A 57,671-nucleotide genomic window follows, 5' to 3' on the forward strand; every position below is an offset into this window, starting at 1 on the left:
AATCGTGAACCGCCGTGGTACGGAACCGTATGCCCGGTGGTGTGAGAGGACGGGGGAGGTGACTCCCCCTCCTACTAGATTGTTGAGGACTAGTGGGGTTTATAAATACCCGAACTCCGCCATGGCATACTTGACTCGTTTTTCGGGAGAATAATGCGGCTTTCTTAAAGCCTCCACTTTTTGCAGTCTGGGCATCAGGCCCCGGCCGTTCGCGATCTGGATCGCCAGCCCGGGGCGGGCGTTCAGTTCCAGCAACAGTGGCCCCTGTTGGGCATCAACAACCAAATCCACGCCCATGTAGCCAAGGCCCGTTGCTTCGTAACAGCGGGAGGCCATGAGCAACATCGTCTCCCATTCCTCAATGATGAGGTTTTCCAGGGCAAGCCCGTTATCAGGATGAAGCAAAACCGGCCTGTTATACTGCACCGCGTTCAGACCCCTGCCCGTGGCAATGTCCAGGCCGACGCCCACGGCGCCCTGGTGAAGATTTGCCTTGCCGTCAGAAGCTTTGGTGGCGAGTCTTAGCATAGCCATGACCGGGTAGCCCTGGAAGACTACAATGCGTATATCGGGCACACCCTGAAAAGAGTATTTGGAGAGCGAGGGAGCTGACTGGATCAGATCTTCCACAATGGCAACATCAGGGGCGCCACCGAGGGAATACAGCCCTGCAAGGATATTTGAGAGATGACGCTCCAGTGCGCCGACCGTAATGGCGGTGCCGGAGGCCTTGATATAGTGATCGCCCTCGCGTCGCAGGATAACCAGTATACCTTTGCCCCCGGAGCCTTTGGCGGGTTTGATCGCAAAACCTTCCAGTAAATCTGCGCGTTCCCGGAAGTGAGATATCTCATGCTGCTGGGTAATAACCTGCAACAGTCTGGGCGTTGTAACCTCGTACTCAGCCGCGATCAACTTTGTTTTAAGCTTGTTATCGACCAATGGATAGGCACGGCGGTCATTGTATTTGCCAATATAACCGACGTTCCGACGGTTCATATTGAGCATACCGAGCTTGTTCAGCTGTCGGGGGGAGATCCACTTCATCCCTCGTAAGCCTTCATGGGATAAAACCGGCGCAGCTCAGTGAGCTTGTATCCGGTGTACTGACCGAGAAGCAGGATAACGCCTAATAACGTCAAATGAAGCTCGGGAAAGTTGAAGGTTATGTGCTTTGCCAACGGAGCGCTCATGGCGAGATAAGCGCAAATCGCGACGAACAGGCTGCCGGTACCCTGAATAAAGACCTCGTGTGCGCCTTCTTCCTCCCAAAGAATCGACATACGTTCAATGGTCCAGGCCAAAATGATCATCGGGAAGAAGGTTACGGTCATGCCCGCACTGAAGCCCATTTGATAACCCACGATACTGATGCCGGTGGTGATAAAGATAACCAGAATGATCAGAGCTGATATTCGAGATACCAGTAACAGGTTGAGACTGGAGAGATAACCTCGCATCAGCAGTCCCAGCGCGACCACCGAAACAAAGGCAACGAGGCCCGGAATGAGTGATGTCTGTACGAACGCGACAGCAATCAGCACGGGCATGAAGGTACCCGAGGTTTTAACGCCGATAACAATTCGCATGAACGCCACCACCAACGCACCCAATGGCAACAGGAGCAACATGCGGAACATGCTTTGTTCTTCTATCGGCAACTGATAAAGACTGAACAGCCCGAGGCCGTTGGCACTGGATTCCATGCGTGAAAGCTGGAGTGCCGGAATCGTCTGGCGGAGCATAGAGAAGCTGATCTGGGAATTGGTGCCGCCTACCAGGTCAATCAGGGAGTTGGCCTCCTGACGCCATAGCACGACGTCTTCCGGCAAGCCTTGCTCGCCGGTTGTCGGGCTAAATGTCAGCCAGTTCTCGCCGTTATAAATTTGTAAAAAAGGCCGCAAAGGCTGGCGGCGTCTGGCATCTTCGAGCTTCAACCCATCCGCTACGCGGGCCGGAATGTTGGCATGGTTAAGCATGCGGGTGAGCAAGCCAATATCGTTGTCGCCGGACATTAACAGTGTCGTGTTCTGGTTTGGGTCCTCGGACTGCATCAGCTTGATCAGTTCCCGGGTGAAACTTTCCGGGGAACTGGATCTCGCGGCCGCTTGCTGAAGAGTTTCCCGCACAGCGGTTGCCTGGGGTTCTTCCCAGAAAATAGCCTCCGGCCGGGGCGCGCGCTCGAGAGGCGCAGGCTGGGCAGTATCGTCCGGTATGAGCTGGACTTTAAAATAGAGCGTTTGCTGACCATCAGCGTTACGAATGGTCCACTCGCCACGCCGGTTGCCATCCTCTTCAACAATGGAAAAACCATAGCCCGGTGAAGCTGCCTGCTCGGATAGCAGCCGAAACCCGGGAGGTGCATCGGGGATATTGAGGTTGACCAGTATCGGCTCGTCCTGGGCTTCAAAATCGACTCGGGCTTCAACCATCCATACTGGGCGTTGTTCACCGGCCAGCCAGGGAATACCCAGTTCCATGTGGCGGAAAATCGCCAATGCAATTCCAGCAGCCATCAACAGAAATATGGCGAAATAAAACGGTAGGCGGGAGCGGGAAGTCAATTGTTTAGATCCCCATCATCTGGCAGAGGTTTTGACAATTCGGTGGCGAATTCTTTTCCGACGTCGATCAGCATGACATCCCGGAGAATATTGCGACCGATCAGCACCGGATGGCTGAGGTGTTCACGATCAGATAAGGTAAACTCCGCCTGCTGCTGATGATCGCCTATAGCAAATTGCAGCTCAACCACCGCCCGGCGCTCGGAATCTTCATCGTTGGACTGGATGATTTTTGCGTTTCTGGCTATTTCGCGTTCGAGTGTCTTCAGTTCACCTTCGGAGCCCGGTACCGGCACGTCGAAACGCACCCAGTCCTGACCATCCCGCTCAAAGCGCCGGATATCGCGGGCGTCCATTGACGAAGTGGTTGCTCCGCTGTCGATGCGGGCTTCATAGGTCAGGCTCGGTCCGACCAGAAAAAATTTCTCACGCTCCCCTACAATGACTTTGCCGTTCAGGCGCTCCATTCTCCCTGAGTCCTCCTGACTTGGTTGCGGGTTGACGGCGCACGTCTCTACCTCTGGGAGTGGGGGGCATTCAGGCCCTTCAACTTGCTCCCGTATGGCATCGAGAACTCTCTGGGTGTCAGCAGAGTTCTGGTCAATAAGGAACTGATGCTGGCCAAGAGTCTGTTGCTTGATAAACGTAATATCCGCCTGTTGTCGGGACATGGCAGAATTAAGGTCGCCGAGATCATTCTTGTCGACAAAGTAGGCATTGCTTGAGCAGCCCGTCAGTAAAAGAGCGCCGGTCAGAGAGAGCGCGGAGAAAGCAGGCAAGTGGAAACTGCACAGTGGCATTCAGAACCTCTTCATCAGTCACCGTCGGGCTGTCCCGTCTGGCGACGCTATGTTATTTAATGGGTCGACCTGTTATAGCTCCCCCGTATGGGGCAAAGCGACAAAAGTATACAATAATCTGTCGCTTAAAGGGTGATACGGAACATTAACTTAGTGGAAGGTAAACATAGTCAAGTTGACATCAGGTTGACGGATTGCCAGAGGTTTTGGACAGCAAGTGATCGTCGTTCACAATATCACCGGAGCGTAGGTAATCTTGAACATCGGGGGAGCAATTGAGGTAAAAGAGTAGAAATTCCCGTTGGATATCCTGGTCCTGAATTCTGGAGGCGTAATGGATGAGCTCCCGAATGCCGTCATCAGTATTACACTTAAAGGTACGCCCAAACCGTTGTTCAATGAGATAAGTAAGCCGTTCGAGGTGAAGCTCACCGGTGTGAGTCATGCGTGAGGATAGGCTAAGAGGCTGATCGACATCGGAAGCATCGTTCGGATTTATCTCTGGATACCCCATTGTTTTTCGCCAGAGCTCTTTCAGCATGTTTATGTCCTCTTGTCTTCTGGCCGGTAAGACTCCCCAAGCCCATATATGTTTCGGCATGAAGTATCCTGAAGACGCCTGTAATTATTAAAGTATATTATGGCTTTAGTCCAGCAAGAGATCCCCCCGCACAGTACAATGTCTCAAATTTCAGGGATTTTTTTTATAATCATTCTTAATGACATAAACAGAGGAATACTGCGTGCTTGAGACTGCGGTTGCGGACGTAATTTCAGAGCCTGTTTTGCTGGTTATCTTCACCGCACTGGTGGTGATTAGCATGGTTCTTATGGTGGCTTTTCAGTCTGCTCGGCGTGATAGTCGGCAGTTGAAGAGTCAGGTCGAAGCCATGGCTACAGAGATTGAATCCAGCCGTGAAAGCTTGCGGGAACAAGAGCTGACAATGGCTATGCGGGCTCAACAGGATGGCCAGAATGAAGAGTCGCTGAGGCAGCTCAAAGCCGATCTCCAACAGGCAAGTCACGACGCAGAGCGCTGGCGGCAAACTTCAGCCAGCCTTGAAAACCGGGTGGCGGCGCTGGGTTCTGAAACTGAAGCTCGGGCCGATCGTATTGAACAATTGGAAAGGGAGCGCACAGAACAGCAGCACAAGGCCGACGGTCTCTCGCAACAGCTCCATGAGTCCAGAATTGCCTTGCGGGAATATGAAGTGACCCTTGAAGAAGAGCGACGGGCGACGGGTGAAAAACTGGCACTGCTTGAGCGCAACCGGGATGCCCTGAAACAGGAATTTGAAAACCTGGCGAATAAAATATTCGATCAGAAAAGTGAGCGCTTTACTCAGCAAACCCGCACCAGTCTCGATACCCTGTTAACCCCCTTCCGTGACCAGATAACAGATTTCCGCAAACGCGTGGACGATGTCTACACTATTGAAACCCGTGATCGTCAGGCTCTGCGAAGTGAGATCAAGTCCCTTCAGGAGCTAAACAGGCAGATTACTGAAGAAGCTGCCAACCTGACCCGCGCGCTCAAGGGCGATAAGAAAATTCAGGGTAACTGGGGTGAGCTGATACTGGAACGCGTGCTGGAACGCTCGGGTTTGCGCAAGGGTATCGAATACGAAACCCAGGGCAGTTACCGGGATGGCGATGGCCAGTTGCTGCGGCCAGATGTCGTGGTGCATTTGCCAGACAGCCGTAACCTGGTGGTGGATTCGAAAGTATCTCTGGTGGCCTATCAGGAGTGGGTGAGTGAAGAAGACGAGCTGTTAAAAGCGGAGGCGCTCAAAGGGCATGTGGAGGCCGTTCGAAATCATATCAAAACGTTGAGTGAAAAAGACTATAGTCAATTGAGCGGACTGCATTCGCCGGATTTTGTGTTCCTTTTTATGCCGATAGAGCCAGCGTTTGTAGCGGCGTTTCAGCAGGATGACCGTTTGTTTGCAGAAGCTTTTGAGCGCAAGATTATTGTCGTAACACCCACGACATTGCTGGCTACCTTGCGCACTATTGAAAATATCTGGCGCTATGAGCGTCAGAGTCAGAATGCGCGACTGATTGCAGATCGGGCGGGAGCCGTTTATGACAAGCTGCGGGTGTTTGTTGAAGCAATGGAGAAAATGGGCACTCAGTTGCAAACGGTTCAGGGTACTTATGATAACGCCATGAATACGCTTACCCGGGGCCGTGGTAATCTTATTTCACAGGCAAACCGTTTTGTGGAATTGGGTGTCCGTGTTAAAAAAGAATTGCCCAAGGCAGTAATGGACCAGGCGGAAGTGGATGCGGATGATCTTGCGGATGCATTGTCGCCAGCTGAGGAGCTAAAGGATGAATAGGATCATCGGCATTAGAAAAGGGATCGCAATGTTGACCATGAACAGGTGGCCTGGCCGTCTTGTTTTTCAGGGGCTCACGTTGGCGGGTGTACTGGCTACGAGCAGTGTCGCCGCTCTTGAGCCGGAGCATGAAACCCGTCGTTTGATGTTGGCAACCGAGCAGGCGGTGGCTGATGAAAATTGGGGAGATGCGGGGGAGTACCTCAACCGCTTACAGGGGGTGGAGGTTGAAAAGCCGCCGGAATACCTGTTTTATCGTGGCCGGGTGATGCTCGAAGCTGACCACTACAATGAGGCAAAATCGGCACTGGAGAATTACGTCGACAAGACGGGTACCGATGGCCAGTATTACAAAGAAGCGCTGCAACTGATTACGGCGGTCGAGAAAGAACAGAAGGCTTCTTCGAAGCGCGCAGAGAAAGCAAGCGGTGAGGAGCCGGTGGCGGTGATTGAGGCAGCCGGTCGGGAACCTTTGGAGCGGTTGCAGCAATTGTATCTTACCGACAACCCGACTAATGCCTTGACCTTACACCTGAACAGTTTGCTGGAGCTGAATGGCTGGCGGCAGGATCAGCGGATAGTCCGTACCGGCTCCGTGCCGGACCTTCTTTATCGGGTTTCAGTTCAGTCTGGCGAAATAAACATTCAAGAGTCGCGCACGACAGAGAACGGTGAAGTCAGGCTTTCGTCCCAGTCGCTGCCGGTATACGGCATCAGCCCTGAGGTGAGATGGGACTGTGTGGCCGCTGAGCAGGCCTGCTGGGTTTACGATCCGAGAAACGAGTCCCGCCTGTTTCGTCTCGCCGGAGACAAGAAACTAACCGCCGAAGCCGCGCAAACGCTTGGTCGATTGATCAAGTCGACGCAGACACCAAATTAGCCAGACAGGATGCTACGTGGTTTCTCCCCGGTCGCCTTCGCGGTAGGCGCCGGGCGTGACCCCTGTCCACTTCTTGAAGGCACGATGGAAGGTGGACGGCTCGGTAAACCCCACCCGATGGGCAATCTCGTTGACCGGTAAATCTTGTCGCCCGAGAAAATAGATTGCCAGATCCCGCCTTAATAGATCCTTGATCTCCTGGAACGACGTGTTTTCCTGCTTTAACCGTCGTCGCAATGTTTGTGGGCTGGTGTGGAGGTCCGCAGCTATCCGTTCGAAATCCGGTAACGATTTTGTAAAGTCACGCCCAATCAGGGTGCGGATGCGTCCGGTAAACGTGTTGCTTTCATCCGGCCGAGACAGCAAATCCGCCGGGGAGGTTTTGAGAAACTGGTGCATCTCCGGCCTATCCCGTATTACCGGCGCCGTCAGGAAGCGTCGATCAAACGTCAGTGCGGTATCGGGAGCATCAAACGTTAACGGGCAATGGAAAATATGGCGGTACTCTTCACCGTGGGCAGGGCGGGGGTAACTGAACGATGCGCCCGACAATTCAACAGGCTGGCCGATGAGCCAGCTGCCCAACCGGTGCCAGATCACGAGCAGACTCTCCCGGAGAAAGTACTTCGGGTCCTCAAAGGCGCCTTCGATGACTGTGACCAGTCGGGCGGTGTCGCCATCATCCTCCAGACGCATACAAGCAGCTGGCTCAAAAAGGGCAGAGAACTGGAACGCCCGTTGGTAGACAGCCTCCAGCGTCGGACAATCTATGACCAGGGCGCACATGGTAGCGAAGGTGCCATTCCTGCATCGACGCGGCCCAAGCCCCATGAACTCATCCGCCATCTCCGTCCAGATCACCTGCATTAAACGGCTGTACTGGGTACTGTTTACCCGGGCCATATCTATCTTCACCAAGTCAGGGGAAATGCCCGCCTGCTTCAGCATGCCGTCGGTATCGAGGCCCTGTTTCTGAGCGCCTGTCAGTGCCGCTTGCACAAAATGTCGGGAAACCGTGAGGTTTGCCATCAAACAGACCCTGAAACTGGAAAGGAGGTCCATCATAAAACGCCGCTGTCACAATGCAACCGCGGAATTGGTTAGTAACTGGCAGAAATGGCCAGTGAGATTGACCAAACCAACAGTTGGCCCGAAGATAAAAACAATGCACGATCAACTCAGAATCAGTATCAGCAAATCCAACGCACCCAAGGAGACCCCATGCCAGGCCCCCTAAGCCACCTAAAAATACTGGATTTCACAACCTTACTTCCAGGCCCCTACGCCACCATGCTGCTGGCCGATATGGGTGCCGATGTATTACGAGTGGAGGCGCCAGGCAGGATGGATCTCACTCGTGTAATGCCACCCCATGATCGGGGCGTGAGCACTGCCCACACGTTTCTCAATCGCGGCAAGCGCTCAATGGGGCTGGATCTCAAAAAGGACGGCAGCGCGGAAACCATCAAGCAGTTGGTAGCGGATTATGACATCGTGATAGAACAGTTCCGCCCCGGTGTTATGGACCGGCTCGGCATTGGCTACGAGACACTCAAGGCCATCAACCCGGCCCTTATCTATTGTGCTATCACCGGTTACGGGCAGACCGGCCCGTATCGCGACCGGGCGGGGCATGATATCAATTACCTCGCGCTGGCCGGGGTGTCCAGTCATTGCGGCCGTGCTGACAGCGGGCCCCCTCCCATGGGTATCCAGATAGCCGATGTGGCAGGCGGCTCACATCATGCGGTTATGGGGCTGCTTGCTGCCGTCAGCCACCGACAACACACCGGCGAAGGGCAGTTTGTGGACATCAGTATGACAGACGCATCCTTTGCGCTGAACGGCATGGCGGGCGCTGCCTGTCTGGCCGGAGGCATGGCTCAGGAACCTGAAAGTACATTGCTGAATGGTGGTTCCTTCTATGACTACTATCAGACCGCTGATGGTCGATGGCTCTCAGTCGGCAGTCTGGAGCCACTGTTTATGGCCCGCCTTTGCGAAGTTATTGGCCATCCGGAGCTGAAAAGCCTTGGTTTGAGCCCGAAGCCTGAGCATCAAGTTTCGCTGAAAGAAGCCCTCAAACAGACGATCGGGGCAAAAAACCTGGCACAATGGCAAACCATCTTCGGAGAGCAGGACGCGTGTGTCGAGCCGGTGTTAACAATTGCAGAGGCCGCAGAACACCCGCAACTGAAAGCCCGTGACATGGTGATTGAGGTTTCCCGGGAAGACGGCACTACGCAACGCCAGATTGGCCATCCGATTAAATTCAGCAAAACGCCCTGCGAGAGTCACTTTGTAGGCAGAACTCTGGGGGCGGATACGCCGGATTAAAACGTCAGTTTCTCTCAAGTCGCCTATCCCCATCCCCAACCCGGAAGCCGGAGCCTGGACCATATCCAGTGCTTCGGCCAATGCCTGTGACTTCTCTTCGAGCAGGCTTAAAAATAGCGGCACGTAAAGAGTAAAAAACCAAAGACTGACCCTCAGTATTTGCCGTACAATCTGCGCCAAACTCATTGTTATACCAGACATGTTTCGCCTGCTAATACTATAGTCACGAAACGGAGAATTCGGTGTCACAGAAATAACCAAGAAGGGATTCAGTCTATGAATAACTCAATAAATCTTTCCCGACGAATAAAGCCCCGATTATCCAATGCGCGGGTATTGGGCGTGGCGCTGGCAGGCAGCTTATTGCTCACCGGCTGCTTCGACGGTGATGGTGATTCTTCAGGTTCTGAGTCGGATCTGAACACCCAGCTTTTTCCGGCTGATGGGAGACTGGAAGCTACCATTCGCCGGACAACGAACGGCGTTCCTCACGTAAGGGCGGAGAATCTCAAGTCAGCAGCGTTCGGGGCAGGCTATGCCCAAGCGCAGGATAATATCTGCCTGCTGGCGGAAGCCTTTGTAAAAGCCCGTAGCGAACGTGCTAAATATTTTGGTCCCGGTCCCGACGACATCAACATCGTTACTGATTTCAGCTACAAGGCCCAGGAAATCCGGAGTGGCGCGGCCGCAGATTTCACCAGTCTGACGGACGAAAGTCGAGCGCTGATGGAAGGCTTCACTGATGGTTATAACAAGTACGTCGCGGAAACCGACCCGGCTGTTTTGCCTGCGGAATGTCGCAGTCAGCCCTGGGTATTTGAGATATCGCCCATCGATCTTTATGCCTACTATCGAATCGTAGGGCAATACGCCAGCGGTGCCCTGTTCGCCGACGGATTAGTCTTTGCGGCCGTTCCGCCGGGCGCGCCTGTTGTGCCTTCGCAAGCCGTAGCTGCCAATGGCGTTGATAGCCAATTCGACGGCAGCCAGATCGCAGACAATGCGCGGCAGATGGCGGCAGAACGAACCAACTACACCGATATCGGGCTTGGCAGCAATGCCTGGGGCGTTGGCAAAGATATGACTGAACAGGGGAGTGGCGCATTGCTTGCCAATCCGCATTTCCCTTATACCGGTCATCGACGGCTTTATCAGATGCAGATGACTGTACCGGGTTATCTGAATGTAAACGGTGCCGGGTTGTTGGGCACGGCCATCCCATTTGTCAACTTCAATGAGAACCTGGCCTGGTCGCACACGGTGACGACGAGCCGGCAATTTACCTGGTACGAGTTGGAGCTCAAACCGGGTGATAATATGGTGTACATCAAGGACGGTGTTGAAAAACCAATCATCGAGAAGACGCTTCAGATTGAAGTAAATGTCGGTGCGCCTCAGCCCATGGTGCTTGAGCGATCTTTTTACTTTTCAGAGTACGGTCCAATGCTGGCTGCCAACGAGGCCAACGCGGCTTTCCCGGAATGGGGTGAAAACGGACTGGTCAACCAAAAACCCGCGGCCTATACCTATCGGGATGCCAATGCCAGCTCTGAACGCTTGCTGGACAGTTGGCTGCAAATGAGCCAAGCCTCCAACCTGGAGGAGTTCAAAGACGTGTTCCGCAATTGTGGCACTACTTTCTGGACCAATTCGGTTTATGCGGATGATCAGGGAAATGCTTACTATATTGACAGCAGTTCGGTTCCAAATCTGTCGCCAGCGGCGATTGCTGTGCTTAATTTCAAACGCGTTGCCAGCCCAGAGTTCGATCAGTTGTACCAACAGGGTGTTACGTTGTTGGATGGCAGTAAATCCCGTGATGACTGGGTTCCGGGTGAATGTGAGAACGGCCTGGTCCCCTTTGAAGGTAAACCAAAGCTGCAACGCGCGGACTGGGTTCAGAACTCCAATGACAGTTACTGGGCAACTAACCCGGCGGAGTTGCTGGCCGGTTACTCACCGATGTTTGGCACCGAGAAAACTCCCCTGAATCCGAGAACCCGCCTGAGCCTCAGCATGTTGTTGAATCCGCTTGATAGCGGACCGGTATCGCCAAATGCATCTGCTCCGGGTGGACAGGACGGCAAATTCAGTGCAATTGATCTAATCAATGTTATCTATAACAACCGTGGCTGGTACGCAGATCAGTTTCTTGCCGAGCTACAGGAGCGCTGCGCAGCGATCGGTGATGCAGAAGTGAATTTACCTGCCAGTGGAAATCGGTCCGTGAGTGAAGGTTGTAGCGTGCTACAGGATTGGGACGGGGTTTATAACACCGACAGTGTCGGTGCCCATGTGTTCCGGGTATTTATTGCAAACTATCGCAAGAGTTTTGAGACTGACTTGACGGTTCGCTTCAACGCCTCCGCTCCGGTGGCGACCCCCTCGACACCCTCTTCAACTAATGAGGGAGAAGCCGGTGATCTAATGCTCCAAGCATTGGCCGTTGGCCTCAACGCTCTCGATACCGGAGGCATCGCCTACAACGCGAAATTGGGAGATGTACAGTACTACCAACCCTCTGGTGGTGTTCCTCCGGGCGGTGTGGCCATGGAGCAGGCTGACCCGATTCCCTGGCCTGGCGGGGACGGTGGCGTTATCGAGGGAATTGGCGGGGGCGCTGACGGGGGTATCGACGGTACGTTCAACTCCATAGGAGTTTTCACTGGAGATGTCGCGGAGGACACCCGGTTCCCCAGGATCGCGCCCGCAATCATTGAGAACACGGCCGGGCTGTCACAAAACGGTGACGGCTGGATAGTAGCTCGCGGCACCAGTTTCCACTTTGGGCTGGAGTTTACGGACAATGGCCCTGTGGCTTTTGGCTTGATGAGCTATTCACAGTCTACCGATGAAGATTCTCCTCACTTCATCGATCAGAGCTTGCGGTATTCGGAGGAGAACTATCGGCAGCTGTGGTTTGCCGAATCGGATATTGAGGCGAACCTTTTGTCTCAGGGGGAGACTACGATTACCAATTGAGAAGCGTACTCGGAATAATCAACGTGTGGTGTGTTTGTGTCCCAACCTACAAGACACTGACCGTTTTAGATGAAGCCAGCAGCCCAAGACTGCTGGTTTTTTTTTGCTAATTTTTAGAGGTGCAGAGCTCTCTCTATCGGTGTTTTCAAAACAATGAATGATGTCTCACTTTTTGTGCGAACCTAGGGTTCGTATGCTAATTTTAAACAGACGAATCGGAAAGTTCGATTTAACAACAACAAACGAAAAACGGATAGAAATCTATGACATGTTCCAAGCATTATCCAACAGGGTTAAGGCGTCGGTTACCCAATCTTCCGGTGTTAGGTATGGCGCTGGCAGGCAGCTTGCTGCTCACCGGCTGTTTCGATGGTGATGGCAGTTCTTCGAGTTCAGAACCAGAGCTGAATACACAGCTTTTTCCGGCTGACGGCAAATTTACGGCTGACATCAGAAGGACAACCAATGGTATTCCTCATGTGAAGGCAGACAACCTCGCCTCGGCAGCTTTCGGTGCGGGTTACGCACAGACTCAGGATAATGTGTGTTTGCTGGCTGAGGCTATAGTGAAAGCTCGGAGTGAGCGGGCGAAGTATTTTGGTGAAGGTCCCGGAAATAGACACGTCATTAACGACTTCAGTTATAAAGCACAGAAGATACTCAGCGGCGCGGAGGAGGAATACCCTAATCTCAGTGATGAAACCCGCGCGATGATCGAAGGTTTCACTGCGGGTTACAACAAATATGTTAGCGAGACAGATCCGGGCGACTTACCCGCTGAGTGCAGGGATCAGCCCTGGGTAAAGGAAATTACACCGGTCGATCTGTTTGCTCATTACCGAATCGTTGGTCAGTATGCCAGCGGTGCGCTGTTTGCCACAGGGGCCGTTTTTCTTGCAGTTCCGGCCGGCGAATCAACAGCAGCCACTGTAGTGATGGACCAGGCCAATGCCACTTCTGAGAACCAGGTTGAGAATTTTACCCGAATGGTTGCGGATGCGCGTAGAGGCGCTTCTAGCCAAACTGATTATCAAGACATTGGGCTGGGCAGTAATGCCTGGGGTATCGGCGGTGATTTGACAGAACAGGGCCGGGGAGCCTTACTGGCGAATCCACATTTCCCTTATACCGGTCATCGAAGGCTCTACCAGGTACAGATGACTGTGCCAGGTTACCTGAATACGAACGGAGCGGGCTTGCTCGGCACTGCTATTCCGCTGATTAACTTCAATGAGAACCTCGCGTGGTCTCACACAGTGACAACAAGCCGGCGGTTCACATTGTATGAGTTGACACTGAAAAATGGTGACAACTTCACCTACATCAAGGACGGCGAGGAAAAGCCCATTACCTCTGAAACTTATCAAATTGAGGTAAATAACGGCTCACCCACGCCAACGATCCTGGAAAAGACCTTTTACTTCTCTGAATACGGGCCCATGCTCGCGGCTGATGTGGTGACCAGCGGGGGCTTGCCCGCCTGGGGAACGGATGGCACGGCATTTACCTACCGGGATGCGAATGCCTCTACTCGGCGCCTGCTGGATACGTGGTTGCAAATGAGCCGGGCCACCAATCTTGAGGAGTTCCAGGAGGTGTTCCAGAACTGTGGGAGCACTCTCTGGACCAATACGACCTACACGGATGATCAGGGCAACGCATACTATATTGATAGCAGCTCCGTGCCTGAGTTATCTGATGCTGCGCTGGCCGTAGTGGATTTCAAGCGTGCTGCAAGCGAGCCATATAATCAGCTATTTAACGCTGGCCTGACGCTGCTTGACGGCAGCAAATCCCGTGACGACTGGGTAGAAGGAGAGTGCAACGGGCTGGTGCCGTTCGAGAAACGCCCGAAACTGCTTCGCACTGACTGGGTTCAGAACTCCAATGACAGCTACTGGGCGACCAATCCAAATGCGTTTCTTACAGGGTATTCGCCCTTGTTTGGCTCTGAGGAAACCGCGCTGAATCCAAGAACCCGTATTGGCATAACCATGTTGAACAATCCCTCTGATTCGGGCTTTGCTGACACTGCACCAGCGGGCCAGGACGGCAAGTTCGGTGCTATCGACCTGATTAACGTGATCTACAACAATCGGGCCTGGTATTCCGAGCAGTTCCTGCCGGAGCTTCAGGAGCGCTGCGCGGCTATTGGTACGGACCCAGTCAACGGGACTGATGGTGACCCCAGAAGTGTGGACGCCGCATGCGATGTATTGCAGGCCTGGAATGGCGTATACGATGTCGACAGCGTTGGCGCTCATGTATACCGGGTGTTTATCGCCAATTACAGGGGGGAAGGGGACTTTGGAGGAGATCTTGTGGTGCAATTTGATCCCGAAAATCCGGTCGAGACCCCTTCTACACCCTCAACGAACAACGAAGGCATGGCGAACGACGCTATGCTCGTAGCTCTGGCGGATGGTCTGGAAGCGCTGGATCAGGTAAATATTGCCTATGACGAAGCTTTGGGTGACGTCCAATACTACCAGCCGAGCGGCGGCGTCCCGCCAGGTGGCACTCCGGTGACGCAGCTCCAATCTTTCCCATGGCATGGCGGAGATGGGGCGATTGATGGTGCTTTCAATGCTGTTCGCGTAGCGGCCTCTCCAGTGGCGGAGGACACTGTATTTCCAAGGATTGCACCAACCACCATCGATGACACTGCAGGCTTGTCTGATCAGGAAGGAGAAGGCTGGCTAATGGCATATGGCACCAGTTACCACTTCGGGCTGGAATTCACAGATGAGGGGCCAGTGGCATTTGGCTTGATCAGCTACTCGCAGTCATCGGATAGTCGTTCGCCGTATTTCAATGACCAGGCGCAGCGGTTTTCGGAAAAGAACTACCGGCAGTTTTGGTTTACGGAGGCTGATATTGAGGCAAATCTTATAAATAACGGTACAATTTCTATCAGTAATTGATGGATTGATCGAAAGAAAACTTCTGCTGAATGCGGGCTGTCCTTATTGCAGCCTGCATTTGTTGTTAGCCTATTGGGCACAAAAAAAGGGGTGGCAGATGCCACCCCTTTTCGTCTTTCAGTTTAGTAAGCTTAATCTTGTTGAACTATTTCTACATAGTCCGGTTCCATGACAATGTTCGGAACAACAGTTCCTGGACCGCCCAACTCGAGTATGATGCTGACGGTTTGTCCAACCATTTCAGTAAAGACTTTTTCATCGAGATCCCCACCTTGTGGCAGAACTGGTGTTCCGTGGGTGCCTGCTGTGTACCGAGTGATAGCGGGTAATGCAACGGGGGTTCCAGCAGTTGTCACAGGTGTTGCATCTAAAAGTCGTGCTAGCGGCTCAGTGCCAGATAAGTAGGCATCGAAAGCATTGCCAAGTGGAGCAGTAAGTGCATCATTTGGAATGACATTGTCGCCGTTCACCTGGGACAGCAGCACCGGCGTAGTCGAGGCATTCAAACTTGCTGCAAAGTTAATAGGGTCGACGGAATCAACAGTTGCCTGGAAAACGTTGAAAAATGTTTCCAGGTTCCCATCGCCTTGCTCAAGACCGGCTGCCTGCTGAAGACCCCCAAGTATTTGCGGCGCAAACGTTGGTGAATTTTCGAGCAGACGAACAATGCCAGCTCCCGGAGTCAGTAACTGAGCTGCTACGATGTCGTCGTTCAGGGCTTCGCTTTCATTTGCTACGGCAACGAACGGAGCACCAACAATCGTGCCTAAAGAATGCCCGACGAAATAGACGTTTGAAGCATCAAGATCGGCGCCAGCAGTACCGTCAAAATCCATTCCAGCGATCGAAGCACGAACGTTCAGCAAATCAACAACCGCCTGACGATTCTTGTCACGGGTGTTGGTGAAGTTGTTCAGGTTAATGAACAGGCTTCCGGATTCACCGGCAGTAGCCGACATTGCCGTTGGCTGATTGGCTGCACTCGCGGTAAAGTCAAAGTGCCGTTCTTCCTCGGTTTTTGGTATGCCAGGAACGGTACTGCCAGCGTTAGCGATCGTATTTTCGAGCGATCTTAAACCCCTTGCATTCAACACAAGAGGCTGGCTTGGATCGCCGTCTGGAGGGGTGACCGCGCCTGGTTGAGTAACGGATTGAATAAAGGCTTCCGCTTCCTCCGGTGTGTTAACGGCTGGATTATTCTCAATCACAAATCCAATAGCCGCGACTCTGGAAATCAGTGCGTCAATCGTTTCATCATTTGCTCCACCCGGTAAATTTGCGGCGAGGGTTTCGGCCAATTCACGCTGTTCAGGTGGAGAGAATGGCGTAACGCCATGCACCGGCTGATCAATTACCACCACAGCAACCTGTGAGTTATCAGCGAGAGCGCTACCAAAAGTCAGCGCAGCGCTGCGATCAGTGGTAATACCGTGCATATACATGACAGTTTCAAGCGGCGTGGTTCCGTTGTAACCTGCCGGGTACAGAACCATGATAGGCACCGTAACGTCAGTGGTTTTCTCCGGGAACGGGAATCGATAGTTAACAACTTCGCTGACATTTGAATCAGATTGCGCCAACTCTACGCCTAACTGATCTCCTGCGACGGCGGCCAGTGCAGCATTGGCTTCCCAGCTACGAGTATTTATCACTGCGCCTTCCGCATTCGACGGTCCCGTCGGCACTCCAAGGTAATAGGGCAGCTCGATGGTACCTTGAACAATATTCACCGCCCCGAAGTCTACAAATTGGCTGGCGATTGCAGAGACCTGAGTAACGTCTTGAGGGTCGCCAAATGTTGCGGTAGAACTCTGGTCTGCCGGTGTTGGCAATAAGTTAGCTGTTGTAAATGCGTCCACCAACGCTTCGGCCTGACCATCCGCAATTGGCTCAGCGGCTGCTACAGCGTTGTTGCCAATTGTGTTCAAAGCGAAAAAGTCAGTTTCGCCCTCTTCTCTAGCGTCCGTCACGGCATTAAAACGCGCGGATCCCAAAATGGTTTCCTTAAAGAAGACTTTGGGTTCAGCGATGTATTGGAGAACACGCTGGTCATTTGACGTTGTGAAGCTGTACGAAACCGCAATGCTTTCTTCATTGAGAGCAGCTTCTGCTGGGCGAGCTTGATTGGGGACGCCGAAGAAACTTGCGGCAACTTTCTCCCAGAAACCGTCTACTATACGACGAACAGGGGCCAGGGCGGCTGGATTTCCAAGAACGCGAGTGGGGTCAGCTACGTCACGGTAAAGCGGATCTTGAACAATCGGATCGCCGTTAACGTCAAGGACCTCCTTTGTGACTACGACCAGGTACCGCTTAAAAGGATTAAGAGGTTGAGTTGGATTAATACGAATCGCTGAATCGCCGTCAAGGCTTACCACTTCCGCAATATACTCGGGAGCCTGAGCAAGGCTGGCAAGGTAACCTTGTGCTGCAGCTTGATTCCGTCCGCTCAAATCCTGCGGGGCTGCCCCGGCGGCAACCTGAGCAGTAATTGCTAAAGGTACTGTAGGGGATTCACCCGCGCCAAGGCCACGGACGGGGTCACCGCTGGCGTATTCCAGCTCAATAAGGAAAACGTTCTGATTGGGATTGGGGATTAGGCTGGTCGGGTCTTGAGGGTCCGCAAAAATGAATGCTCTTGAGTCCACAGAATCAGCTGCAATCGTACCATTAAACTGCACAACTGGAGGGGCAATGGTTGACGCGCCACTCAACTGGTTCAATGCAGCCGTTACAGGAGGCGCCGTGTCCGCAACACTGAAAGATCCATCTGCTTCGTTAATGCTAGTGGTCGGATCATCAGCTTGGAAGATCAGGTCATTAGGTAATGGGAGTGCACCTGTAATAGGATTAAAAAGAGGCCAGGTTTTCCCATCGAGATCAGGGTTACTAATCTGATAATCCGGATCCGCATTAGACCCCGAGCCACCATCACTTAAACAGCCTGTCAGCCCCAATGTGGACGCCACGGCAACGCTTATTAGAGTTTTCTTGAACATGGGTGGAACCCTTTCCTGTTGTTGTGTCGTTATTGTCAGCTGCTGATAGGGCCGGTTGGGACCGGTAAGCCTGTTGTCAGCGGCTGGAGTTGTCTGAAATTCCGGCCAGCGCTCTGTACCGATTTCTAGTGCTCTGACTATAGCGAGAGAACGGCAACGGGTGATCGCTCTAAAGTGTGATTCTTATGGGCGTATGTTGAGAATTTGGCCTCTATGGAAAATAGATGGCCCCTCGGTGTTTGTCGAGTGGGGGTGGGCCATCTTGGGCGTCGATTTACATTCCCTCTGCCTGTAACCATCGACACGGACTACTTGAAGCTCGAAAAGTCCGGTTTACGCTTTTCGGCAAAGGCTTTGAAGGCTTCGGCGGCTTCCGGTGACTGAAGACGTTCTCCGAACAGCGCACCTTCGGCCAGCATAGTGGCTTCCAGAGGTTTCAGGCTGGCCCGATTCAGTAGATCTTTGGTAGCCCGGATAGCGGCCGGGGGTTGATTGGCCAGTTGCTGGCAGAGTTTCAGGGCGGTCTGCTCGGTCTCCAGGGGGTCGCAGATGCGATTTATCAGGCCCAGGCGGTAAGCATCCTCAGCCGTGAAGGTACCCCCCAACATTAACAGTTCAGCCGCACGCACCCGGCCCAGCCAGTGGGGCAGTAGCAAGCTGGAGCCGCCTTCAGGGCAAAGACCCAAGCTGGCGAATGGCATCTGGAATCGGGTATTGCTGCCTGCCAATACCAGGTCGCAGTGCAGCAGCATGGTCGTGCCGATGCCCACGGCGGGGCCGTTGACGGCGGCCACCACGGGCTTGGTGGCGTTCGCCAGACCAAACAGGAAGTGTCCGACCGGGGTGTCCTGGAAATCTCCCGGCATACCATTGGCAAACTCGCTCAGGTCATTACCGGCGGTAAAGCAGTCTTCGTTCCCGGTGAAGAGAATGCAACGAACCTCGTCATTGGCATGGGCGGCGGTGATCGCATCTGCAAGGGCGGTATACATGGCGTGAGTGAGTGCATTCTTACGATTAAGTCGGTTGATGCGAACGATCAACGTCCGGTTCTGGATGTCTGTCAGTATCAGGTCGCTCACATTTGGCTCCTTGGGAATGTTGAGTCTGTCCGAATTTAACCCTACCGGCCCTGGCAATTGCAAAGGCTGTCTCAGAATCCGGTGAGGTTGGGAAAGCCTGTCTATGATAGTCACTCGCTGGTAAACTTTGCGCCCATTTCTGCGACAAATTATCTATAACGCCTAAACGATGAGATTGCCATGACAACGACGATTCGCCAGGACGACCTGATAGAAAGCATAGCGGACGCGCTTCAGTTTATTTCCTACTATCACCCGAAGGATTTTATTCAGGGTGTGTATGAGGCCTATAAAAAGGAAGAGTCCCAGGCGGCGAAGGATGCCATGGCACAGATTCTGATCAACTCCCGGATGTGTGCCCAGGGTAAGCGGCCACTGTGTCAGGATACCGGCATTGTTACGGTGTTCGTCACTGTCGGTATGGATGTGCAGTGGGATGCCGACATGGCGTTGGACGATATTATCAACGAAGGCGTGCGCCGGGCGTATATGCACCCGGACAACGTGCTACGCGCCTCAATTCTGGCGGACCCGGACGGCAAACGCGCCAATACCAAGGACAATACGCCTGCGATTATCCACTACAAGATCGTTCCTGGTAATACTGTGGATGTGCATGTGGCAGCCAAGGGCGGCGGTTCTGAAGCCAAGTCCAAGTTCGCCATGCTGAACCCGTCGGACTCGGTGGTCGACTGGGTGCTGAAAATGGTTCCTCAGATGGGCGCTGGCTGGTGCCCGCCGGGTATGCTGGGTATCGGTATTGGTGGCACCGCCGAGAAAGCCATGCAACTGGCGAAGGAATCACTGCTGGACCCGATCGACATCCACGATTTACAAGCCCGAGGTGCTTCTAACCGTGCTGAAGAATTGCGGCTGGAGCTGTTTGAAAAAGTGAATGATCTGGGCATCGGCGCCCAGGGTTTGGGCGGCCTGACCACGGTGCTGGATGTAAAGGTGAAAGATTATCCAACCCACGCCGCCAACAAGCCGGTCGCGATTATCCCCAATTGCGCGGCCACTCGGCACGCCCACTTTGTGCTGGATGGTACCGGCCCCTCATTGCAAACCCCGCCAAGCCTCGACGACTGGCCTGAAATCACCTGGGAAGTCGGTGACAGTGTGCGTCGGGTGAACCTGGATACCGTCACCCCGGAAGACGTCAAGGACTGGCTCCCCGGCGAGACGGTATTGCTGTCCGGCAAGATGCTGACGGGCCGGGATGCGGCTCACAAGAAAATGGTGGATATGATTGAGCGCGGTGAAGAGTTGCCAGTGAGCATGAAAGGCCGCTTCATTTATTATGTCGGCCCGGTAGACCCGGTGCGTGAAGAAGTCGTCGGCCCCGCAGGCCCCACCACCGCCACCCGCATGGACAAGTTCACCCGCACCATGCTGGAAAAAACCGGCCTCACCGGCATGATCGGCAAAGCCGAGCGCGGACAGGTGGCCATAGACGCCATTCGCGAATTCGGTGCTGTCTACCTGATGGCGGTCGGCGGCTCCGCTTACCTGGTCTCAAAAGCCATCAAAAAAGCCGAAGTAGTCGCTTTTGAAGAGCTGGGGATGGAAGCGATCTACGAATTCGAAGTAGAGGACATGCCCGTCACCGTCGCGGTGGACTCCAAAGGCACATCGGTCCACCAGACCGGGCCGGTGGAATGGCACGATAAGATTATTGCGGCCAAAGCTGTTTGATTTTTTGATTGGGGTTGGGGGAGGGGTGGAAACAACATCCTCCGCCCCAGCATTTAAGTGGTTGGGTCAGGCTGAGGCTGCCGCATCATGGCCTATGGGCCGTGGTTTGACTTCACGCTCGACGAGTTCCGCTTTGTCAATCTCGGCTACCCGAAGATCATAATCCATCTGCAAATTGAGCCAGAAACGATCGGTGGTGCTGAAATAACGGCCCAATCTTAAAGCCAAATCTGCATTTAGGCGTCGGTTACCACGAACAACTTCGTTCAGACGCTGAACCGTCACGTGAAGCTCTTTTGCTAGTGCATTTACGCTCATTTCCAGAGGGTTCAGGTATTCCTCTCTCAGAATTTCTCCTGGGTGTATTGGTCGCATACCGTTCTTAATCATTGCCCTGTCTCCTCAGTGGTAATCAACTATTTCAACATCTTCCGGCCCGTCATCTGTCCACCGATAACACAGCCTCCACTGCTTATTCATCCGGATACTGTATTGGCCAAACCTATTGCCAGAAAGGGCTTCGAGCCTGTTGCCTGGCGGCGAATTCAAATCATCGAGTACTCCAGCACTGTTTAGTATTTGAAGCTTTCTCTCTGCCTGTGACTGAAATCCGGAAAATTTTCGAATTTTACCACTGGAAAACAGCTTTTGTGTTTCCTTACACCTGAATCCTTTAATCATGAGTAATACTTTAGGCTGCTTAACGGAAAACGTGAAATACTATTTGGTTATTAATAATTAACAGGCAGAAAATTTAACCACGAGACATTAAGCTCCTAAAACACTTGACCACTACACCCAAGGCAATTAACTAGAACAACTAATACTCAAATGCTTGCCCCAATCCGGCGGCAGTTTGGCGTAGTCTTCATTCTCCGGCTGTTCATCAAACGGCCTCTCCAGCACTTTTAATAGTCGATGCAGGTTGTCGTACTCGCCTGTCTGAGCATCCTGAATCACTTCCTGGGCCAGGTAGTTCCGCAGTATAAATTTGGGGTTAACTGCGCACATGGCGGTTTCCCTCTCGGCGTCTGAGCGGGTTTCCGTTGCCAGGCGTTCGCTATAACGTTTAAGCCAGTCATCTGCCATTGAACGGTCCACAAACAGGTCTCTTACTGGCGCCTCGCCTTTTGAGGGCAGGGTTGATAGACCGCGGAAAAACAACGTGTAATCAATATGGTGCTCGTGGAGCATGCTGAACAGATCCATGATCAGGTTGATGTCATTTTCCAGCGGTTCGGCGAGCCCCAGTTTGTTTCGCATGGTGCCCAGGAACGTCTCGTTATAGGCCTTCTCGTACTGACGCAATGCGCTAAGAATGTTGTCTTCGGGCAGCAGCGGCGTCATGGCGCGGGCCAGATATTGGCAATTGACAAACCCGATCTCGGGCTGGCGGTTATAGGCGTAGCGGCCAGCCTGATCGGTATGGTTGCAGATATAACCGGCGTCGAAATCGTCCAGAAAAGCGTAGGGGCCGTAATCAAAGGTGTCGCCGATAATCGACATATTGTCACTGTTCATCACCCCATGGCAGAAGCCCACGCACTGCCACTTTGCAATCATGCGAGCGGTGCGTTCGACCACTTCGGTTAGCCAGCGGGTGTAGCGCTCATCCTCGGGCAAATCGGTAAGATGCGGAAAATGCAGTTTGATGGTGTGGTCAGTCAGCACCTTCAACGCTTCTTTGCCTTCATGGTGGGAGGCAAACTCGAAATGGCCGAAGCGGATGTGGCTTTGGGCAACCCGCATCAGCGTGGCGGCGGTTTCGATAGATTCCCGGCGTACCGGGTCCTGGGCGCTCACCATGAATAAGGCACGAGTGGTGGGAATGCCCAGATGGTGCATAGCTTCGCTGCAAAGGTACTCGCGAATAGTCGAGCGCAATACCGCCTTGCCGTCACCAAAGCGGGAATAGGGCGTTTGGCCGGCACCTTTCAGATGCCAGTCCCATCGGCGCTGGTCAGGCCCGATGGTCTCCCATAACAGCAAGCCCCGGCCGTCACCCAGGTCCGGGTTGTACGTGCCGAACTGGTGGCCGGTGTATTTCATCGCCACTGGGTCCATGCCGTCAAGCAGGGTCTGGCCAGCACCGAGGGCAGCCCACTCTTCGGGGTTGTCGGTGTGAAAGCCCATCTCTCGCGCCAAAGCAGAGTTGAAACACACGAGCCTGGGGTTTTTCAGGGGGGTGGGCTGCACCCGGCTGTAAAAGGCAGCGGGCAGCTCAAGATACCGGTGTTCAATGCGAAAATTGTTCAGAGCGTCCACCTGTTCCAGAGTGTGTGGTTGTCTTATGATCAGAGTGTTGTTCCATATTTCGTATGGGGTAATGGGCTTATGAAACCATCGTACGGAATTGGTACGGATACTGCACTTACCTCACAGGCAGGGACTGAGAAGGGTTGAGAACATGAAGGATAAAGCAAAATCATCTGACGCAGGTGATAACCAACTACATGCAATGAATGATTTGATAGCGGAGCTGATCGAGGCGGAGGGTTTGCCCGATCATTTCCGATCTACTGTTGAGCGTTACTTTGTTCCGCTGGCAGAAGAGATCGCCAAACGTCAGAGACTGCTCGGGCAGCCTATGCTGGTAGGTATCAACGGCGCCCAAGGTACGGGAAAGTCAACTCTCGCATTGTTCCTGCAGAATATGCTGACATCTCAGCTAAACTGCCCATGCGCCCGATTTTCTCTGGATGATCTCTACCGGACTCATACCGATAGAGAGTGGCTTGCGCGAAAGATACACCCCCTGTTGGCCACCCGGGGCGTACCGGGCACCCACGACCTGGTGCTCGGCCAGCAAACGGTTAACCAACTGATCAATGCTGGACCAACCACTGAAACCCGCATTCCGGTCTTTGATAAAGCCATCGATGACCGGCTGCCGCATTCCCGCTGGCCGATATATACCGGCGTGGCCAACGTCATTCTGATCGAAGGGTGGTGTGTGGGCGCCCAACCGGAGGAGGATTCCGCCAAACTGGCTGCGCCGGTGAATTCCCTCGAGTCCGAGGAAGATCCCGAAGGTATCTGGCGGGAGTACGTGAACATTCAGCTCAAGGGTCCTTATGCCGACTTTTTTGGCCAACTCGATATGCTGATTATGCTCAAAGCCCCCTCCATGGAGTGTGTACTGAAATGGCGCACTCTGCAGGAGCGGAAGCTGGCGAATAAGCGAGAAAATGCACCAGAAAAGCGCAAAAACGAGTCATCGAGTACTGGTACTGATCACTGTCCCAGCCAGAAAGATCAGAGTCGGGGCATCATGTCTGCAGACGATCTAATACGGTTCATCATGCATTACGAGCGTCTGACATTGGCGATGTTGCAGACCATGCCAGCGCGGGCGGATGCGGTCTTGGACGTTGCTGAAGATCACAAGATTACCGGCCTGCACTGGCGGGAGTAGTCAGCATGAAAGAGTGCAGCTAGCACCTAAAAAGCTTAGTGTTCTAATCAAATAAAGATTACCTAAAGTTACAAGCCCGGTAACAAAATGGGGTCGAGTGAATTTTGCAAAAAATCTCAACCATTTGATAAAAATAAGGAAAATTTATAGAGTCAATTTCGCTGTGTCTGAACGAACCAGTTGGAGTTCCGCCTCATTCATTTAGACCCGACAGTAAGATCGGGCCTTAACACCAGAGTTAGCAGGCTTCTTGCATGTTTTGACGGGCACGGGTGGCGCTCAGCATGTCGGTCCGGCCTGGCTGTTTTGAGAGGATGGTTTGTAACCGAGACACAAGGCGGCGGGCGGATTTTAAGCGGTTACTTGCTTGTCATGTTCGAAATGTTTTGCCATTCTGATATAGGTCTAAAGGAAATAAGGCACGTGGCAGGCAGTACGACCAACATGGCGAAGCGCTGTCGGAACATTGGTTCAACAGAAACGGTCTGGGTTTATGAAGGGCCCATGACGAACGGAGATCAGTCTATGTTCAAGAATAAAACGCTAAAACAGATGGTAGGTGTCTCTTTTTTTACATTGGCGGCATTTGGTGCCACCAGTATTGCCAACGCAGCGAATTGGCGTTATGCCCACGAGGAATACGAAGGTGATGTCCAGGACGTATATGCCTACAAATTCAAAGAATATATAGAAGATAATTCAGACCATACCCTGCAGGTATTCCGTTTTGGCGAGCTGGGCGAGTCTGATGACATTATGGAGCAGACCCAGGCAGGGATCCTGCAGTTTGTAAATCAGTCTCCCGGTTTTACTGGCGCGCTGATTCCCGAAGCACAGATTTTCTTTATTCCTTACCTCATGCCCACCGAGATGGATACGGTGATCAAGTTTTTCCGCGAGAGTAAGGCGATTAACGAAGACTTTCCGGAGCTATACGCGGAACAGGGCCTGGAACTTCTGCAGATGTACCCGGAAGGGGAAATGGTCGTTACCGTCGATGAGCCGGTGACCTCGCCTGCAGATTTCGACGGCAAGAAAATCCGGACTATGACCAACCCGCTGCTGGCGTCGACCTACGAAGCCTTTGGTGCTACACCGACACCGCTGCCTTGGGGTGAGGTTTACGGTGCGCTGCAGACCAATATGATTCAGGGCCAGGAGAACCCGATTTTCTGGATCGAGTCAGGCGGCCTGTATGAAGTATCTCCGAACCTGGTCTTTACCAAGCACGGCTGGTTTACCACAGCGTCCATGGCCAACAAGAAGTTCTATGACGGTCTCTCCGAAGAAGACCAGAAGTTGATTCAGGACGCAGCTGATTTCGCATTTGAAGAAATCATCGACCATATTGATGGCCTTGCGGAGGAATCCCTTGCCAAAATCGAGAAAGCCAGCGACGAGGTCACTGTAACGCGCCTGAACGATGAGCAGGTTGAGGCGTTCAAAGAACGTGCGCCTCAGGTAGAAAAGAAGTTCATCGAGATGACTGGTGAATCCGGTCGTGAGCTCCTGAACCAGTTCAAATCAGACCTCGAAACGGTTGTAGGTAAGTAAGTGCGTTTAGGCCTGCTCTGCGGAGCAGTATAAACAAGGGCACCCGCGAGGGTGCCCTTGTGACCCACGACACAGGATAAGCGCATTATGTCCGAAACTCCGGAAAAGTCAGAAACTTATCACTCTCCGGATGAAGCGCCGGAAACATTCGAGTCGGGCCTTCCCGGTTTTCTGGGTGTTATAGATGTGGCTATCAGCAAAGTTGAAGCAGTCATGCTGGCTGTGGGGGTTTTGCTGATGGCCACTAACGCGTGCATTAACGTTATTTTGAGGTTTATCTTCGGCGAAGGACTGTTCTTTTCGGGCGAAATCAACCGAATCCTGATCATTCTTATTACCTTTGCGGGTATCGGTTACGCTGCCCGCCATGGTCGGCATATTCGCATGTCGGCCATCTACGATGTGTTGCCGGTATTGGGCCGGAAAATCATGATGGTTATCATCTCTCTGTTCACCAGTCTGGTGATGTTCTTCCTGGTGTACTACTCCGTTGAATATATCTGGGGTGTTTACTCGAAAGGCCGCATTTTGCCAGCGCTCGGGTTCCCTATCTGGTGGATATACATATGGGTTCCGGTCGGCCTCGCGATCACGGGTATTCAGTATTTTCTCACCGCCATCAAGAACATGACCTCGGAGGATGTCTATCTCTCCACCGGTGTAGTGGATGGTTACGCCGACACAGAATCCGAAGTCTGATCCCGGGAACGCTTTAAAAGGACCGCCTCATGGCCATGACCTTGATGTTGATAATGATTGGGTTGCTGTTGATGGGCTTCCCGATGATGATTCCGCTGATCACCGCCTCGGTAGTTGGCTTTTATATGATGTTCGATGGCTTCGGCCAGATGGGAACCTTTATTCAGCAGATGCTGGGGGGTATCCGTCCCGCGTCGCTGATCGCCGTGCCCATGTTTATTCTCGCTGCAGATATTATGACCCGGGGGCAATCCGCTGACCGTCTGATCCACATGGTTATGGCTTTTATTGGCCACATAAAAGGCGGTCTGGCGATTAGCACTGCAACCTCCTGTACACTGTTTGGTGCGGTGTCCGGCTCCACTCAGGCGACCGTTGTTGCAGTGGGTTCACCGCTTCGCCCCAAGTTGCTTAAAGCGGGTTACTCTGACCCTTTTACGCTTGCTTTGATTATCAATTCCAGTGATATCGCGTTTCTGATTCCGCCCAGTATTGGCATGATTATCTATGGGGTTATTTCCCAGACCTCGATTGCCGAATTGTTCATTGCCGGTATCGGTCCTGGCCTTATGATTCTCTTCATGTTTTCACTTTACTGTTTGTTTTACGCCTACAAAAACAATGTACCAACGGAAGCGAAAGCGAGCTGGGGGGAGCGGGCAAAGTCGACTCAACAGGCGCTCTGGCCGCTGTTTTTCCCGGTCATCATTGTAGGCGGTATTTATGGCGGGATTTTCAGCCCGACTGAAGCTGCATCGGTTTGTGTGCTCTATGCGTTCTTCCTGGAATTCATTGTCTTCCGCTCGTTGAAATTGCCAGACATCTACCGGATCGCCAAATCCACCGGTTTGATCACCGCTGTAGTGTTTATTCTGGTGGCTGTGGGTAATGGCTTTTCCTGGATTATTTCCTTTGCTCAGATACCTCAGGCGATTCTCGAGTCAGTCGGCGTCAATGAAGCAGGACCTGTTGGCGTACTGATTGCCATATCCATTTCCTTCTTCGTCGCCTGCATGTTTGTCGATCCCATTGTGGTTATTCTGGTGTTGACACCAATCTTTGCTCCCGCAATTGCTGCAACAGGGCTCGACCCCGTCCATGTAGGTATTCTAATTACCCTACAGGTGGCGATTGGTTCGGCCACACCGCCGTTCGGGTGCGATATTTTTACGGCGATAGCGATCTTTAAACGGCCCTACTGGGAAGTTATCCGTGGCACGCCACCGTTTATCTTTATCCTGATTCTGGCGGCGGCTCTGCTGATTGCTTTCCCGCAAATTTCGCTCTTCCTGCGGGATCTGGCGTTCCGTTGATTTAGCCTTTAACCGATTAGGGGGAGTGGCTGATGTTCAAGAGAATCCTGGTAGCCGTTGATGGGTCAAAAATGTCCATCAAAGCCTTGCAAAAGGGTATTGATCTTCAGAAGCTGACCGATGCAGAACTGCACATTATCTGCGTGTTCAAACATCACAGCCTTGGTGAAGCTTCACTCTCCATGGTGCGGAAAAGTAATCCCCAGATTCCCGATCAGGCCCTGAATGAGCATGCGAAAGAAGTGGTGGGGTTTGCTAAAGATTATGCCAAAGAACACGGTGCAACCCGGGTGCGCGGTTTCGTGAAAGGGGGGCGACCCTCGAAAACCATCGTCAAGTTTGCCAAGGATAAGGAAGTTGATTTAATCGTGATGGGGTCTCGCGGCTCGGACAGTGATAAAGATGGCATTCTTTTGGGCAGCGTTTCCCAGCGGGTGGCCAGTATGGCGAAATGTCCGGTTCTGGTCGTTTAGTTTTATTAATTTCTACCCTTTGTATGCGACCACTTGATTGCGGCCACCTTCCTCGGTTGTTCTGAGCCTCCATTCTGATCACTGCCTGAACTCTGCTAGACTGCGGCGACCCCTATTTGTTCATTGGTGCAGGAGCCCCAGGCCGTGACCCGCAGCTTTTACTGGCATGATTATGAAACTTTTGGCGTCGATCCAGTTCATGATCGACCATCGCAGTTTGCCGGTGTGCGAACCGACCCCGACTTCAATATTATTGAAGACCCGCTGATCATTTACTGCCGTCCCACAGACGATTATCTGCCAGCGCCCGAAGCCTGCCTGATTACTGGGATCACGCCCCAGAAATCCCTGGCAGAGGGGGTTCCGGAGGCGGAATTCATCGCCCGGATCAATGAGGCATTCAGCCAGCCCGGTACCTGTGTGGTCGGTTATAACAGCCTTCGGTTTGATGACGAGGTAACGCGGCACACTCTGTACCGAAATCTGCGCGATCCATACGCGCGGGAATGGCAGAACGGTAATTCCCGGTGGGATATAATTGATATGGTCAGGCTAACATATGCCCTGCGCCCGGAGGGCATCGAGTGGCCGAGAAAAGAAGATGGCACTCCGAGTTTTCGGCTGGAAGCGCTTACTGCGGCTAACGGCATCCGTCATGAAAGTGCCCACGACGCCATGTCCGACGTTCAGGCGACCATGGCGGTGGCAAAACTGATCAAAGACAAACAGCCCAAATTGTTCGATTTTGTATTGAACAATAAAGACAAGCATTCAGCGCGGGCCATGCTGGATACCGCCGCCATGAAGCCGGTTTTCCATGTATCGGCCAAATACCCGGCCAGCAGGGGGTGTTGCGCCCTGGTGGCGCCAGTTGCCGAACACCCGGAGAACAAGAATCTCGTTATCGTCTATGATCTGCGTGAAGACCCCTCTGAGCTAATCAACGCCAGCGTAGGGCAGATCCGGGAGCGGGTGTTTACCTCCCAGGCGGCGTTGGGCGACGGTATTGGCCGGTTTCCGCTTAAAGGTGTTCAACTGAATAAATGCCCGGTGCTTGCCCCAGCCAATATGCTCAAGACGCTGTCCTCAGAAAGGCTTGCAGCGCTGGAGCTGGACGGCGAGACCCTGAGGCAGAATCTGGCGCTTCTGCGCGGTGCACCGGAGTTATCTGCACGCATTGCCCAGGCGTTTGACCGTCCTCATGAAAGCGACTTGACCGATCCGGACGAGCAGCTCTACGCGGGCGGTTTTATCAGTAGAGCCGACCGTGAAAAGCTTGACTGGGTGTTGCGACAGTCGGTGGAAACTCTTGGGGAACAGGAGGTGAGCTTTGGCGATGAGCGCTTGCAGGATTTATTGTTCCGATACCGGGCGCGTAACTATCCGGCCACGTTGACGGCTGAAGAACAGGAGCGCTGGGAGCTCTTTCGCCAACAACGTCTGATGCAGCCCAAGAAAGGTTGGCGGTCAATGGAAGAGTATTTTAAAACACTGCAAACACTGGCCGCCGATCCGGATTTGAGTCCGGAGAAAATGCGTATTCTGGAAGAATTGCATCTCTTCGGTGAATCGCTTATCCCGTATGTTGAATAAGAGAACCGAGGCCTGGCCTCGGCGTAAGAATGCGTCAACGACGGCGAGTAAAGTACACCGATAACGGTTGACCTATCAGGCTCTGGACTCCGTTGCCTAACGCCTCTGCTCTTAATTGTTTCTGCACTGGCTTCAGGGCGAGGGCTTGGCCGTCAGTGTCCTGAGCCTTTACCAGCTTCCAGTCTACTTCGTTACTCATCAGCGACATCAACTGCTCGAGCTGGCGCGTGTCCTGGGGCCGAAACCAGCGGTCTCGACAACCGCCCAAGCCGTAGAAATCCGGCTCTTTCAGCAGCGCCTGCCAGAGCTCATCCTGGGGATTATTCAGTGCCATCCTGCGCAACCGTCTCAGGCTGTTTCGGGTAGGTTTCAGGTCATGCTGCTCAATAAGCTGCAGAATCTGCTGGTCACCCCGGGTTTGCTCAGCGACGGCGGTATGCATATGAACGATACCCCCACTGACAGTTGCGGAATTGACCAGCGCTGCCAGTGAAACATTGGTCATTTGGGCGGAGGGCAGGCGTCCCAATTCCATCCAATGAACCTTGTGGCCGTCGGCGACAAACCGCTGTGCCACAGACCAAGGCCAGAACACGATATTTTGCAGCGCGAGATCTTGTGCGCGATGAGTTGCTTTGGCGATATTGGCTAGGGATTCGTCAACCGCGATGACTTCCACGTCGTCCAAATAATGAGCTAGCTCCAGTGCCCGCTGGCCGGATTCGGCACCACAGATCATGATGCGCAGGGTTGCTGGCAGATCATCGGTGGGTAGCTTCAGGGATGTGTGGATCACTGTCTTCAAACTGCTTTCTGTACGGTAAGCCAGCTGTGTCCAGCTCGGCCAGGCTTGAGGTACGTCCACTTTATCCAGTGTCAGTTCATCGGCCTTTTCATCAAAGTTTTGCTTGAAAGCTTCTTCGGTGGCGCGATCATAATAGCTGGCCGCCATCAACGGTTGCAGCCCGGCGGGCCAGTCCACCAGGTTCCACTGTCCCAGCTGAACGGCAAATGTCTGGTGAAACAGGGCGCCATAGAGGGCGCTGAGAATCAATGAGCCAGCGATGTCATGCGTAGGCTCTGCCATGGCGAGTTGGGCGCTGACGCTTTCGTTCAGGGCCTGGACCAGCAGTTCCTCGTCTTCCGCGCTTACCAGTGCATAGCCGGTACGGTCAACATAACGGGCGATTGCGATGGTCAGGGGCTGCAGTTCATCCCGCAGTTCCGCAGAGTTCGCGACTTCAGTGACGATGGCTCGACGAAGCAGGGTGATCAGGTTTTCAACTGCCGGGTCGGGCATGATGGTTTTCTGAAGCGCGAGTATCAGCAGCTCGTCTTCTGAGGCCGCATTCAGGAATACCTGGGCGTTGGGGTTATCAAGATCGTATTGCTGTCGAATAATGGCCGCGACAAAACCGCCAATTTGCTGATGGGGTAACTCGTCGCGTTGTAAGAGGCGAATGGCATCCTGAGCCAGTTGCTGATCCGCTTTATCAACTGTCAGGTTTTCCGCGCAGGTGAGCATGCCGCTATAGACGGTGGGCCAGTGTAATTCCCTTTCCAGCAGTGAGCGATAGTGCAGGTAAGCTACATCGAAAAAGCCCTGGCGACGTTTGGCGTGGGCGATACCACAAAAAGCGGCGGCGGACTGCCGGTCCAGAGAAAGCGTTTCCTGAAAATAGTGCTCCGCCAATGCTGGGCGCTCGGACGCCAGCGCCCAATAGCCCAGATTAGTGTATTGCTGGGGTTGTTTTGGGTCTTGTTCCAGGCTGGCGTTGAAGTGGGCCTGAGCCAGTTCAAGATGGCCGTCGTCCATCTCTACACGACCCAATAAACCGAGAGCGCGGGCGTCTGTGGGTGCTAATGCCTGGGCCTCCGCCAGCAAAGCACGGCATGCCAGCCTTGCCTCAATGCGTTGGATATGGCGATTTCCCGGGTTATTGGATTCTCCGTAAGCGATGTTCGCTTCCACCAGCAGTCGCGCCACCGTTGCCTGGTCAGAGACCTGTTCGTGAGAATGATGCTGTGCGTACATGGAACACCTCGTCTTATAGGGCCGCAAAGACCTGGGCGGCAATGATCTGCAGTTTTTTGGCATTTTTGCCTTGGTTTAATGGGGTATAGCGAAAGTTGTGCCAGGAATGGGTTTATTCGGGATGGTTGACGGTTGTTGACGTTTTTCACTGGGTAGGCCGCTGAGGCTCGGGCAAGCTCCCGGACAAAACACAGGTGTTTTTGATCGTCCGGGAGCTTGCCCGAGCCTCAGCGGCCCAGATTTTTGAGGGGCAATTGGGGTCAGACCCCAAAATTACAAAATTAAACTGAATCCCTAAACCAGAACAGCCGAGCTTCGAGCCCGGCTGTTCTGCTTACTTAACCAAAGTTGACTATTAACCCTGCAACAGCTGTAACACCTGCTGAGGCCTTGCGTTGGCCTGGGCCAGTACCGACAGACCTGCGGACTGCAGTACCTGGGTGCGGGCCAGTTCCGCCGTTTCGGCCGCAAAGTCTGCGTCGCGGATCCGGCTGTTGGCAGCCGAGAGATTCTCGGAGGTGGTGCTCAGATTGGCAATGGTGGACTCGAAGCGGTTCTGTACCGCACCGAGTTCCGCTCGGAAGCCGTTGATCTTGTCGAAGGCGTAATCGACGGCCACCAATGCGAGCTCAGCGCCTTCGCGAGTTGAAATGTTGAGCTCGTTAACGGACACCGTATTGTCCGCGACGGTGGCATCCAGTTGCTGGTCAACTTCAACAGTGCCATCACCATTAAGATCGGTGGTTATATTGATGGTGTACGCTTCACCGAACTGAGAGGAGAAAATGATCTCGTTGTTTTCGGAGTTCAGGTTGGCGCGAATACCGCTTTCAACAGTTCGCGCATTGACCTGCGCCACAATATCATTCAGCGATGTTGCATCGGCAATGGTGAGTGCTTCGCCATTAAGGTCCACTTCGAATGTTGCAGTCTGGCCGTTTTCAAATCGTTCTGCGAGCGTTATTGGATCGCCTTCGGCCAAAGCGAGTGATTGGGTGAAGGTCGTAGGGGTTGCGTCTGCATCGGTTAAATTAAAATCTGCAGTCAGCGCGACGCCTGTAGCGTTGGTAAATGTCAGGGTGTCATCCGCCGCATTGCCCGCCACTGTTATATCAACCAGGTTGACGTTGGCATCAATCTGTTCCTGGATGTTGGCGGCTAGCGCGGCAGCATCCCCGTATGTCGCAGTATCGATGGTCAGGGTTTCGCCACCGATGTCGATATCGCCGGATAAAGCTGTGGTGTAATCAAACCCAAGTGGGTCGGAGGTACTATCAATTGCTTCAAACCCTGCCACGGTATCCGAGATGCCAGCGGTTGCAATTATGGTTGAACCAATCTGGCTACCACGGGAATCCAACCCGCTCACGCCGATGGTTTCGCCAGCGTTAGCGCCAACTTGGAAGGTCTGCTCACCGAAAGTGCCGTCCAGCACTTTCAGACCGTTAAAGCTGGTCTGGCTGGCAATACGGTTGATTTCGGAAATGCGCTGCTGTACCTCCTGATTCAGTGCCTCTCGGTCCGACGTACTGTTGGTTGCGTTGGCAGACTGAACAGACAACTCGCGGATACGTTGCAGGTTGTTGGTGACTTCATCCAATGCGCCCTCCGCTGTTTGCGCCAGGGATATACCATCGTTGGCATTTCTTTGAGCCATGTTCAGGCCGGTGATCTGGGACTGGAACCGGGTAGAGATGGCCAGGCCCGCAGCGTCATCTTTGGCGGAGTTGATACGCAGCCCCGAAGACAGTCGCTCGAGGGCAACATTGCTGTCTCTCTGGGAGGTGTTCAGGTTGCGCTGTGCGTTGAGCGACGCAATGTTGGTGTTAATGATCTGAGGCATATCGTTTCCCCTTTTACCTGGAAATGCCGGAAACTCAGTGCCCGATCAAAGGACGCCTCGCCGGCCAGTGTTCAATGGAATTGCCGTTTCTCAGAAGGTAAGCGAAGGTTGTGCCACTTTTCGAAATATACATTCAACTATTTGAATATAAAGATTAAAAATATCAAGGATAGATGTTTTTAAATTTGTGTTGCCGGTTTATTGGCAGTCATGAAAGGAAGCCCCTTGCCGCTTTTACATTCCTTAACAATATTCCCCTATTTTTCTCTAAAGGATTCTCAAAGTGGGTCGTTAAGCACTACAGCAGGGCGGCGGCCAGCATTAAGAGAGCGGACGCCAGACCTCTTCAAAGTGTAAACAAACGGTTTAGGAGAAGTATTATGGCTCTCGGTATCAACACCAACGTCGCTTCACTGGCTGCTCAGAACCAACTGAACAAGTCTCAAAGCCAGAATGATCAGGCTCTGCAGCGCCTGTCTTCTGGCTTGCGTATCAACTCCGCCAAGGACGATGCGGCGGGTCTGGCGATCTCAACCCGCTTCTCCGCACAGATTAGCGGTTCCAACGTGGCCCAGCGGAACGCCAACGACGGTATCTCCTTTGCACAAACAGCAGAGGGTGCGCTGGGTGAAATCACCAACGCCCTGTCGCGGATTCGTGACCTGGCGGTTCAGTCTGCCAACGACACTAACTCCGCTTCTGACCGTGAAGCCCTGAACCAGGAAACTAATGCGCTGATCGACGAAGTAAACCGGATTGGGTCAGCCACCCAGTTTAACGGCCAGAACGTTATCGACGGAACGCTGGATGAGTTGGTGTTCCAGGTGGGCGCGAATGCTGGACAGACCATTTCGGTTGCAGGTGTTGACGCACGGGGCTCTCAACTGGGTTCCGACGTTCTTGGCGGTCTTTCTGCTGTCGCACAGAGTGATATTGATGCACTGGCTACCGATAATTTTACGGTAAATGGCGAGGCAGTTGACTTCGCCGCCGGTGCCACAAGTTCGGAGCTCGTTGATGCCATCAACGCGGTGAGTAGTGAGTCAGGTGTGCAGGCTAACCTGAAAGACACCACTGAGTTCGACCTGGGTGCCATTGGTACGGCGTCTTCTGCGGGCGATACAATTAAAATTGATGACACCACGCTCACGCTCGGCGCGGGCGAAACTGTCGACGACATTGCTGCTCGGGTTAATGATGTTAGCAGCGAGACAGGCGTGACCGCGGTGTCTGATGGTACCAACCTCTCGCTGGTGGATGAGGCTGGGGAGAGCTTTACCCTGACAACGACCGGTACTCTTTCCTTCGATAATTTTGCTGCAGCTTCGGCAGAAACTTTTGATGCCGGTATCGAGCTTGAGACGGGTATTGGTGACAATATTATCCTAGAGAGCGACACCGCGACTAATGCGGCTGCCGTTTTCGGTCAAGAAGATAACGTCACTCTGATCACGGATAGTCTGAACCAAGTGGATATTTCCACGCGCGATGGCGCATCTTCAGCGATTACCACCATCGATAAAGCGCTGGACGGTGTTAACAGCATCCGGGCAGAACTCGGTGCGGTGCAGTCACGGTTCGAGTCTACTATCTCTAACCTGGCCTCTACCACTGAGAACCTGAGCGCCGCCAACAGTCGTATCCTGGACGCAGACTTCGCGTCAGAAACCGCTGCCCTGGCCAAGTCACAGGTACTGCAGCAGGCTGGTATTTCGGTACTGGCACAGGCCAACGCGCGGCCTCAGCAGGTTCTGTCCCTCCTGCAGTAATTGGGGCATAGCGGTACAAGCCGGGGCTTTTCTGATAATGAGAAGCTCCGGTTTAACGCCGTTTGAGGATAGCGAGGTGAGCTATGAATGACGTTAACCTGAACAGTCCGGGCCTGAAGCTGGTTCGTTCCAGTGAGCAGGCTCCGGTAAGGGCAATGTCGTCATCTCAGGCCGAAGGCAGGAGTGCCTCAGCCCAGGTTGCGCCATCATCAACTGGCCGTGCGGACCGTGTTCAGTCTCCCTCCGAGGTTCAGGAGCCTTCGAAAGCCGAGCGGCTTGAGAAGCGCAACGAAGCCCAGCGGGATCAACTGGATAGCGCGGTGTCGCAACTGAACGATTTTGTTCAGACCGTCCAGCGGGATCTGCAGTTTGAAGTGAATAACGATCTGGGGCAGACAGTTGTGAAAGTGGTTGACCAGTCTACCCAGGAAGTTATTCGGCAGATTCCGGATGAGGTTGCATTGAGGTTGGCAGAAAACTTGCAGCAGGATGAACCGCTGACGTTATTTAGCATCAAGGTGTAGGAGCTTGCCGCTCCTGGCCTGATGTAAATGACGGATTTTCAGCACCGCCGCACCCGAAAGGTTCGGCGGTGTTCTGCGTTTCGGGGATGGGTTTTTGTTGGCCACGGAACCCACGGAAGTACACGGAAAAATAAAGGAAAAGATTGCTACGAACGACACGGACTTACACAGACACTAGCAGGCGCAAGTTTTTATAAAGAAAATGTTTTGTCTTGTCCGTGTGAGTCCCTGCCGTCCGTGGCTAAAAAGTCTTTCTTCCGTGTCATTCCGTGGTTTCCGTGGCCAGAAAAGGGTCTTCGGCCAGAGTCTTGTTGCAGGCTGTTACAAATCGGTACCGGTATCTGGTCTAAAGGGGCAAAGTTTTGCCGCTTTCTGCCGATAAATTGGACAGAAGCGATTTTCGCTCCCTTGAGGAGACAGGGTTATGTCAATTTCATCATTAGGCATTGGTTCCGGGGTTCTTACCTCCGATCTGGTCGATCAACTGGTTGCGGCGGAGCGTAAGCCCACAGTGCAGCGGCTGGATTTTAACCAGCAGCGTTCCGAGGCTCTGATTTCAGCCTACGGTAAGCTTCGGAGCGCGGTGACTGAGCTGCGCCTGCCCATGCGCCAACTCAGCGCTCCGGACAACCTGAAGGCTTTTTCAGCCACATCTTCCAATGACGGTGTGGCTGTTACCCTCGACAGCGCCAAAGTCAGCCCGGGCAACTATAGCGTTCAAGTTGACAGCCTGGCCAAAGCCCAGTCATTGGCGTCTGGTACCTTTGCAGATAAGGATTCCACATCGATTGGTACCGGTTCGCTGACATTACAGGTTGGTGATGAAACCAAAACCCTTACTATCGACAGTTCAAACGATACGCTCCAGGGGTTGGCAAACGAGATTAATGAGGCTGGCATCGGCGTCTCGGCGGGTGTGGTGGATACCGGGGAGGGTTTCCGGTTGGTGGTGTCATCGGATGAGACCGGTACAACTAACGAGATTTCCATTTCGGTCACCGATGATGACGGCAATAATACGGATACTGCCGGTTTGTCGCAGTTCGTCAATGACGGTACGACCAATAACCTCACAGAAACCGTAGCCGCCAAGGATGCGGTGGTCCAGATCAACGGCATTCAGATCACCCGCTCCAATAACACCATCGATAATGCCATTGACGGCCTGACCTTTGACCTGAATGCAGAAGGTGTTACCTCTGAAGTGAAAGTGGCCCAGGATCTGGACAAAGTATCCGAGCGGGTTCAAGGATTTGTTGATAAATTCAATAGTTTACAATCAGTGATCAAAGAGTTGTCAGGATTTGATGCAGAAGAGGGTCGGGGCAGCCTTCTGACCGGTGATTCCACGATTCGGGGGATTCAGACGCAGCTACGCAATGTGCTGACCCGCGTTGTGCCGGGTCTGGAGAGCGCATCGGTTCGAAGCCTTGCAGACGTTGGCATCACAACGAACTTTGAAACCGGCGGACTGGAGTTCGATGCTGCCATATTCAAAGACCAGTTGGCCAAAAACCCTGACGACGTGACCGCACTCTTTGCAGAGCAGGGCAGGACGACCGATACCCAGGTTGAGTTCGTTCGCAGTGGTCTGGACACGGATCCGGGCACCTACGACATCAACGTGAGCCAGACGGCGACTCAAGGCCTGGTCCGGGGTGATAACGCCCTTGCTGACAATGTCACCATTGATGATAGCAACGATGAACTGACGCTTAAGGTGGATGGGGAAACCTCCGCCAGCCTGAAGCTGACTGCTGGTACTTACGCTACCGCCCAGGATCTGGTGGATGAAATCCAGAACCAGGTTAACGCTAATAATGCATTGAAAGATGCAGGAGCTGCCGTAACAGTCGGGCTGGATGTGGATGGCAAGCTAACGTTCACCTCGACCAAATACGGCAGTGACTCCAATGTGAGTATTACCTCCGTTGAAGATGGCCCTGCCCTGGGGCTGTCAGTGACCACTGGCACCGCAGGTCTGGATGTGGCTGGCACGATCGACGGCCGGGTGGCGGAAGGAGATGGCAAGGTGCTGTTTCTTAAAGGTGGCGATGGCGGGGCCTCTGGCCTGCAAGTCCGTATCGAAGGGGATCAGACCGGGGCTCGGGGTTCCATCACCTTTATTGAAGGCGTCGCCGAGCAGACCGTGGATTTAGTGACTCGCTTTGTTGGGGCCGACGGTACAATCGAAGCCCGTACTGACGGCCTGCAAAGTGAGCTTGAACGAATTCAGGAAGACAGGGTGAGCCTGGAAGAGCGAATCGCATCTTACCGTCAGCGGCTGGTGGACCAGTTCAGCGCCGCCGATGCTTTGATTTCCCGGCTCAACAGCACTCGGGATTACGTAACCCAGCAGTTGGCGGCCCTTGCACCCGGACGCAACAATGACAACTAAACTGTTATAAACTCGATATTTACTATAGTGAATATAATCGGGGCTACATGCTAAAACTGGCTTCAGCCGGTGAAACAAGAGGTCTAGTATGAACGGCTTACAGGCATATCAGCGGGTCAATACCCAAACCAGCATCACGGACGCCGATCCGCACAAGCTCATTCAGTTGCTGTATAACGGTGCTCTTGAACGCATCAATATGGCTAAGGCAAGGGTGCAGGCCAAAGATTTTGAGGGCAAAGGCAAGCTAATCAGTAAGGCCATCGAAATTATCGGGGGCCTTCGAGGTTTTCTGGATTTTGAAAAGGGCGGAGAGCTGGCGGCGCAGTTGGAATCTCTCTACGATTACATGGAGCGGACACTGTTTGACGCGAATGTCAAAAATGACATTGGCAAGTTGGACGAAGTGGCGTCATTATTGCGCCAAGTCAAAGACGGCTGGGACAACATCCGTGACGAGGTCATTCAGAAGCCATCGGAGCAGGCGGCCGTCTGAATGTTTCTGGCTTTTTAACGATGGTTTCTGTCGATGCATCCAGGCAGCGTTATTCGAGGTTCAAGATCTTTTTGCGCTGCTGCGCTGCTTTTTCTTTCCTCCTTTGTCCTCCAAGCGGGGGAAAGCGCTTTTTATAATCCGCTGTCTCCCGCAATATTTGTAACCCCGGATGTTTGGCCCTGGGGTTTCACGAACGATGAGGGGCAGCCTGCAGGGATGCTTCCGCGCTTTACGTCCCGTGTCGCTGCAATCGCCAATGTACCGGTCATTAATGAATTGAGGCCTCATCGCCGGGCGACCACCGAGCTTCAGTCCGGCGAAACTGATTTTGTGGTGTTATTCCAGAGTCCGGTGACCGATGCGGCGGGGGTTCGCGTAGTCAACGTGGTGACGGTAGAGATTCTCCTCGCCGGGGTAGCGGGCTCTCGATACCCTTTAACGATTGACGGCCTCGCTGGCAAGTCGGTTGGTTATATTCGGGGCACCTACTATGGTGAAGCGTTCGAGCGTGACCGGGAGATTGTTAAGGTTCCGGTCAACAGTCTCGAGCAGGCGATTGAGATGTTAAAGCTCGGCCGGCTTGACGCCATGGTTGCCAGCGACCAGTTGTTTTACCACACGCTCGAAGCCATGAAGCTTGCCATTGACGAGTTCCGGACTGATACGGTTATAAATGAGCAGAAAGCCTTTCTGTATATGTCCCGTAAGGCCCAAAACCCCCAACTCTTCAAAGCTATCCGACAAGCCGCCGTCCAAATGCGCGAGAATGGAGAGTTGGAGGAAATATTCCGACTCCCCGAATGACCCCATCTGGCCGCAAGGCCGCCACTGCCGTACAATACGCGCTCTCAATTTAAAATCATCCATTCTGTTTGGTATGGAGCAAGGGCATGTCTGATATTAAGAAGGTGGTACTGGCGTATTCCGGCGGTCTGGACACCTCCGTGATCGTTCGCTGGTTGCAGGATACCTATAACTGCGAAGTTGTTACTTTTACAGCGGATCTGGGGCAGGGCGAGGAAGTTGAACCGGCGCGTGCCAAAGCTGAAGCCCTGGGCGTAAAGGAAATCTTCATTGAGGATCTGCGTGAAGAATTCGTACGGGATTTCGTGTTTCCCATGTTCCGGGCCAACACCGTATATGAAGGCGAATATCTGCTGGGCACCTCTATTGCCCGCCCGTTGATTGCCAAGAAGCTTATCGATATCGCCAACCAGACCGGCGCCGATGCGATTTCTCACGGGGCGACCGGTAAAGGTAACGATCAGGTTCGGTTTGAACTTGGCGCCTATGCACTCAAGCCCGGTGTCCACGTTATCGCTCCCTGGCGTGAGTGGGATCTGAACTCCCGTGAGAAGCTGCTGGCTTATTGCAGGGAACGGGATATCCCCGTCGAAATGAAAAAGGGTAAATCGCCTTATTCCATGGACGCCAACCTGCTGCATATTTCCTATGAGGGCATGGTGCTGGAAGATCCCTGGGCGGAAGCTGAGGAAGATATGTGGCGCTGGAGTGTTGCGCCTGAAAACGCTCCGGATACCCCAACGTACATTGAGCTGACTTACGAGAAGGGCGACATCGTTGCCATTGATGGCCAGCAGATGAAGGCCCACGAAATACTGGCCTACCTGAACAAAGTAGGCGGAGATAACGGCATTGGCCGGCTCGATATCGTTGAGAACCGTTATGTGGGCATGAAATCCCGCGGTTGTTACGAAACGCCGGGCGGTACGATCATGCTTCGCGGACACCGCGCCATTGAGTCCATCACTCTCGACAGAGAAGTGGCGCACCTCAAAGACAGCATCATGCCCCGGTATGCAGAAGTGATCTACAACGGTTACTGGTGGTCGCCGGAGCGGGAAGCGTTGCAGGCGTTGATCGATCAGACCCAGAATTACGTTAATGGCGTGGTACGTTTGAAGTTATACAAGGGCAATGTCGATGTCGTCGGTCGTAAGTCCGATGACTCCCTGTTTGATGAGAAGATCGCCACCTTCGAAGAAGACCAGGGCGCCTACGATCAGAAAGACGCTGAAGGCTTCATCAAGCTCAATGCGCTCAGGTTGCGCATCGCCGCAAGCAAGGGTCGCAAGCTCTGAAGCTATAGCCATAGGCCTCTGGCGTTAGGGGTCACCTTTTGACGCTGCATAAAAAGCGCGTAGCCAGTCTCATCCGGGATGGTTGCGCGCTTTTTTTTCGTTTCTGTATTCCCCTGGTGGCACCCCTGCCGAACTCTTGAATTTTCGATGAAAGGAGGCGGTCTCGCTGAATCCCAATCGCAGGGCTATTTCCGGTATCGGGAGGTTACTGCGGGTCAGGTATTCCTCTGCCATCTTTTGTCTGACCTCGTCCAGCAGTTCCTGGTATGACACCCCCTCAAGACTGAGCTTGCGCTGAAGGGTGCGGCTGGTCATGCCGAGATGATCGGCGATCATGTCCTGGCGGGTAATACCGTGGAGCAATTGCTGCTGGATGCAGTGTTTTACTCGGGTGGTCAAGGCGGTATCGGTCGCCAGGGTTGCGAGCTGATTCTGCGCATGAGCTTCCAGCGTTTTGCGAAGTAGCGGGTCAGGTTGGCGTAATGAGGTTGCTAGCAAGCTTCGCTCCAGAACAACGGCGTTCTCGGCGGCAGCAAATTGAATAGGGCAATGCCAACGATCACTGTAGGCTTTTTCGTACTCCGGGCCGGGTGACGGTCTTTCAAGCAGAACTTTTGCTGGCGACGCTTCTGGATCGTCAGCGAGCCAGCGGGCGTACTTGATCCAGGAAGCAAAAACATTATCGACGAGGTGAGGTCTGACAATGCTATCGGTATAGGCGCATTGCCAGACGAGTCGAATTTGATCGCCTTCCCCCATTACTTGAGTGGTGCCCATATCACCCACAAGCTTCTCAAAGGGCCCAATGCGTGCCACAGCTTCAGCCAGGGTGGCGCAGCTCATGGTGATGTAGCCAAGTACACTGTATGTACCTGGCTGTACAAAGTCGCCCGTTTCCAGCCCAAGGATCGGGTTGCCTGATCGCTCTGACAGTAGGTGGATGAAGGTTTGCAGTTGCTCGCCCGAAATGCGGCCTTCGTCGCTCTCAAGAATGGCGGAAGTGAGCCCGGTTTGGCCGAGTAACGCTTCGGCATCAATTCCGGCCGAAGTCGCAGCACGCACATATTGGCGCATGGCCGCAACAGAGGCGGTTCCGAGGTGTCGCATAAGCAATGAGGGCCTGGACAATGGGGTGGAGATTGTTATTCGCTAAAGTGTGGGCGTTCGAGGGGAAATTAACAATACGGAAATAAAAAAGCCAGCTCGAGAGCTGGCCTAAAATTTCAAGGAAAGAACGAAAGTGCCTAAAATTCGTTTAACCGGGGATTCACCCATTTAACAGTGGAGGGACAACTTAACTCCCGAGGGGACTACTTGACTCCCTAAGGGACTGCTTAACTCCTCCACCATGGGCGGATACTGCTTGAATCCACAATTGCAGAATACTGCTGCCAAGCCCCTGAGTCTGTTGAAAAAGTGTGTCGCCCTGTTACAAATTGTGGAGGCGTACATTTGTTGGCCTCGTCAGGCATTTTCGGACAGATCCGGTACGGTCTCGGTGAAGCGCCGGGTTTCGTAGGCGTCCACGAGTCCCTGCACGGCTGCACGTTCCATTTCCTGCACGGAGGGGGTGCCTTTCTGAGCATCAGCCTTGCAAAGGGCCATCCCGGCTTCTACCGAAATATAGCCCGCCGTGGTTTTTAGTGCCTTATGATTGATGCCATCGTACACCCGTCGGAAGGCCGTGGTAGTGCAGTGGTCGCTGTGGGAAAAGTGAGCAATGATGACGTATTGATTATCGCCCACGCGGCACAGGGCGTCCAGGGGTCGGATCAGGTGGCTCAGGCGACGGCCAATCCCGATTGCGAGCTCGCTCATGATGGCAGCGCTGTGCTGCCGCTTCAGACTTTGCCAGTTCCGAATGCCGATCAGAACGTAAGCCGAAGCACCGCCACGGGATTCTGCTTGCCGCAAACTTTTACCCAGGCGTTCCCGGGCATAGCGGTTGTTGCACAGCCCGGTTTCCAGGTTAATGATGCTGCTGGCTTCGAGCTCGCGGTTGTTCTCCATCAGCAGGGAGTTGGCAGTCAGCAGCGTATTCTGCCGGTCCGCCATTCGGTCAGCGGCGAAAACGCGGGAGATCAGCTGTTTGCTCATGTCCGACTTATAGATGAAATCATCCACCCCCCGGTCGAAGGCTTCTGACAGCGCGTCTACACTCTCCCGGGCGGTGAGCAGAATAATATAGGTGTAGTGGTTTTCCTGCTCGTCCTGTTGCCGAACCCGGTCAGTGAGCTCCAGGCCGTCCATTTCCGGCATCAGCCAATCCGCAATCAGCACACTGACTGACCGTTCTTCGATCATGGTCAGGGCAGCAGGTGCATTGTTGGCAACGCGCACATCGCGATAGCCAGCATTATTAAGCGCACGGCTAACCACCATGCTGCTGAATTTGGCGTCGTCAACGACGAGAATCGGAAGGTCAAGATTTGGCATTGTTATCTAATACTCACCAGTCCATTGTCAGATGCGGTGCCCGCTGTCTCTTGGTATGCTTTGGCACCTCCACATTCGCAAGCGAGTCATTATAACGTTTAACAGACACTGTGATGTTCATAAATGTAAAACATCCCTCATTTCCGGAGTATGACTATGCCATCCTTTGATATTGTCTCTGAAATAGATATGCACGAAGTAACCAACGCCGTCGACCAGACCAAGCGCGACTTGGGCAACCGTTGGGATTTTAAAAACGTCGATGCCTCGGTAGAGCTTGATGACAAAGGCATCACCCTCAGCGCAGAGCAGGAGTTCCAGCTTGAGCAATTGATGGACATGCTGAGAATGGCCTTCGCAAAGCGCAATATTGATGGCCGTGCGATTACCGAGGACGGTGACAGTAAATCCGGCAAACTGGTCAAGCAACACCTGGTTTTGCGCCAGGGTATTGAAACCGATATGGCGAAGAAGATCGTGAAAATGATCAAGGATGCGAAGCTCAAGGTGCAGGCCGCCATTCAAGGTGACAAAGTCCGGGTGACGGGTAAAAAGCGGGATGACTTGCAGGATGTCATGGCGATGCTGCGTGAGTCTGATCTTGACCTGCCGCTTCAGTTCAATAACTTCCGCGACTAAACGGAGAATTCCTGATCACTACTCAAGCCCGGCCCAGGTTACTGCGCGCAGCACTTCATACGTTTACCCGATGGCAGGTTATTGCCATGCTGTTTCTCGGCTTCTCTGCCGGATTGCCCTTCTTGCTTGTGTTCTCGACCCTGAACGCCCGGCTTGCAGATATTGGCGTTGAAACCGCCACCATCGGGTTCTTTAGCTGGCTGGGGATTACCTACTCGATCAAAGTGGTCTGGGCGCCTGTGGTTGACCGCCTCAGGCTGCCGCTGCTGGACAGACTGTTAGGCAAGCGTCGCAGCTGGATGATTCTCGCTCAGTCTGGCGTTGCTCTGGGGTTGGTGTTGATGGCCCAGGTTGATGCTGTCACCGCGCCAACCATGATGGCCCTCTGTGGCTTAATGGTGGCCTTTTCGTCCGCCACTCAGGATGTGGCAATCGACGCCTACCGTATAGAAATTGCCGAGCCGCGTCTGCAGGCCGCACTGGCTGCCACCTATATCTTTGGTTACCGTTTGGCTTTGCTTGTAGCTGGGGCAGGGGCTTTGTATCTCGCCGAGTTCTGGTCGTGGCAAGTGTCTTACGAGGTTATGGCGGTGTTGATGGGCGTCGGTGCCCTGACGGTGCTGGTTATCCGGGAGCCAGCAGTCAATCATCATAGTGTGGCGGAAGATCTTGCTGTTACAGTGGCACGGGAGACCGCCAAGCGGGCGCATCTTTCTCCGCGTGTGGCTCGGCTTGCAGGCTGGTTTTCTGCCGCTATCGCCGGACCGTTCGTGGATTTCTTCCGGCGCTATCGTGAGCTGTCACTTTTTATTCTGGTGCTGGTGGCACTTTATCGCATCAGCGATATTTCCATGGGCGTTATGGCAAACCCGTTCTATCTGACGTTTATGGGTTTTTCGAAAACCGAAGTGGCGGATGTAACCAAGATATTCGGGTTCTTTATGACCATTGGTGGCTCCATTTTGGGCGGCCTGTTGGTGGTCCGGTATGGGGTGCGTCCCATATTAGTCGCCGGTGCTGTGCTGACGGCCGCGACCAACTTGCTGTTTGTAGTCGTCGCGCAGTTACCACCTGATATTGTCCTGCTCGCAGTGGTCGTCAGCGCAGATAATCTGAGTGGCGGGATTGCCAACGTTGCACTTATCGCGTGGCTTTCGAGTATGACCAGCGCCTCGTTCACGGCGACCCAGTATGCCTTGTTCAGTTCCTTGATGACGCTGCCGGGTAAGTTCATAGGCGGCTTTTCCGGCATGGTGGTGTTCAATTACGGTTACACCGAATTCTTCTTTATTGCTGCTGTGATGGGTGTACCCGCGATCCTTTTGTCCTGGTGGCTAATGGGGAAGGGCGAGCGGCTGGATGCGCTTTCACCGGCTACTAACAGCACAGAAGATGTGGGGCCTGAAGAACACGCCGGTGAGGGTCAGGGTTCCCATCGGTAGCGGGCCATGGAAACCCGGCCGTCGGCCACTTCAACGCCTTCGTGCTGCAAGCTTTCGGACTGTCGTATATAGGCGTGAGTGCCGGGTTTGAAAGCCAGCCGCCCATCGCTTTTCAATACGCGGTACCAGGGCACTTCCGAGCCGGGCGGTAGTTTACCCAGCGCCCGGCCTACATATCGGGCAAGACCTGGCAGCCCAGCCAGGCGGGCGACCTGACCGTAGTTGGCTACCCGCCCCTCAGGAATCGACCAGACGACCTGCCAGATCATCTGGTCACGAGTCGGCAGGTCGTCCGGTGAGCAGGTGTCAGAGTCGGAGTGCGCCATCAACTTCAATTATTCGCCCTGAAAGATAGTCATTCTCGAAGATAAAAGCCGCGGTAAAGGCGATTTCATCTGGTTTGCCCATTCGTTTAAGAGGAATGGAAGCCGTCATTCTCTCCAATGCTTCTGGTTTCATAGACTGCGTCATTTCAGTTTCAATAAAGCCTGGGGCAATGCCCATGACGCGAATACCGTGACGTGCCAATTCTTTCGCCCAGACGGGGACCAGCGTGGCAACGCCTGCTTTTGCAGAGGAATAGTTGCTTTGCCCCATGTTACCCGCGCGGGAAATGCTGGCGATGTTGATGATAGCGCCGTGATCACCATTTTGAATCATGTGGGTCGCCGCCTCCCGACCGCACAGGAAAACGCCGGTCAGGTTAACGTCGATCACCGACTGCCATTCACTCAGGCTCATACGCTTGACGATTTCACCCTCTTTGACCTTGACCAACATGCCGTCCCGAAGGATGCCTGCGTTATTGATTAGGCCATTGATTTTGCCGAAATCCCGCTGGATGGCTGTAAATGTCTCCTCGACGTCGGGTTCCCTGGCGACGTTACAGACGTACGACCGGGCGTCGCCACCAGCGACTTTGCAGGCAGTTACGGCTTCGTCGAGTTTTTCCGGCATCAGATCAATCAGTGCCAGGCTTGCGCCCTTTGCTGCGAAGTACTCAGCCATTGCACGGCCCAGTCCCTGACCGCCACCGGTAATTGCAATTACAGAATCTTGAAGTTTCATCTTGCGCCCTAATAAACCTGGTAGATAGCCATTGGGTTTGGAGGAGGGTCGGCTCAGCCGTCTCCCTTTTCGTGCACAATATGATGCCCGTTCATCCCCTGCTTGTCGAAGGATGGGTCGAATCGGGCCTTGAATGATACTGGGAAAAGGCTGTGTTCGTTATGGGCATTTTTTTATTGATTTTTATTATTCTGCCCATTGTTGAGATGGCGATTCTCATCAAGGTTGGCACCGTTATTGGCGCGCTCAGTACGATAGGGCTGGTCTTGCTGACCGCGATTATCGGGGCCGCACTGTTGCGTCAGCAGGGTCTGGCAACACTCTTGCGGGCCAATCAGCGCATTAACAGCGGTGAGTTACCTGCCCGCGAAGTGGCCGAAGGCCTTATTCTGGCCGTCGGTGGCGCACTACTACTGACTCCCGGGTTTGTCACCGACGCGATTGGATTGCTCTGCCTGATTCCGTTTACCCGTCAGTGGTTTGCGTCTCACGCACTTAAACGCATGGTGGTGGCATCCGGTAGTACCCAGAGCTTTCGTTTCACAGGGGGGCAGGGCGATCCATTCGGCAGCGGTAATGCTTTTGGTGGCGGTTCTGCAGCCGACGATGACGTAATCGAGGGCGAGTACCGTGAGGAACGTGAGGGCGCGAACAAGTCATCGGATCGGCTCGAAAAAAAGTGAATTTTTTTTTGGAAGACCGTTGAAAATAACCGCACAACCTCCATATAGAAACCACAAGTTTGCTGGGGCGGATAAGCGCCCTGAAAACAGGTGCTTATCGGCTCTGGCTTTTACGCAAACGTCATTGCCAAACACAATCTGACTTTGGAGACATCGAGCAATGAAAATTCGTCCGTTACATGACCGTGTTGTCGTGCGTCGTAAAGAAGAAGAAGAGAAAACTGCAGGTGGCATCGTGCTGCCGGGCAACGCCAAAGAGAAGCCTTCCCAGGGCGACGTTCTCGCAGTGGGCAATGGCCGTATCCTCGAAAATGGCGAAACCCGTGCGTTAGCAGTCAATGTCGGTGACACCGTAGTGTTCGGCCAGTATGCCGGCAACACTGTGAAAATCGACGGTGAAGACCTGCTCATCATGAGCGAGAGCGACATTTACGGCGTGCTGGAAAAATAATCCGGCAAGCTGACTCTTTGCAACTGACGGTTCGGTTGTAAATGAAACCGAAATAACGATTGGGTTTAACGAATAGGGAACATAGTGATATGGCAGCTAAAGATATCAAGTTTGGTGACAGCGCACGCAAGCGCATGGTTGCAGGCGTTAACGTTCTGGCTGACGCCGTTAAAGTAACGCTTGGCCCCAAGGGTCGTAACGTTGTAATCGACAAGTCGTTTGGCGCACCGACCGTAACCAAAGATGGTGTATCGGTTGCAAAGGAAATCGAATTGCGTGACAAGTTCGAGAACATGGGCGCGCAGATGGTCAAGGAAGTTGCTTCCCAGACCAACGATACCGCAGGCGATGGTACCACCACTGCAACAGTTCTGGCCCAGTCCATCCTGAACGAAGGCATCAAAGCGGTCACCGCTGGCATGAACCCGATGGATCTGAAGCGCGGCATTGACAAGGCGACCCAGGTTGCAGTCAAAGCCATTCATGCAGCCGCCAAGCCCTGTGACGATAGCCGTAACATTGCTCAGGTTGGCACCATCTCTGCCAACGGCGATGAGACCATCGGCAAGATCATTGCTGACGCCATGGAGCGTGTAGGCAAAGAAGGCGTCATTACTGTCGAGGAAGGCCGTGGCCTGGAAGACGAGCTGGACGTAGTAGAAGGCATGCAGTTCGATCGCGGCTACCTGTCCCCATACTTCATTAATAACCAGGACAACATGTCTGCCGAGCTGGACGAGCCTTACATCCTGCTGGTTGACAAGAAAATCTCCAACATTCGTGAGCTGCTGCCAGTGCTGGAAAGCGTTGCCAAAGCAGGCAAGCCGCTGATGATTATTGCGGAAGACATTGAAGGCGAAGCGCTGGCTACGCTGGTCGTCAACAACATGCGCGGTATTGTCAAAGTAGCGGCCGTGAAAGCGCCGGGCTTTGGTGATCGTCGCAAGGAAATGCTGCAGGACATCGCCATTCTCACTGGCGGCACAGTGATCTCCGAGGAAGTCGGTCTTAGCCTTGAAAGCACTACGCTGGATGACCTTGGTACTGCCAAACGCGTCAACATCACCAAGGAAAACACCACCATCATCGATGGCGCCGGTGCCGAGGCTGATATCGAAGCGCGTGTAGATCAGGTCCGCAGGCAGATTGAAGACAGCAGCTCCGACTACGACAAAGAGAAGCTTCAGGAGCGTGTAGCCAAGCTTGCGGGCGGCGTTGCCGTTGTCAAGGTTGGCGCAGGCTCTGAAGTAGAAATGAAAGAGAAAAAAGCTCGCGTGGAAGATGCTCTGCACTCCACCCGCGCTGCCGTTGAAGAAGGCATTGTCGCAGGTGGTGGCGTTACTCTGGTTCGTGCCCTGAACGCACTGACTGAAGTAGCGGTAGACAACGAAGACCAGAGGGTCGGCGTAAACATTCTGCGTCGCGCCATGGAAGCACCACTGCGCCAGATCGTGACCAATGCCGGCGGAGAAGCGTCCGTTGTAATGGACAAGATCCGCCAGGGTGAAGGCACCTTCGGCTATAACGCAGCGACCGGCGAGTTCGGTGACATGCTCGAAATGGGTATTCTCGACCCCGCCAAGGTCACTCGTTCAGCATTGCAGGCCGCTGCCTCGATCGCTGGCTTGATGATCACCACCGAAGCCATGATCACCGACGAGCCGGAAGACGAGAAGTCTGGTGGCATGCCGGATATGGGTGGCATGGGTGGAATGGGCGGTATGGGCGGCATGATGTAAGGCTGCCCAGCCTCCTCAGACACTTGTGTCTGAACCCGAAAAGCCCCGCCCCTGTTGCGGGGCTTTTTTCTGTCAACATGGTCTACTCTGAATCAAGTTGTCATGAACTTGCTGAAGAGCTTTGTTAGACTCAGGCTCCAAACCAGATACAGAGAGTTATTTCCCCGTGAAGCCTGTATGACCGACCTATCAAAACCTGCTTTCTTGAGACCTGGTAAAGTTATATGGCTTGGATTAGCCGGTTTACTGGTGTACCTGATTGCGCTCGTTTTTCTGCTTCCTGCTGGTTGGGTATGGCAGTGGGTTTCGCCGCAGGTAAACCTGCCGCCTCAGGTTCAGGTCAACCAGGTGTCGGGCCAGTTGTGGAATGGCGCTGCGGGATTTACCTTCGCTGGACACCCATTGCGACTGAGCTGGGATATTGAAACACCCTCCCTGTTAAACCTGTCGATTCCGATGGCCTTCTCGCTGGACTCTGCGCGCTCTGGCCTGGATGGGCGGGCATCAGTTGCGTGGCCAGGAAGCGCCAAGCTTACAGCCCGGGGAAGCATCCGGGTCCGGGAATTCGAGGATCTTATAAGGCGTAGCGGCGGTGCCATGTTAGTGGGTGATGTCGTCATTGATCAGCTCGTCCTTGCATGGGTCGACGGTGAATTCAGCGATGGCCAGGGTCGCGCCCGCTGGGCTGGTGGCGAGGTCACATGGCCCATGGGCGGTAGCGTCCAGAGTGCTGACTTCCCGCCGATGGAAGCGACGTTGAATGCTTCTTCCGGGCGTATGGCGATGGCCATATTGCAACAGGGTGAGAATGAGCCTGCAGCTAACGCCGACATCTTTCCTGATGGCGTGCTCGAAATCCGGGTCTATAAAAGAATGATCGATCTGGCAGGTCAATCTTGGTCCGGTGCAGCCAGCCCCGGTGACGTTATTTTCAGGGTTCGCCAGCCCTTGCTGGGGAGAGGGAACTGATGAAGACGGCGGGTGTCAGACCCCCTCAACGCTTGCCCCGCTGGCTCGCGAACGTATTGCTGATTGGCCTGGTGGTTTATTTCTCAATCGTAATGGCGAATCTGACCTGGATGGTGACTTGGCAGGACCGGGCTGTACTGGAACCTGGGCAGGCGCTGAGTGCCTCGTCGGCCGATCAATTGGGAGACCGTCGTCTGGCGTCTTACGAACTCTTCGGCCGTGCGTCCGGGGGTGCTCCGGTCGTTGAGGCCGTGCGTCGGACAGCGCCGGAAACCCGTCTGCGTCTGCGTCTGGAAGGTGTATTGGTTTCTGAGCAGCCTGAACTGTCCGGTGCTATAGTTGCAGGGACCGACGGCGTCACGGCACACTACCGCGTCGGAGAGACGCTGCCGGGTAATGCAGAACTCGTGGAGGTCGAGCCGGGGCGTATTCTCATCAGGCGTGATGGTGCCTTTGAAACCCTTACTTTCGAGGATGATGACTCCGGCCAGTTGTTGACTCAGGATGAGGAATTTGCCGCATCCGCTCCGGATGACTTTGTCGAGCAAGCTAAAGCGCGACTGGATGCACAAGGCGCTGAAGCGCTGGTTGCATTCGGTCTTAGCCCGGTACAGGATGGCGCAACTCAGGGCTATGTGTTTAATGGTTCCAACGTCATGCTGAGTGCGCTTAATCTTCAGGAAGGAGATGTAATCACTGCCATCAACGGCTACCCCCTGGGGGATATTGAACAGGATCGGGAATTGCTTGAGACCTGGCGTTCCGAAGCGCAGCTAGAGATTGAAATAGAGCGGGGCGGCGCACGCTTCACGGTGAGTTATGCGCTACCACAGTAGTTTAAATGAGATCATTGATACAGGATGCAATCGTTTCATGATTAATTTGAGAGCCCCCTTCCTTAAAGTGGTGATGTTGCTCCTCCTAATGCCCCTAATGGCGACGGCTCAAGAACAGGAAGGCACCTGGCGCCTTAACCTGAAAGACGCTGATATACGCGCATTTGTTACCCAGGTGGCTGATATCACAGGTTACAGTTTTGTGGTCGATCCTCGGGTAAAAGGCAAAGTAACGGTGCTTTCAAGTGCGCCCATGAACAAGGATGAAATTTACGACCTTTTTCTGGCGGTATTGCAGGTGCATGGTTTCACTGCCATACCGGGTGAAGAAGTCATCAAGGTGGTGCAGCAAGTCGATGCAAAACAGTCAGCGGAATCTCTCGACCGGTTTTCCGTGACGCCTTCAGAGCAGCTCATAACCCGCGTAATCCAGGTCGATAATGCCAACGCACTGGAACTGGTGCCGATTCTGCGACCTCTGGTGGCCAAATACGGTCACTTGGCAGGGGTGGCTGCCGCCAACGCCCTGATCGTCAGTGATCACTCCGCCAATATTGAACGAATTGAAGGCATTGTTCGTGAACTGGATAGCCCGTCCAAATACGAAGTGGAAGTTATTCAGTTAGAAGAAGCCTGGGTAGGCGATCTGGTGCCGTTATTACAGGAACTGGCACCCGATGAGCTCGGTGAAGGGGGTGCCGGAGGCGCTGCACGTAAATACAGTGTCACTGCAGATGAGCGCAGCAACCGGTTGATTTTGCGGGGTGATGAAACCTTCCGTAGTAAAATGCGAGCCCTGATTGTGCAACTGGATCAGCCCTCTGCGACCGGTGGCACGACGAAGGTCATTCGTCTCGGTCATGCGGACGCGAAGAACCTGACAGAAATTCTGAAAGGGGTTATGGGTGAACTTGCCAAGGAAACAGCCGGGGGTGAGGGCTCCGCAACAGGGCCTCGTGGCACAGGTTTTTCGGTTTTCGCTGATGAAGGTTTGAATGCTCTTGTTGTGCGGGGTGAGCCCTCGATGATGCAGGAAGTGGAAATGATCGTGTCGCAGCTGGATGTTCGACGCGCCCAGGTGCTGATTGAGGCGGCCATTGTAGAGATCAGCGATGACATGGGGCAGGACCTGGGGGTTCAGGTCGCGCTTGGTGATGAGTCAGGTTCCTCGACTCCCGTGGTCGGTTCCAACTTCAATAACGTCGGTCGCAGTCTCGGTGATGTCATCGGTGCAATCCTTTCCGATAGTGTTATTACTCCAGCGACTGGCGGATTGACACTGGGTGCGGGCCAGCGCAACAACGACGGCATCACCTGGGGTGTGCTACTTCAGGCTCTCTCCACATCAACCGCTGCGAACCTTCTGTCCACCCCCAGTATCATCACGCTCGACAATCAGGAGTCTGAAATCATTGTTGGTCAGAACGTTCCTTTCCGTACCGGCCAGACCACCAACACCAGTGCGGGTCTGCAAAATCCGTTCACCACTATCGAGCGTCGGGATATCGGCCTTACGCTTAAGGTCACGCCTACAATCAGTGATGACGGGCTGGTACGGCTGGTGGTTGAGCAAACCACTGAAGATGTGGCGGACAGTATTGAGGACGCCTCGGATATCATCACTAACAAACGTGAGATCAAGACTACGGTGCTGGCCGACGATGGTGAAACGATTGTGCTGGGTGGTTTGATCCGCGAAGATTACAGGATTAATAACAGCAAGGTGCCTTTATTGGGTGATATCCCGTATCTGGGGCGTTTGTTCTCCTCCGAATCCCGGACGATGATCAAGCGCAACCTGCTGGTCTTTCTGCGGCCCACTATCCTGTTTAATAAAGGCGATAGCGTAGCGGCAACCGATGAGAAGTACAGAGGGCTCTGGGAGGTGAACCTGGGTATTCGCCAAAAGCTGGGCCTGCCAACCGATATCGGGGCACAGCCAGGTATTGAGACTCTGTTTCGAACAGGGTCAGGAAGGCCCCGCGGTATCGAGTAGAGCGTGATTTTCGGTCAGCGGGGTCTGACCTTCCGATCATCGAGAACGCAATGTTGGCAGGCTTCAGGTGTTATGGGCAGTGATTTTACGGTGAAAACTCACAACAAACTTTTCGAAATCCTCAGGCAGCAACGGTTTGCTGAAATAATAGCCCTGGGCTAGCTGGCACCCGCGCTGACGAAGATAGAACTCCTGTTCTTCTGTCTCCACTCCCTCGGCAATGACCGACAGGTTAAGACTCTTACCCAGATCAATGATCGTGTTAGCTATCCGGGTGTCGTCTTCGTTGGTCAGCAGGTCGTGGATGAACTGCTTGTCAATTTTAAGATGTTGAACCGGCATTCTTTTTAAGTAAGTCAGCGACGAGTACCCGGTACCGAAATCATCGACTGCGATGTAGATGCCCGCGTTCCGCAGGCGTTTTAGCTTGGCGATGGCATCGTCGAGGTTTTCCATGAAGCTGGTTTCTGTCACCTCCAGTTCCAGGCGACCGGGTGGGATCGCATGTCGTTTGAGGGTTTCCAGAACCTCGTCAACAATGTTGACTTGCTTGAGCTGGACGGCAGAAAGGTTTACCGCAATACGGATGGGGTTGCCCTTAGCGGCCCACGACGCGGCCCTCCAGCAGGCCTGCTCCAATACCCACTGACCAATTTCTACAATAGTGCCATTAAGTTCCGCCAACGGAATGAATTCATCAGGCGGCACCAATCCCCGTTCAGGGTGCTCCCATCGGAGCAAGGCTTCGGCACCGATGACGCGCTGACTTTCCAGATTAACCTGCGGCTGGTATACAAGATGAAACTGCCCGCCGGGCAGTGCCAGGGCGAGGTCCTGCTCAAGTTTTTTACGCTCGCGGATCTGTAGGTCGACACTGGCAACGTAAAACTGGAATTGATTGCGACCGGCGCTTTTCGCCAGAGTCATGGTCTGTTCTGCGCGCTGAAGGAGCTTGTCAGCTTCGGTGCCATCGGCAGGAAACAGTGCCACACCGATAGTGCCTGTAATGAAAATCTGACGCTCATCAACACGCATGGGTCGACTGAATATCTGCAATAACCAGTCAGCGGTAGCGGCTGCCTGATAATCATCCTGCAGATGCTGCTCAATCACGACAAACTGATCGCTACCCAGTCGTCCTGCGATCATATGACTGCCGTCCCGCTGTTCAGACAACCGTTCTGCGACCACCCGCAGAATTTTATCGCCGGTTTGGTACCCATGCTGATCATTAGCACTTTTGAAATCATCAATACCGCAGCAGAACACGGATAGAATGTGTTTATTTCGACGGTCTTCCTCTATGGCACTGTTGAGAAAGCCCAGAAGGGTCTCCCTGCTGGGCAGTCCGGTGAGGTTGTCGTAGCGGGATAGCCGTGTGACCCTATCTTCCGCTTCACGGTGTTTCTGCTGGTTTTCTGCAATGGCCACCAGCAGGTTGTTGGTGGCGTTCACCCACAAGCCGAGCTCATCCCGTTCGTGGGTCTTTGGCACTGCCAACAGCCGGTCGTCGGGGTGATCTGGGTTAACCTGGGTAAGCGAGTGAATAATTCTGAGCAGTGGCCGGGTGAGAAGCAGATGATAGACGAGGTAAAGCACAAGACCCAGAATGATGGCTCGTGCTATGCCGGAAATAAACGTTAAGCTGGCCCGTTCAAGCCAGCGAGAGGCGACATTTGCCGTGTCATAAACTATCTCAAGGTAGCCGTAGGTTGTTTGAGTGTCGGCGCTGCGTATTAATGGCGATCTGTAGGTGCGTTCTGCGCCAAAAATGAGATCCGTGGCAGGGCGAAAATAAGGCTGTTTCAATGCTCGCTTCTGGTTGGCGAGTGGTTCCCCATCAGGGTGAGTTATATTCGCAAACCGAACAGCATCCTGTTCGAATAATCCCTCAACTACCTGCTGGGCAAGCTCAATATCAATACTGAAAACAGCTTGTGTTGCCGCGTCTTTAACCAGAGCCATGGTCTGGGCTGCCTGATCATCGAGTTCTCCAGAAACCCGGTGGGCATCCAATATGATTTGCATGGTGCTTAACAGGATGCCACTTATCAGAGCTACAGAAAGAACCCACCGCAATATGCGACGACCAAGACGATGCTCCAATTGAAAAGGCGTCTTCATTCGAATCGGGTCATTTTATTGGTTTTTTTCCGTCGATTTTGTAGTGATTATCTGGTTCCAACCATGAATTTTCCATCAGTCACGCTGGCTATTTAAGGTTGGTATTACGAAGGATGAGTATGGTTCAACCCGAGCTGTCAGCGCCAACCGATAACCTGCATTATTTCAAACTATTCGGTAAAGACCTGTTTTATTTTGTAAAGTCGGTGTGTCTAATACGCAAAACGCCCGCATAAGCGGGCGTTTTGTACGCAAAGGCCTCTACATCAGGCCCTTTACTACTTGGCGTTAAGCCAGATTCTTGTTCACAAAATCCCAGTTCACAAGATTCCAGAACGCTTCCAGATAATTAGGACGCGAATTCCGATAGTCGATGTAATAGGCGTGTTCCCAAACATCGACGGTCAGAACTGGCTTATCCGTACCTGTCAGTGGTGTTTCCGCATTGCTGGTATTAGCGATAGCAACGCTGCCATCAGACTTTTTGACCAGCCATGTCCAGCCTGAACCGAAGTTGTTGGCCGCTTTATCATTAAATTCTTTCTTGAACTCTTCAAACGAGCCAAAAGCTTTTTTAATGGCTTCTGCTGCTGCACCGGTTGGCTCACCGCCACCACTAGGGCTGAGGCAGTGCCAGTAGAAGGTATGGTTCCAGACCTGGGCCGCATTGTCGAACAAGGGACCACTGGCGCTCTTGATAATATCTTCCAGCGACTTGTTGGCGTTATCCGTACCCTCGACCAGGCCGTTCAGCTTGGTGACGTAGGTGTTGTGGTGTTTGCCATAATGATACTCAAGCGTTTCAGCAGAGATATGGGGTTCAAGTGCGTTCTTTTCGTATGGTAGTGCGGGAAGTTCAAATGCCATGAGGTCGTTCTCCCTGGTTTCTCTCGTATGATCCGTTAGATCAGTGAATTTTCTTTTCTTGAGATTAAAGCACCTTGACTGATGTACCAAAATGAAGATTAGGCAAAGAAATGGTCGTTTCCCATCTCACCAGTCAAGACTGCGTAAAACCTGTTTATCTCTTATAAGTCGGGTCAGTCGCGTCGCTTTTCAACCCCTGAGTCAAAGAACTGTTGAACTCCGGCGATCCGGGTAAAAATTCTGCACAGTTTCTTACCCGCCAAACCAACTCGTCATAATTATCCGCCAGAATGTTCACGTGGCCAAGCTTGCGCCCTGGCCGCTCAGCTTTGTCATAAAGGTGCAGGTGAGCATAAGGAAGCTCCAGGATGCGGCGGGTTTGACCATGCTCTCCGATGATGTTCACCATACAGCTCACCCCTCTTGGGCTCGTGTCACCGAGGGGTTGACCTGTCACGGCACGAATGTGGTTCTCGAACTGGCTGGTAAGCGCGCCTTCAATGGTCCAGTGTCCGGAGTTATGAACCCGGGGCGCCATTTCGTTAGCAACCAGACCGCTCCTGGTTTCAAACAGCTCCAGCGTGAGCACTCCGACGTAATTCAACTCATTCAGTAACGTTTGGATGTAGCGCCGTGCTTCGTCCGTTACGTCTGGTAAAAGCCCAGGCGCTGGCGCTATGGAGTAGCGCAATATTCCCTCATGGTGGACATTCTCAGCCATGGGGTAGACCGCAACCTGACCGTCTTCCCCTCGTACTGCGATCACAGAGAGCTCTCGGCTGAACTCTACAAACTTTTCAACCATCAGGCGTTTATGACCGATGTTGGCCCAGGCCTGCGCTGCTTCCTCAGGGTTGCGCAGTACTGCCTGGCCCTTGCCGTCGTAGCCTTCGGTGTTGGACTTTGCGACCACCGGGCAGCCAAGACTTTCTGCGGCAGTCTGCAGAGCCTCCGCGCTCTCAGCCATGCGCCATTCGGGTGTCGGAATGCCAAGTTCACCGAACAGGGTTTTTTCAGCTTCACGGTTCTGACAAATCTGCAAAGAGCGCGGTGTGGGGTGCACAGGCTTTGTGGCAGCTATTTTTTCGGCCACCTCTACCGGTAGGTGTTCGAACTCATAGGTGACCCTGTCGACACGGCTCAGAAAGTCATCAAGATAGACTTGGTCCCGATCAATAATGATCTCGCCCAGTCCTGCACTCGGGTTGCCTGATAAATCGTAGAACACGAAAGTATTGGCCAGCGGATAACCGGCCAGCGCGAGCATGCGTCCAAGTTGTCCAGCACCTAAAACTCCGATTCTCATGGGCGGTTTCCTGTTACCGTCAATTACCCGTTTCTCGGGTCTGGATTTTCCAGAATGGTCTGGGTTTGCGCGGCGCGAAAGGTATCGACAGCAGCTCGCACAGCAGAATCGTAGGTGCCGATTATCTGCGCTGCCAGTAAACCTGCATTGGTGGCACCAGCCTTGCCGATAGCCAGGGTGCCGACGGCGATCCCGCCGGGCATCTGGGCGATGGAAAGCAATGAGTCCAGCCCATTCAGGGCTTTTGACTGCACGGGAACGCCCAGCACAGGTAAAGAGGTTTGTGAGGCGACCAT

The 57,671-nt window shown here is 53.5% G+C and carries 46 protein-coding genes (1 of these 46 running past the window's edge); 26 read left to right on the forward strand and 20 right to left on the reverse strand.

Going from position 1 to position 57,671, the window contains the following annotated elements; all coding sequences use genetic code 11:
• Positions 1-99: 99 nt before the first annotated feature.
• From WEB64_RS07465 to WEB64_RS07480, 4 genes are all read right to left on the reverse strand, one after another.
• Positions 100-1,047 carry an alpha-L-glutamate ligase-like protein gene (locus tag WEB64_RS07465; protein ID WP_368061162.1) on the reverse strand — a complete coding sequence of 316 codons (948 nt, stop codon included), beginning with the start codon at positions 1,045-1,047 and terminating at the stop codon, positions 100-102.
• Positions 1,044-2,564: an inactive transglutaminase family protein gene (locus WEB64_RS07470; RefSeq protein ID WP_368061161.1), complete on the reverse strand. Its 1,521-nt coding sequence runs from the start codon at positions 2,562-2,564 to the stop codon at positions 1,044-1,046. Before WEB64_RS07470 ends, WEB64_RS07465 begins: the two co-directional genes overlap by 4 nt.
• Complete coding sequence (locus WEB64_RS07475; protein WP_368061160.1) at positions 2,561-3,364, reverse strand: ATP-dependent zinc protease; 804 nt, start codon at positions 3,362-3,364, stop codon at positions 2,561-2,563. Before WEB64_RS07475 ends, WEB64_RS07470 begins: the two co-directional genes overlap by 4 nt.
• 181 nt (positions 3,365-3,545) lie before the next feature.
• On the reverse strand, positions 3,546-3,905 hold the full coding sequence (locus WEB64_RS07480; RefSeq protein ID WP_368061159.1) for a hypothetical protein: 360 nt from the start codon (positions 3,903-3,905) through the stop codon (positions 3,546-3,548).
• Positions 3,906-4,314: 409 nt separating this feature from the next.
• Between WEB64_RS07480 and rmuC the strand changes: the two genes are divergently transcribed.
• Positions 4,315-5,706 carry a DNA recombination protein RmuC gene (gene rmuC / locus WEB64_RS07485; RefSeq protein ID WP_368061189.1) on the forward strand — a complete coding sequence of 464 codons (1,392 nt, stop codon included), beginning with the start codon at positions 4,315-4,317 and terminating at the stop codon, positions 5,704-5,706.
• Positions 5,699-6,586, forward strand: coding sequence for a hypothetical protein (locus WEB64_RS07490; RefSeq protein ID WP_368061158.1), 888 nt, complete (start codon positions 5,699-5,701; stop codon positions 6,584-6,586). The genes rmuC and WEB64_RS07490 overlap by 8 nt, the downstream gene beginning before the upstream one ends.
• A 12-nt stretch (positions 6,587-6,598) precedes the next feature.
• Here the strand turns inward: WEB64_RS07490 and WEB64_RS07495 are convergent, their stop codons facing one another.
• Positions 6,599-7,615 (reverse strand): AraC family transcriptional regulator, encoded by a 1,017-nt coding sequence (locus WEB64_RS07495; RefSeq protein WP_368061157.1) that lies wholly within the window; start codon positions 7,613-7,615, stop codon positions 6,599-6,601.
• A 192-nt stretch (positions 7,616-7,807) separates the two neighbouring features.
• Here WEB64_RS07495 and WEB64_RS07500 point away from each other — a divergent pair, with 192 nt between their 5' ends.
• From WEB64_RS07500 to WEB64_RS07510, 3 genes are all read left to right on the forward strand, one after another.
• Entirely contained in the window at positions 7,808-8,923 is a 1,116-nt protein-coding gene (locus tag WEB64_RS07500; protein ID WP_368061156.1) for a CaiB/BaiF CoA transferase family protein, read from the forward strand.
• A gap of 276 nt (positions 8,924-9,199) precedes the next feature.
• Positions 9,200-11,905: a penicillin acylase family protein gene (locus WEB64_RS07505; protein ID WP_368061155.1), complete on the forward strand. Its 2,706-nt coding sequence runs from the start codon at positions 9,200-9,202 to the stop codon at positions 11,903-11,905.
• Between the two features lie 263 nt (positions 11,906-12,168).
• Entirely contained in the window at positions 12,169-14,829 is a 2,661-nt protein-coding gene (locus WEB64_RS07510) for a penicillin acylase family protein (RefSeq protein WP_368061154.1), read from the forward strand.
• 131 nt (positions 14,830-14,960) lie between these two features.
• Here the strand turns inward: WEB64_RS07510 and WEB64_RS07515 are convergent, their stop codons facing one another.
• Together WEB64_RS07515 and WEB64_RS07520 are read right to left on the reverse strand one after the other, a co-directional pair.
• A complete protein-coding gene (locus WEB64_RS07515) occupies positions 14,961-17,828 on the reverse strand; it encodes a hypothetical protein (RefSeq protein WP_368061153.1) in 2,868 nt (955 codons plus the stop codon).
• Positions 17,829-18,136: 308 nt separating this feature from the next.
• Positions 18,137-18,910, reverse strand: a complete 774-nt coding sequence (locus WEB64_RS07520) for an enoyl-CoA hydratase (RefSeq protein ID WP_368061152.1) — start codon at positions 18,908-18,910, stop codon at positions 18,137-18,139.
• A 180-nt stretch (positions 18,911-19,090) separates the two neighbouring features.
• Here WEB64_RS07520 and WEB64_RS07525 point away from each other — a divergent pair, with 180 nt between their 5' ends.
• A complete protein-coding gene (locus WEB64_RS07525; protein WP_368065550.1) occupies positions 19,091-20,605 on the forward strand; it encodes a fumarate hydratase in 1,515 nt (504 codons plus the stop codon).
• Between the two features lie 66 nt (positions 20,606-20,671).
• On the opposite strand, the gene WEB64_RS07530 is transcribed toward WEB64_RS07525, so the two are convergent.
• From WEB64_RS07530 to WEB64_RS07540, 3 genes are all read right to left on the reverse strand, one after another.
• Positions 20,672-20,995, reverse strand: a complete 324-nt coding sequence (locus WEB64_RS07530; RefSeq protein WP_368060928.1) for a HigA family addiction module antitoxin — start codon at positions 20,993-20,995, stop codon at positions 20,672-20,674.
• A 12-nt stretch (positions 20,996-21,007) separates the two neighbouring features.
• Positions 21,008-21,286, reverse strand: a complete 279-nt coding sequence (locus WEB64_RS07535) for a type II toxin-antitoxin system RelE/ParE family toxin (RefSeq protein ID WP_368060926.1) — start codon at positions 21,284-21,286, stop codon at positions 21,008-21,010.
• Positions 21,287-21,412: 126 nt separating this feature from the next.
• Complete coding sequence (locus WEB64_RS07540) at positions 21,413-22,870, reverse strand: YdiU family protein (protein ID WP_368060924.1); 1,458 nt, start codon at positions 22,868-22,870, stop codon at positions 21,413-21,415.
• A 142-nt stretch (positions 22,871-23,012) separates the two neighbouring features.
• On the opposite strand from WEB64_RS07540, the gene WEB64_RS07545 reads away from it, so the two are divergent.
• From WEB64_RS07545 to sbcB, 6 genes are all read left to right on the forward strand, one after another.
• Entirely contained in the window at positions 23,013-24,020 is a 1,008-nt protein-coding gene (locus tag WEB64_RS07545) for a hypothetical protein (protein WP_368060922.1), read from the forward strand.
• 525 nt (positions 24,021-24,545) lie between these two features.
• On the forward strand, positions 24,546-25,574 hold the full coding sequence (dctP, locus tag WEB64_RS07550) for a TRAP transporter substrate-binding protein DctP (RefSeq protein WP_368060920.1): 1,029 nt from the start codon (positions 24,546-24,548) through the stop codon (positions 25,572-25,574).
• Positions 25,575-25,661: 87 nt separating this feature from the next.
• Positions 25,662-26,273 carry a TRAP transporter small permease gene (locus tag WEB64_RS07555; RefSeq protein WP_368060918.1) on the forward strand — a complete coding sequence of 204 codons (612 nt, stop codon included), beginning with the start codon at positions 25,662-25,664 and terminating at the stop codon, positions 26,271-26,273.
• Positions 26,274-26,302: 29 nt separating this feature from the next.
• A complete protein-coding gene (locus tag WEB64_RS07560) occupies positions 26,303-27,586 on the forward strand; it encodes a TRAP transporter large permease (RefSeq protein WP_368060917.1) in 1,284 nt (427 codons plus the stop codon).
• Between the two features lie 32 nt (positions 27,587-27,618).
• On the forward strand, positions 27,619-28,059 hold the full coding sequence (locus WEB64_RS07565; protein WP_368060915.1) for a universal stress protein: 441 nt from the start codon (positions 27,619-27,621) through the stop codon (positions 28,057-28,059).
• A 144-nt stretch (positions 28,060-28,203) separates the two neighbouring features.
• A complete protein-coding gene (gene sbcB, locus WEB64_RS07570; protein WP_368060913.1) occupies positions 28,204-29,652 on the forward strand; it encodes an exodeoxyribonuclease I in 1,449 nt (482 codons plus the stop codon).
• A gap of 34 nt (positions 29,653-29,686) precedes the next feature.
• On the opposite strand, the gene WEB64_RS07575 is transcribed toward sbcB, so the two are convergent.
• Together WEB64_RS07575 and WEB64_RS07580 are read right to left on the reverse strand one after the other, a co-directional pair.
• Complete coding sequence (locus WEB64_RS07575) at positions 29,687-31,687, reverse strand: tetratricopeptide repeat protein (RefSeq protein WP_368060911.1); 2,001 nt, start codon at positions 31,685-31,687, stop codon at positions 29,687-29,689.
• Positions 31,688-32,042: 355 nt separating this feature from the next.
• Positions 32,043-33,530, reverse strand: a complete 1,488-nt coding sequence (locus WEB64_RS07580; RefSeq protein WP_368060909.1) for a flagellin — start codon at positions 33,528-33,530, stop codon at positions 32,043-32,045.
• A 380-nt stretch (positions 33,531-33,910) separates the two neighbouring features.
• Between WEB64_RS07580 and WEB64_RS07585 the strand changes: the two genes are divergently transcribed.
• The 6 genes from WEB64_RS07585 to WEB64_RS07610 all read left to right on the forward strand — a co-directional run bounded on the left by WEB64_RS07585 (position 33,911) and on the right by WEB64_RS07610 (position 40,819).
• Entirely contained in the window at positions 33,911-35,299 is a 1,389-nt protein-coding gene (locus WEB64_RS07585) for a flagellin (protein ID WP_368065551.1), read from the forward strand.
• 83 nt (positions 35,300-35,382) lie between these two features.
• Positions 35,383-35,823, forward strand: coding sequence for a flagellar protein FlaG (locus tag WEB64_RS07590; protein WP_368058483.1), 441 nt, complete (start codon positions 35,383-35,385; stop codon positions 35,821-35,823).
• 424 nt (positions 35,824-36,247) lie between these two features.
• A complete protein-coding gene (fliD, locus tag WEB64_RS07595) occupies positions 36,248-38,221 on the forward strand; it encodes a flagellar filament capping protein FliD (protein WP_368058481.1) in 1,974 nt (657 codons plus the stop codon).
• A gap of 88 nt (positions 38,222-38,309) precedes the next feature.
• A complete protein-coding gene (fliS, locus tag WEB64_RS07600) occupies positions 38,310-38,717 on the forward strand; it encodes a flagellar export chaperone FliS (protein WP_368058479.1) in 408 nt (135 codons plus the stop codon).
• A gap of 33 nt (positions 38,718-38,750) precedes the next feature.
• Positions 38,751-39,521 (forward strand): substrate-binding periplasmic protein, encoded by a 771-nt coding sequence (locus WEB64_RS07605; RefSeq protein WP_368058477.1) that lies wholly within the window; start codon positions 38,751-38,753, stop codon positions 39,519-39,521.
• Between the two features lie 86 nt (positions 39,522-39,607).
• Positions 39,608-40,819 (forward strand): argininosuccinate synthase, encoded by a 1,212-nt coding sequence (locus WEB64_RS07610; RefSeq protein ID WP_368058475.1) that lies wholly within the window; start codon positions 39,608-39,610, stop codon positions 40,817-40,819.
• Between the two features lie 69 nt (positions 40,820-40,888).
• Here the strand turns inward: WEB64_RS07610 and WEB64_RS07615 are convergent, their stop codons facing one another.
• Positions 40,889-41,926: an AraC family transcriptional regulator gene (locus WEB64_RS07615; protein WP_368058473.1), complete on the reverse strand. Its 1,038-nt coding sequence runs from the start codon at positions 41,924-41,926 to the stop codon at positions 40,889-40,891.
• 357 nt (positions 41,927-42,283) lie between these two features.
• Entirely contained in the window at positions 42,284-43,255 is a 972-nt protein-coding gene (locus tag WEB64_RS07620; RefSeq protein ID WP_368058471.1) for a response regulator, read from the reverse strand.
• A 156-nt stretch (positions 43,256-43,411) separates the two neighbouring features.
• On the opposite strand from WEB64_RS07620, the gene WEB64_RS07625 reads away from it, so the two are divergent.
• Together WEB64_RS07625 and WEB64_RS07630 are read left to right on the forward strand one after the other, a co-directional pair.
• On the forward strand, positions 43,412-43,894 hold the full coding sequence (locus WEB64_RS07625) for a YajQ family cyclic di-GMP-binding protein (protein ID WP_368058469.1): 483 nt from the start codon (positions 43,412-43,414) through the stop codon (positions 43,892-43,894).
• A gap of 86 nt (positions 43,895-43,980) precedes the next feature.
• Positions 43,981-45,336: an MFS transporter gene (locus WEB64_RS07630; protein WP_368058467.1), complete on the forward strand. Its 1,356-nt coding sequence runs from the start codon at positions 43,981-43,983 to the stop codon at positions 45,334-45,336.
• On the opposite strand, the gene WEB64_RS07635 is transcribed toward WEB64_RS07630, so the two are convergent.
• Both WEB64_RS07635 and WEB64_RS07640 read right to left on the reverse strand, forming a co-directional pair.
• Positions 45,318-45,662, reverse strand: a complete 345-nt coding sequence (locus tag WEB64_RS07635) for an MGMT family protein (protein ID WP_368058465.1) — start codon at positions 45,660-45,662, stop codon at positions 45,318-45,320. The two genes, WEB64_RS07630 and WEB64_RS07635, sit on opposite strands and share 19 nt — an antisense overlap.
• On the reverse strand, positions 45,643-46,404 hold the full coding sequence (locus tag WEB64_RS07640; RefSeq protein ID WP_368058463.1) for an SDR family oxidoreductase: 762 nt from the start codon (positions 46,402-46,404) through the stop codon (positions 45,643-45,645). The genes WEB64_RS07635 and WEB64_RS07640 overlap by 20 nt, the downstream gene beginning before the upstream one ends.
• 161 nt (positions 46,405-46,565) lie before the next feature.
• On the opposite strand from WEB64_RS07640, the gene WEB64_RS07645 reads away from it, so the two are divergent.
• From WEB64_RS07645 to gspD, 6 genes are all read left to right on the forward strand, one after another.
• Positions 46,566-47,087 carry an FxsA family protein gene (locus WEB64_RS07645; RefSeq protein ID WP_368058461.1) on the forward strand — a complete coding sequence of 174 codons (522 nt, stop codon included), beginning with the start codon at positions 46,566-46,568 and terminating at the stop codon, positions 47,085-47,087.
• 160 nt (positions 47,088-47,247) lie between these two features.
• Complete coding sequence (groES, locus tag WEB64_RS07650) at positions 47,248-47,538, forward strand: co-chaperone GroES (RefSeq protein WP_368058459.1); 291 nt, start codon at positions 47,248-47,250, stop codon at positions 47,536-47,538.
• Between the two features lie 89 nt (positions 47,539-47,627).
• On the forward strand, positions 47,628-49,277 hold the full coding sequence (gene groL, locus WEB64_RS07655; protein ID WP_368058457.1) for a chaperonin GroEL: 1,650 nt from the start codon (positions 47,628-47,630) through the stop codon (positions 49,275-49,277).
• Positions 49,278-49,454: 177 nt separating this feature from the next.
• Positions 49,455-50,246 carry a type II secretion system protein N gene (gspN, locus tag WEB64_RS07660; RefSeq protein ID WP_368058455.1) on the forward strand — a complete coding sequence of 264 codons (792 nt, stop codon included), beginning with the start codon at positions 49,455-49,457 and terminating at the stop codon, positions 50,244-50,246.
• A complete protein-coding gene (locus WEB64_RS07665; protein WP_368058453.1) occupies positions 50,246-51,082 on the forward strand; it encodes a type II secretion system protein N in 837 nt (278 codons plus the stop codon). Before gspN ends, WEB64_RS07665 begins: the two co-directional genes overlap by 1 nt.
• A 37-nt stretch (positions 51,083-51,119) precedes the next feature.
• The gene (gene gspD, locus WEB64_RS07670; RefSeq protein ID WP_368058451.1) at positions 51,120-53,078 is read left to right on the forward strand and encodes a type II secretion system secretin GspD; all 1,959 of its coding nucleotides are present in this window, start codon (positions 51,120-51,122) and stop codon (positions 53,076-53,078) included.
• 63 nt (positions 53,079-53,141) lie between these two features.
• Here gspD and WEB64_RS07675 read toward each other — a convergent pair whose 3' ends face one another.
• From WEB64_RS07675 to purE, 4 genes are all read right to left on the reverse strand, one after another.
• Complete coding sequence (locus WEB64_RS07675; protein WP_368058449.1) at positions 53,142-55,202, reverse strand: putative bifunctional diguanylate cyclase/phosphodiesterase; 2,061 nt, start codon at positions 55,200-55,202, stop codon at positions 53,142-53,144.
• Positions 55,203-55,490: 288 nt separating this feature from the next.
• Positions 55,491-56,069, reverse strand: a complete 579-nt coding sequence (gene sodB, locus WEB64_RS07680; protein WP_368058447.1) for a superoxide dismutase [Fe] — start codon at positions 56,067-56,069, stop codon at positions 55,491-55,493.
• A gap of 154 nt (positions 56,070-56,223) precedes the next feature.
• Complete coding sequence (locus WEB64_RS07685; RefSeq protein WP_368058445.1) at positions 56,224-57,375, reverse strand: 5-(carboxyamino)imidazole ribonucleotide synthase; 1,152 nt, start codon at positions 57,373-57,375, stop codon at positions 56,224-56,226.
• A gap of 23 nt (positions 57,376-57,398) precedes the next feature.
• A protein-coding gene (gene purE / locus WEB64_RS07690) for a 5-(carboxyamino)imidazole ribonucleotide mutase (protein WP_368058443.1) crosses the window boundary here: on the reverse strand, positions 57,399-57,671 show its 3' portion. Its footprint extends 219 nt past the window's final position; only the last 273 of its 492 coding nucleotides appear in the window; the start codon falls outside the window, past its right edge; it ends in the stop codon at positions 57,399-57,401.

The organism is Marinobacter sp. (genome assembly GCF_040882185.1).
Taxonomy (GTDB): Bacteria; Pseudomonadota; Gammaproteobacteria; order Pseudomonadales; family Oleiphilaceae; genus Marinobacter.

Coding starts and splice junctions, on each gene's coding strand:
- fliS (WP_368058479.1), top strand. CDS start 38,310: ATGAACGGCTTACAGGCATATCAGCGGGTCAATACCCAAACCAGCATC.
- WEB64_RS07630 (WP_368058467.1), top strand. CDS start 43,981: ATGCTGTTTCTCGGCTTCTCTGCCGGATTGCCCTTCTTGCTTGTGTTC.
- WEB64_RS07530 (WP_368060928.1), bottom strand. CDS start 20,995: ATGATTAAGAACGGTATGCGACCAATACACCCAGGAGAAATTCTGAGA.
- WEB64_RS07560 (WP_368060917.1), top strand. CDS start 26,303: ATGGCCATGACCTTGATGTTGATAATGATTGGGTTGCTGTTGATGGGC.
- WEB64_RS07490 (WP_368061158.1), top strand. CDS start 5,699: ATGAATAGGATCATCGGCATTAGAAAAGGGATCGCAATGTTGACCATG.
- rmuC (WP_368061189.1), top strand. CDS start 4,315: ATGCGGGCTCAACAGGATGGCCAGAATGAAGAGTCGCTGAGGCAGCTC.
- WEB64_RS07545 (WP_368060922.1), top strand. CDS start 23,013: ATGAAGGATAAAGCAAAATCATCTGACGCAGGTGATAACCAACTACAT.
- WEB64_RS07615 (WP_368058473.1), bottom strand. CDS start 41,926: ATGCGACACCTCGGAACCGCCTCTGTTGCGGCCATGCGCCAATATGTG.
- WEB64_RS07500 (WP_368061156.1), top strand. CDS start 7,808: ATGCCAGGCCCCCTAAGCCACCTAAAAATACTGGATTTCACAACCTTA.
- WEB64_RS07585 (WP_368065551.1), top strand. CDS start 33,911: ATGGCTCTCGGTATCAACACCAACGTCGCTTCACTGGCTGCTCAGAAC.
- WEB64_RS07565 (WP_368060915.1), top strand. CDS start 27,619: ATGTTCAAGAGAATCCTGGTAGCCGTTGATGGGTCAAAAATGTCCATC.
- gspD (WP_368058451.1), top strand. CDS start 51,120: ATGATTAATTTGAGAGCCCCCTTCCTTAAAGTGGTGATGTTGCTCCTC.
- WEB64_RS07605 (WP_368058477.1), top strand. CDS start 38,751: ATGCATCCAGGCAGCGTTATTCGAGGTTCAAGATCTTTTTGCGCTGCT.
- WEB64_RS07525 (WP_368065550.1), top strand. CDS start 19,091: ATGACAACGACGATTCGCCAGGACGACCTGATAGAAAGCATAGCGGAC.
- sodB (WP_368058447.1), bottom strand. CDS start 56,069: ATGGCATTTGAACTTCCCGCACTACCATACGAAAAGAACGCACTTGAA.
- groL (WP_368058457.1), top strand. CDS start 47,628: ATGGCAGCTAAAGATATCAAGTTTGGTGACAGCGCACGCAAGCGCATG.
- WEB64_RS07590 (WP_368058483.1), top strand. CDS start 35,383: ATGAATGACGTTAACCTGAACAGTCCGGGCCTGAAGCTGGTTCGTTCC.
- WEB64_RS07635 (WP_368058465.1), bottom strand. CDS start 45,662: ATGGCGCACTCCGACTCTGACACCTGCTCACCGGACGACCTGCCGACT.
- WEB64_RS07480 (WP_368061159.1), bottom strand. CDS start 3,905: ATGCTGAAAGAGCTCTGGCGAAAAACAATGGGGTATCCAGAGATAAAT.
- gspN (WP_368058455.1), top strand. CDS start 49,455: ATGACCGACCTATCAAAACCTGCTTTCTTGAGACCTGGTAAAGTTATA.
- WEB64_RS07620 (WP_368058471.1), bottom strand. CDS start 43,255: ATGCCAAATCTTGACCTTCCGATTCTCGTCGTTGACGACGCCAAATTC.
- WEB64_RS07515 (WP_368061153.1), bottom strand. CDS start 17,828: ATGTTCAAGAAAACTCTAATAAGCGTTGCCGTGGCGTCCACATTGGGG.
- WEB64_RS07675 (WP_368058449.1), bottom strand. CDS start 55,202: ATGAAGACGCCTTTTCAATTGGAGCATCGTCTTGGTCGTCGCATATTG.
- WEB64_RS07465 (WP_368061162.1), bottom strand. CDS start 1,047: ATGAAGTGGATCTCCCCCCGACAGCTGAACAAGCTCGGTATGCTCAAT.
- WEB64_RS07575 (WP_368060911.1), bottom strand. CDS start 31,687: ATGTACGCACAGCATCATTCTCACGAACAGGTCTCTGACCAGGCAACG.
- WEB64_RS07510 (WP_368061154.1), top strand. CDS start 12,169: ATGACATGTTCCAAGCATTATCCAACAGGGTTAAGGCGTCGGTTACCC.
- WEB64_RS07610 (WP_368058475.1), top strand. CDS start 39,608: ATGTCTGATATTAAGAAGGTGGTACTGGCGTATTCCGGCGGTCTGGAC.
- WEB64_RS07535 (WP_368060926.1), bottom strand. CDS start 21,286: ATGATTAAAGGATTCAGGTGTAAGGAAACACAAAAGCTGTTTTCCAGT.
- WEB64_RS07665 (WP_368058453.1), top strand. CDS start 50,246: ATGAAGACGGCGGGTGTCAGACCCCCTCAACGCTTGCCCCGCTGGCTC.
- WEB64_RS07580 (WP_368060909.1), bottom strand. CDS start 33,530: ATGCCTCAGATCATTAACACCAACATTGCGTCGCTCAACGCACAGCGC.
- dctP (WP_368060920.1), top strand. CDS start 24,546: ATGTTCAAGAATAAAACGCTAAAACAGATGGTAGGTGTCTCTTTTTTT.
- WEB64_RS07495 (WP_368061157.1), bottom strand. CDS start 7,615: ATGGCAAACCTCACGGTTTCCCGACATTTTGTGCAAGCGGCACTGACA.
- WEB64_RS07625 (WP_368058469.1), top strand. CDS start 43,412: ATGCCATCCTTTGATATTGTCTCTGAAATAGATATGCACGAAGTAACC.
- WEB64_RS07640 (WP_368058463.1), bottom strand. CDS start 46,404: ATGAAACTTCAAGATTCTGTAATTGCAATTACCGGTGGCGGTCAGGGA.
- fliD (WP_368058481.1), top strand. CDS start 36,248: ATGTCAATTTCATCATTAGGCATTGGTTCCGGGGTTCTTACCTCCGAT.
- WEB64_RS07685 (WP_368058445.1), bottom strand. CDS start 57,375: ATGAGAATCGGAGTTTTAGGTGCTGGACAACTTGGACGCATGCTCGCG.
- groES (WP_368058459.1), top strand. CDS start 47,248: ATGAAAATTCGTCCGTTACATGACCGTGTTGTCGTGCGTCGTAAAGAA.
- WEB64_RS07645 (WP_368058461.1), top strand. CDS start 46,566: ATGGGCATTTTTTTATTGATTTTTATTATTCTGCCCATTGTTGAGATG.
- WEB64_RS07475 (WP_368061160.1), bottom strand. CDS start 3,364: ATGCCACTGTGCAGTTTCCACTTGCCTGCTTTCTCCGCGCTCTCTCTG.
- WEB64_RS07505 (WP_368061155.1), top strand. CDS start 9,200: ATGAATAACTCAATAAATCTTTCCCGACGAATAAAGCCCCGATTATCC.
- WEB64_RS07555 (WP_368060918.1), top strand. CDS start 25,662: ATGTCCGAAACTCCGGAAAAGTCAGAAACTTATCACTCTCCGGATGAA.